The organism is Tsukamurella ocularis, assembly GCF_965138335.1.
Classification (GTDB): domain Bacteria; phylum Actinomycetota; class Actinomycetes; order Mycobacteriales; family Mycobacteriaceae; genus Tsukamurella; species Tsukamurella ocularis_A.
Window position 1 is genome coordinate 109,826 of the sequence record NZ_CBCSDV010000006.1, and the last position, 54,612, is coordinate 164,437.

Here is a 54,612-nt window from a genome sequence, read left to right on the forward strand (position 1 = left end):
CGTTGAGCACGATCACCGCCAGCGCCTGGATCTCCTGCGACACCGCCCCGGTCCGCGGGCGCGCTTCGCGCAGATCGCACGATTCCCTGCCGCACAGGCACGCCAGGCTCTCGTATCCCTCAGCCAGCGCGACGAGCGCGGCCACCTGCCGCTGCCCCAGGGTGCGGCCATCGTCCCGGCACACCGACCGCGCCACCGGCCCGACCAGCGCGGACAAGCGCAACACCTGCTCCGTCGGCATCACCGCCTCCAGATCGACCAGCCCGTCCGCGCGAGCGTGGAATTCGAGCCGCTCCCGCGGCGGCGCCGGGGGCGTCTCGCGTGCCGCCGCCGGATCCAACCGCACCAGAACACCCTTCGCCGCCTCCGCCACCGCCCGCACCGTGAGCGACTGCCCGCTGCGGGCGGCGAGCCAGGCCGTGATCCGCTCGTCGAACATGGCCGCGACCCGATCGTCCAGGACCGCCGCCGACGCGCGCAGCACCTCCCGCACCGACGGCAGCGACACCTCCCCCGCCGCGAACGCCTCGAACAGTCGCGGGCAACGTTCCCGCAGATCCAGCCCACGATGCACCGCCGATCCCGCCGCCGTGCGACCGACGCCCAGCGCGGCGCCGACCTCCGCCACCAGCTCGTCCCAGTCGTCGATGAAACGACGCGGGGACTCCTCGCGGATCCGTCGCGCGTCGTCACGAATCTCGTAGAGCCTGGTCAGCATCGCCGATCGTTCCGCCTCCAGTCGGTTCTGCTCGGCCGCCAGCACCCGCAGCCGCGACAGCACGCCCGCCGCACTCAGCCCGGACACCGCACCGTCGAGCACCGGCGGCAGCGGAGTGAGCACCCGCCTGCCGAGGGTGAACGCGTCGTCCGAATAGCTCATACATTCAATTCTACCGAGCAATATCGAACGAATACAGGTCTTGACAAGGCTTTTCTTCGACAACATATCGAACAGACGATGATTGTCAGTGGATTGCGCTTCACTGAGCCCAGCCACCGATCACAGGAGAACTCATGCCGTTCATGGCACCCCCGGCCGAGACGGAGCGCGCTGGCCTGCGCGGCTTCCTCGCCCAACAGCTCGACGGTCTGCGGCACACCGCGTTCGGTCTCACGGAGGCGCAGATCCGCCTCTCCCCCACCCGCAGCGCGCTCACCGTAGGCGGGCTGCTCAAGCACGTCACGCTCACCGTCGACGCCTGGTCCGCGAGGGCTGAGGCGGCACCGGAGCTGTTCAGCGACCCTCGGCTCGACGCGATGGCCGAGGGCGACGACTTCCGGCTCGGCGAGGACGAGACGCTCGCCTCCCTGCTCGCCGCCCACGACGTCGCCGCCGCGCGCGTCCTGGCCGTCGCGGACGGGGCGGATCTCGACGCGGTCGCGCCCGCACGCCCCGCACCGTGGTTCGCCGAGGACTTCGCGGGGTGGACGGTGCGCTGGATCCTGCTGCACGTCATCGAGGAGGTGGCCCGCCACGCCGGCCACGCCGACATCCTGCGCGAGCAGATCGACGGTGCCACCGGCTACCCGCTCATCGCCGCCGCCGAGGGCCTGGGCGACCTGGGATTCGTCGAGCCCTGGACGCCGTCCGCGCGGTAGCGCCGTCCGCTCGCACGATTTCCGGTTGACTTCGAGTGCACTCGAAGGCTTAGCGTTGCTCACGTGGTCGCACACACCGAAGAACTCGCCTCCATCGTCCGCTCCCGCGGGCCGCTGCCGAACACCGCCGAGATCCTCGCCGGGCCGGCGCAGGAGGGGCCGCTCACCGTCGCCGAACTGGCGGAACTGGTGGGCGTCTCGGGCCACACGCTGCGGTACTACGAACGGATCGGGCTGGTCACCGTCGACCGCGACGGCGCCGGCCACCGCCGTTACGGCCCACAGGCGATCGCGCGGGTCATCTTCCTGACGCGACTGCGCCTGTCGGGCATGCCCATCGCCGACATCACGGAGTACGTGCACCTGGTCGACGGCGGGGACGCCACTGTCCCCGCCCGGCTCGCACTCCTCTCCGCCCACCGCGCCCGCACGCTCGCGCAGATCGAGGAGCTGCAGTACTCGCTCGCGGTGATCGACTACAAGATCGCCACCTACGGCGGCGAACTCGGCACCTGCGCCGGCGAAGCCGCCGACTCCGCCGCGCCCCACCACTCCCAGGAGGACTGACATGATCCCCACCCGCACCCTCGGCACGCTGCAGGTCTCGGCCCTCGGCCTCGGCTGCATGGGCATGAGTCACGCGTACGGCGCCGCCGATCCCGACGAGGCCCGCGCCACCCTGGAGGCGGCGCTGGCCGCCGGCGTGACCTTCTACGACACCGCCGACATGTACGGCAACGGCGCCAACGAGGAGTTCCTCGCCCCGTTCGCGGCGGCGCATCGCGACGAGATCGTGCTCGCCACGAAGTTCGGCTTCGTCAACGACGAGAACGCCAGGCCCGTCGGCATCGACGGCCGCCCGGAGCGGGTGGCCGGGTGCGTCGACGGCTCGCTGCGCCGCCTCGGCGTCGATGTGATCGACCTCTACTACCTGCACCGCGTCGACCCGCAGGTCCCCGTCGAGGAGACCGTGGGCGCGATGGCCGAGCAGGTCGCGGCGGGCAAGGTCCGCGCCCTGGGCCTCTCGGAGGCGAGCGCCGACGACATCCGCAGGGCCGCCACCGTGCACCCGATCGCGGCGCTGCAGTCCGAGTACTCGATCTTCACCCGCGACGTCGAGGACGGCCCGCTGCAGACCGCCCGCGAGGTGGGCGCCGGTCTGGTGCCGTTCAGCCCGCTCGGGCGGGGGCTCCTCACTGCCGACCGCAAGGCCGTGGCGGCGGCGCTGGAGGGGAACGACTTCCGGAACTCGATCCCTCGCTGGCAGGGTGAGAACCTGGAGGCCAACCTGCGCCTCGTCGACCGGATCGACGCCATCGCCGCTGACCTCACCGCCGCCGGCGCCGGGTCCGACGGTGCGCCGGTGACCGCCGCGCAGGTCGCACTCGCCTGGGTGCTGGCGCAGGGCGACGACATCGTCCCGATCCCCGGTACCACCCGCCGCACGCATCTCACCGACAACCTCGGCGCCGCGGACGTCACGCTCAGCGGGGCGCAGCTCGCCGAGCTGACCGAGCTCTCCGCGGTCGGCAGCCGCCTGCCCCAGCGCACACTGCAACAGCGCTGATCAGCGCGCGGTGGTGGCGAGTCCCGCGAGCTGGTGCTGCCACCACTGCGCGAAACGGAGCGAGAAGACCTGCAGCGGGAAGCCGTGCCGCGCAGCGTTCTCCGGCGGGATGGTGTCCCAGCCGAAGTGCTGCACGGTGACCCGCGTGGAGGGCGGGTCGTCCCGCACCGCGGCGAACGAGACGTGCAACTCGGTGTCCTGATCCGGCTCGAATCCGGCCTGGCGCCAGCCGATCACGAAGCCGTGCGGCGGGTCCCACGCGCGGACGCCGCCGATGACGAACTCGGTGCCGTCGTCGTACCGCTCCAGCAGCCGGCCCGACGGCCCGGTCTCGAAGACCATCGTCCCCGTGCGCCCGCGGGTGAACTGGAACAGTCCGTTGTGCACCCACCAGTCGTCGATCCGGTCGGTGAACGCCGCGAAGGCGCGCTCGGGCGTCGCGGGCACGCGCAGCGCGACCAGTACGCGCGAGGCGTCGGGCGGCGTCACGATTCCTCCGCGAGCAGGTCCTGGAAGGCGGTGAGCTGCTGCGCCCAGCCGCGTTCGGCGGCCTCGAGCCACCCGCGCAGCTCGGCCATCGGCGCCGACCGCAGCGTGTAGATCCGCACCCGGGCGTCGTGCGCGGGGTGCTCCTCGGTGACCAGACCGGAGGTGCGCAGCACCCGCAGGTGCTTGCTCAGCGTCGACGGGCTCGCCCCGGTCTCCTCCGCCAGTTCGCCCGGCCGACGGGGCCGGTCGGCGAGGAGTTCGACGACGCGGCGGCGCACGGGGTCGGACAGCGCCGCGAGGGTCGCGTCCAGCTGGGGCGCCGTCACGACCAGTTCTTCGCCCGGATCGACGTGCCGATGGCCGCCTCGGCCTCGGCCCGGCTGACGTCGCGGACGTGCATCGAGAAGGTCCACGTGTGGCCGTCGAGGTCGGCGGCCCGGTAGGTGCGGTCGCCGTAGAACTGGTCCTCGGGCTCCTGCACGATCGTCGCCCCGGCGGCGCGGGCCCGCTCGCAATGCGCGTCGATGCCCTCCGCGAGCCCGATGTGCAGGGACTGGGTGTTCACTCCGCCGACACTGGCGGGGCTGCGCGCCGAGTCCGTCCACTCCGAACCGATCATGATGCGGCCGCCGCCGCAGTCCATCTCGTAGTGGCCCATCGTGGGCTGTCCCGGCGGCGGGTCGATCGCCATCGTCGTCTCGAAGCCGAACGCCCGCTCGAGCCACTCGAGGGCGGCCGGGGCGTCGCGGTAGATCACTGCTGCGGTGAGTACGTTGCCATCCATACTTCGCAATTATTTCCCATTCTGGAAAATAGTCAAGAGCCGGCGGGCATCCGATCGGGCGCGGTCCAGCGGGCGACCGCCGCCAGGGCGGCCGCGGCGACGAGCACGCCGCCGGCGGTGAGGAAGGCCGCGTCGTAGCCGTCGCCGAGCATCGGCGCGACGACGAGCGGGCCCAAGATCTGGCCGACGCCGTACCCCGCGGTGAGCACCGCGGCCGAGCGCGGGATGCCGATCCGCGCGCCCGCCTCCATCGAGAGCATCACCGCGCCGATGAAAGTGCCGCCGAACAGGACGGCCGAGACCGCCGCGGCCGCGGGCCCGCGGACCAGCGCGGGCAGGGCCGCCGAGACCACCTGCAGCAGCAGCGCGATCACCAGCAGCGATTCGGCGGAGCGGTACCGGCGCAGCCGCGCCCAGATCAGCGGCGAGACGGCGGCCGCCAGCCCGACGATCACCCACGTCGTCGGCCCCTCCCAGGGCCGCCCACCGACCGCGACCGCGGCGACGAGGAAGGTGCCGAGCACGATGTAGCCGAGGCCCTCGAGGAAGTAGCTGATCCCCAGCGCCCAGCCCGCGACGCCGGGTCGGGGCGGCGCGGCACCGTCGGGCCGGGCCGGGACGGCACCGTCGGGCCGGGGCGGCGCACCGTCGGGCNGGACGACGGGGACGGCCCCGCCGGGCGGGAGCCGCCACGCGAACACCCCGAACGCGGCCGTCGCCAGGGCGGCCACCCACCAGAGCGTGCGCCAGCCGACGACCTCGCCCAGCCCGACGACGAGCACCCCCGACACCGCGATCCCCACGCCCACGCCGCAGAAGGCGACCCCGGCCGCCGCGGTGCCCGCGACCGCCCCGGCGCAGTAGACGAAGACGACCGCGCTCGCGAGTCCCGCGATCAGGCGCACCCCCGACCACAGCGGCACGTTCACGGCCAGCACCATCGCGATCTCGCTGGCGACCAGTGCGAGCAGCGAGGCCCGCAGCAACACCGTGCTGCGGGCCAGGCGCGGCTGGATCGCCAGCGCCAGCGCGCCGAGGAAGTAGCCGAGGTAGTTGAACGTGGCGACCACCGCGGTGGAGCCCGGCGAGATCCCCGTCTGCTCCTGCATGAGCGGGAGGATCGGCGTGTAGACGAACCGGCCGAGGCCCATCGCGGCCGCGAGGCCGGCCAGGGCACCGAAGCCGAGCTGCCGCGTATTCACTACGCGATTCTAACGAGCGGCCGATTCCTGCTTCGCGGGCAGGAGCAGCGCGATCGCGAAGGCCGCCGCCACGAGGCCGGCACTCACGAGCAGCGCGCCGCGGTAGCCCGGGAGGACGGCGGCACCGTCGTTCAGCGCGGCCGAGACCGTGACCAGGATCGCGAGGCCGAGCGCGCCGCCCACCTGACGGAAGGTGTTGAGCACGCCCGAGACCATGCCCGCCGCAGAGGGTGCCACCGCGGCGGTCGCGACGGCCGGCAGCGGCAGGAAGACCATGCCGATGCCCACCGACGTCACCAGCGACGGGATCAGGACTGCGGTGAGGAAGCCGCCGTCCGCGGGGAGCGGGGCGAACAGCAGAAAGCCGACGGTGGCGAGGGCCGTGCCGATCGCGACCACGCGACGGGCGCCGATCCGCGGCACGAGCCGCGTCGCGATCTGCACCGCGACCACGATGCCGAAGGAGAAGGGCAGGAACATCAGCCCGGTCTTCGTCGCCGAATAGCCCAGGCCCAGCTGCAGATACAGGGAGACGAAGTAGAACGCGCCGAACTGCCCCGCGACCACGAACGCGAACACCAGGCAGGGCACCAGCACGTCGCGCCGGCCGAGCACGCGGAAGTCGACCAGCGGCACCGTCGTTCGCCGCTCGACCGCGACGAAGGCCGCGAGCAGCACCGCGGCCACGACGAACCAGCCCAACGTGCGCGCGCTGCCCCAGCCGTTCTCGGTGGCGGCGACGATCCCGTACGCGAGCACGGTCAGGCCCGCGGTCGCGAGCACACCGCCCGCCCAGTCGGTCCGACGGTCCGCCCCCGCCACCGGCCCTGGAGCCGCGTAGGAGAAGGCGAGTCCGAGCGCGGACACCACTGCGCCGCAGGCGATGACGGTGCGCCAGCCGAACGCGTCGGTGAGCACGCCGGAGAGCACCACGCCGACAGCGCCGCCGACCGAGGCGCCGATGGCGATGGCGGCGAAGCCCTTCGCGCGCTGCGCCGGCTCCCGGAAGGTGAGGGCGATCGAGGTGATCGCGGCGGGCGCGATCGCGGCGGCGCCGACGCCCTGCAGCACCCGCACCGCGATCACCTGCCAGGGCTCGTGGCACAGGTAGGCGGCGAGCGAGGCGACGGTGAACAACGCGAAACCGAAGCGCAGCAACGCCCGCGGGCCGAACCGGTCGGAGAGCCGGCCGGCCAGGAGGAGCAACCCGCCGAACACGATCGCGTACGCGTTGACCACCCACGACAGCCCCTGCGGGCTGAAGTGCAGATCGTCACGGATCGCCCGGAGAGCGACATTGGTGACGGAGGCGTCGAAGGCGACGAGGAACTGGGAGAGCCCGGCGAGCAGCAGCGCTGCCCGCACCGGAGTTTTTTGTGTATCGAGTAACATAACTAGCGAGGGTAGCCTTAGCCATGAGCGTCCACAAGACCCCTCCGTCACAATGGTGGGCATGCGCCAGATCACGCCGCGCCGCGGCCGCCCGCCGAGCATCACGCGGGAACGGATCGTCGAGCGGGCTCTCGTGCGGCTCGACGAGGTGGGCGCCGACGGGCTCACCATGAAGGAGCTCGCCGGCGACCTGGGCGTGACCACCATGGCCCTGTACCGGCACGTGGACGACAAGGAGAATCTGCTCGCGCTGGCGCTCGACGCGATCGCGGAGCCCTTCGCGGCGATCGACTTCCCCGAGGAGCCGCGCGCCTGCATCCGGACGGCGATGACCACGCTCTACGAGGCGCTCACGGCGCACCCGTGGGTGCCGGAGGCGCTCATCCGGCCGCAGCGGATCGGCAGGGGCGCCCTACTGTTGACGGACGCCGTGATGGGAGCGGCGTACGAGCTCACCGGCGACCGCGCGACCGCGCTCGCGGCCTACCGCGCGCTGTGGAGCCTTACCCTGGGCAGCGTGCTCTCCCACCTGCGGCAGCGCACGGAGGGGACGCCGCTGACCCACGAGCGCATGGACGAGATCGTCGGGACGCTGCCGCGGGACTCCGTGCCGAACCTCCGCGCGAGCGCGGAACTCGACGCGCAGCCCGCCACCGTCGGCGACTTCGCCGCGAGCCTCGCGGCGCTGATGACGGGCCTGTTCGGCCCGGACGGCCCGGGCGGCCCCGGAAAGCCCTAGAAGGGCTGGTTCGCCGGCTTGTTGGCGAGCACGTGCACGTAGTAGTCCCGCAGCCGCAGCTGCGACGCGGCGGCCTCGTCGATCACCACCGTGACGTGCGGATGGAACTGGAGCACCGACGCCGGGTTGATCGCGGCGACGGGCCCCTCGACGGTGGCGGCGATCGCCTCGGCCTTGCCCTCGCCGGTGGCGAGCAGCAGCAGGTGCTCCGCCTCGGAGATGGTGCCGAGGCCCTGCGTGAGCACGTGGATCGGCACCTCGTCGATCGAGGCGAAGAAGCGGGCGTTGTCCTCCCGGGTCTGCGTGGTGAGCGTCTTGATGCGGGTGCGCGAGGCCAGCGACGAGACGGGCTCGTTGAAGCCGATGTGCCCGTCGGTGCCGATGCCCAGCAGCTGCACGTCGACGCCGCCCGCGGCCCGGATCGCGTCCTCGTAGCGCGTGGCCTCGGCGGCGATGTCGGCGGCGGTGCCGTCCGGGCCCTCGACCTTGGCGTCGGGGATGTCGACGTGCGCGGTGAACTCCTTGCGGATCACCTCGCGGTAGCTCTCGGGGTGCCCCTTCGGCAGCCCGACGTACTCGTCGAGGTTGAAGGAGACGCAGTCCGCGAAGCTCAGCCCCTCGTCGCGATGGCGGCGGATGAGCTCCTGATACGTGGCGAGCGGGGTGGAACCGGTGGCGAGCCCCAGCACGGCGGGGCCGCGGCGCACGTGCTCGGCCACGATGTCGGCGGCGGTGACGGCGACGTCGGCGGGGGTCGGGCGGATCACGATTTCCATGCGGCCAGTCTAAAGGCCCGTGGCGTCGAATACCCGCAGATCAGCGAAACTGGTCATAACCAACTTCCGGCGGCGTGGGAGCGGCCGCGCAGGCCGCCGATGAGCAGCACCAGACCGGCACCGCCGACCAGCAGCGCGAAGCCGAAGGCGCCGAACACACCGCCGAGCAGGCGCGGCATGTCGGGCCGTTTGCCGAGGACGACCTCCGTGTAGCCCGGCGTCGGCGGGCACGTGGCCGTGACCGCACCGGAGCCCGTGTCGAAGACGCGCAGCACCATCCGGTTCTCCACCGTGACACCCCCGGACACCTCCCGCAGCGCGATCGGCGCACCGTCGGGTCCGGTCAGCACGCACGACGGTGCCCCCTCCTTGGTCCGCGTCGCCGCGAGGACGGCGTACTCCGCGCCGGCGGGCAGCTCGACGGCGTGCGGCGCGCCGTCGAGCGGGACCGACTGCGCGTCGAGCCGGAACTGCGGCAGCGTGAGGGTGAGGATCAGCAGGATCGGCACCACGACCGCCGCGAGCAGCAGCGCCGCGCCGGCCCGCAGCTTCGCCCCCGGACTCACCGGCGGGACCGCCGCACGACGGTGACGATGAGGAACGCCAAGCCGGCGAGCCCGAGGGCGCCCGCGAGCCCGAGCGCGCCGAAGATCCCGCCGATCATCGGGCCGATCCGCGGCGCCCGGCCGACTTCGACGGTCTGCAGCGTCCCGTCCGGCGATTCACACGTGAACCACACCGCGCCGGAGCCGGTGTCGAAGCGGCGCATCACCTTCCACCCGCCGACCGTCGTGGTGCCGGCGAGCGCACGCAGTTCGACGGTGGCCCCCTGCGCATCGGTCGCCCGGCACGCGGGGTCGCGGCTGCTCCACTCCGCGGAGTTCTGCGAGTACACCGCGTACTCGGCGTGCGCGGGGAGAACGAGGCCGTGCGCCTGACCATCGGCCGGCACGGCGCGGCGATCGAGATCCCAGGCCGGGACGACCACCGCGAGCACGAGGACGAGCGGGGCGACGACGGCGAGGACGAGCAGCACGACGCCGACCCAGATGCCCGCCCGACCGGGCCGCGGGCGCGGCGGTCGCGGCGGCGGCACGGAGGGCGGAAAGCCCGGATTCGGGTAGTTCATGGCCCCACATTAATGCACGTCACAGTGCCCCCGGCGGGGGTGATGCTCGCCGCATCCGGTTGCTTGAGTTGTATTCTGCAACTACCGTCGGGCGGCATGACAGACATGCTCCGAAAGACCCGTGCCGGGGCCCCGTCGGACGGGATCCTCATCGCCGTCCTGTGCCTCGGCGGACTCCTCGCCTCTCTCATGCAGTCGCTGGTGGTGCCGCTCGTCGGCCAGCTGCCGCACCTGCTGAACACCTCCGCCGACAACGCCTCGTGGGTCATCACCTCGACGCTGCTCGCCTCGTCGGTCGCCATGCCCATCGCCGGCCGGCTCGGCGACATGTACGGCAAACGCCTCATCCTGCTGACCAGCCTGCTGAGCCTCATCGCGGGCTCGCTGATCTGCGCGCTCTCGCACACCCTGCTGCTCACCGTCGTGGGCCGCTCGTTCCAGGGCTTCGCGATGGGCCTGGTGCCCGTGGGCATCTCGCTCATGCGCGACGAACTGCACGCACGGAAGATCCCCGGCGCCGTCGCGCTCATGTCGGCGATGCTCGGCGTGGGCGGCGCGATCGGAATCCCGTTCGGCGCCTACATCTCCGAGCACTTCGACTACCACACACTGTTCTGGTTCTCGCTCGCCCTGGGCGTCATCACCCTCGGCCTGGTGTACGTGGTGGTCCCGGAATCGCCCAACCTCAACCCCGGGAAGTTCGACATGGTCGGCACCGTCGGCCTGAGCGCGGGCCTGGTCTCCGTGCTGCTCTCGATCACCAAGGGCCAGAGCTGGGGCTGGACCTCGGCGGCCACGATCGGCTGCGCCGTCGGTGGCACGGCCGTGCTGATCGCCTGGGGATGGTGGGAGCTGCGCACCCGCGAATCCCTGGTGGACCTGCGGATCTCGGCCCGTCGCCCGATCCTGCTGACCAACCTCGCCTCCATCATGGTCGGTTTCGCGATGTTCTCGCTCATGCTGACGATGCCCCAGCTGCTGCAGATCCCCGAGGCCACCGGCTACGGCCTCGGTCTGACGATGCTCAACGCCGGGCTGTGGATGGTGCCCGGCGGCCTCGTGATGATGGCGCTCTCCCCCGTCTCCGCCCTCCTCACCAAGCGGATCGGCGCGCGCCTGACGCTGGCGATCGGCGCCACGATGTCGGCGATCGGCTACTTCGCGCTGCTCGGCCTCACCGACGCGACGTGGAAGATGTCGCTCGGCTCGATGATCGTCTTCGGCGGTGTGGGCGTGGCCTATTCGGCGATGCCCGCCCTCATCATGGGCAACGTCCCGGAGACCGAGTCGGCGGCCGCGAACGGCCTCAACTCGCTCATGCGGTCCATGGGCACCGCGGTCGCCTCCGCCGTGATGGCGACCGTGCTCACCCGCACCACGATCACCCTGGGTGCCGGCACCCCGCGCGCGGTCGAACTGCCCGCCGAGTCGGCGTTCACCAGCTCCTTCGTCATCGCGGGCGTCGTCGCCGCCGTCGCGGCCGCGGTCGCGCTGGCGATCCCGCGGAGCTCCGCTACTGCTTCTTCCGAGGCTTCCGCTCCGGCAACGGATTCGGCTCGAATTGAGGAAACCCCGGAAGCATGTGCTCGAACGGCTTGAGGTTCCACAGCGGTTCGCCGCGAGCGGTCCGCCACTCGTACTCGCGGCGGATCGCGGTGGAGAAGCCGAGCTCGAGCAGGGTGTTGAAGTCGCCGTCGGCGGCCTCGAGGACCTGACCGAGGACGCGATCGAGCTCGTCCTCGGTCACCTCGGCGAACCGGCCGGTGAGGTAGATGTCGCCCGCGTTGTCCAGGGTGTAGGAAACGCCGTAGAGCCGCCGGTTGCGTTGCAGCAGATAGCGGTACACGCCCTCGAAGTTCTCGTCGACGTGCCGGCAGACGAAGGCCTCCACCCGCGCGCCGTGCACGCCCAGCGTCAGCAGCGTCGTGGTCTTGAGCTTCTTCACACCCGGCAGCTCGATGACGAAGTTCGCCACGTCGCTGCCCGAGGCCTCGCGGCGCACGTACTCCAGCTCCCGATCGTCGAGCGCCGCCTCGATCTGCTCCGGCGTCAACGTCATATCCGCACTCCCGTCCTGCGGCGACGCCGGCGCACCGTCTGCACCGCGACGGTGCGCGCCTCGATCGCGTGTCCGTAACCGTCCAGCAGCCCCTCGGCCGTGCGCGCCCAGGAGAACTGGCGGGCGTGCGCGGCGGCACCGTCGGCGAGCCGCCGCCGCAGCGCGGGATCCGCGGTGAGCTCGTCGAGCACGGCGGTCCACACCGGCGGTTCGTGCCCGTCGACGAGGCGGCCCGAGACCCCGTCGGCGACGGCGACCGGGAGCCCGCCCACCTGCGCGGCCACCACCGGGGTGCCGCACGCCTGCGCCTCGACGGCGACGAGACCGAAGGACTCGGAGTAGCTGGGGACGACGACCACGTCGGACGCGCGGTAGATCTCGGCGAGGCCCGCGGGCGGCCGCGGCGGGCCGAAGGTGACCGCGTGCTCGATGCCGAGCTCGCGGGCCAGCGCGATGAGCGCGTCGGGGCGCTCCAGCCCCGTGCCCGAGGGACCGCCGATCACCAGCACGCGGATGCGGCGCTCGGGATGCGCGTGGATCAGCGGCGCGGCGGCGCGCAGCAGCAGGTCGGGCGCCTTGTGCGGCTGGATGCGCCCGACGAAGGTCAGCACCAGCTCGTCGGGCGCGATGCCGAGCTCGGCGCGGGCCGCGGCGCCGTCGCCGGGGATGTAGGTGCCGAGGTCGGCGCCGGGGTGGACGACGTCGATGCGGCCGGGCGGCACGTCGTGGATCCGCGCCAGCTGGCCGGCCTCGACCTCGGTGTTGACGATGAGCCGGTCGGCCTCGTCGGAGACCTGCTGCTCGCCGATGAGGCGGGCCTGCGGCTCGGCGGTGTCGCCGACCGCGAGGGCGTCGTTCTTCACCGCAGCGAGCGTGTGCGCGGTGTGCACGAGCGGCACGCCCCAGCGGTCGCGCGCGAGCCAGCCGACCTGGCCGGAGAGCCAGTAGTGCGAGTGGATGAGGTCGAAGTAGCCGGGTTCCTCGCGGGCCTCGGCGCGCTGCACCCCCGCGGCGAAGGCGCACAGCTGCGCCGGCAGGTCCGTCTTGTCCAGGCCCTCGAAGGGCCCCGCGACGATGTTGCGCACCCGGATGCCCGGCGCGGCCTCGACGATCGGCTGGTCCGACGAGGCGGTGGCGCGGGTGAAGATCTCGACCTCGATGCCGCGCTTCGCGAGCTCGAGCGAGGTCTGCCAGATGTAGACGTTCATCCCGCCCGCGTCGCCCGTACCGGGCTGGGCCAGCGGCGACGTGTGCACCGACAGCACCGCGATCCGGCGCGGCACGAAGGCCGCGGACTTCCCAGTAGGCACGCCGTCCAGCTTAACCCCGGCCGATCAGCGCGCCAGTGCGAGGAGTTCGCGGGCGCTGCGCGCCGGGTCCACGACGAAGGGCGCGTGGCCGCCGCCGTCCCACCAGGACAGCGTCGCGTTCGGCAGGATCCGCGCGTGGTGCTCCGCGGTCGACGGAGCCACCACCTCGTCGTCCCGGCCGTGCTGCACCAGGACCGGGAAGGTCCAGGCGGCGAGGTCGGCGTCGTGGTCGACGGAGCGCCGGAACAGACCGCCGCGCACGGCCGGGGGCGTGGCGAGGGCGGTGCCGAACTGCTGCTGGGCGACGGGACCGAGCGCGTCCTGGTCGAAGCCGTGCGGCAGCATCCGGAGCTTCGCGAGCGCGGTGATGGCCTTGCCCGCGTGCGCGGACAGGGCGGCGGGGAGCGCGGCGTTCATGGACTCGCCGGTGACGCCGCCGGGGAACGGCCCCGTCTCCTTCGAGCCGCCGATGGAGGTGATGGCGCCGATCAGGCCGACCGCCGCGACCCCGTCCGTGCCGTGGGTCGCGAGGTGGTCCGCGATGATCAGGCCGCCGTACGACCAGCCGACGGGGATCACGTCGGTCAGGCCCAGGTCGCGACGGATCACCGCGAGGTCGTCGGCGAAGCGCTCGGTCGAGTACGGGTGGTCGGAGTCCGGGACCGAGCTGCGGCCGTGGCCGCGGTTGTCCACGGCGACCACGCGGTGTCCCGCGGCGGTCAGCTCGTCGATGAACGGCGCGCCCCACGAGTCCGAGCTCGCCGACCAGCCGTGGACCAGCAGGAACGCCGGCTTCGCCGAGCCATTAGCGTTCGGGCCGGCAGCCGGGTAGTCGGTGTAGAAGATCTCCGTGCCGTCGTACGAGACGGCCAAGCCCACTGATCGAGTCACGGCTCGACCCTAGTCGTAGAGCGTGCCCGATACGTCGAGGCCGTATCTGAGGTAGTCACGGATGCTCGGGAAGAGGACGTCGCCACCGGAGCTGATGTGCACCACGGTGTTCGCCTTCCAATCCGCACCGTCGGTGGCGACGACGTAGGCCGTCCCCATGTTCTCCGTGCCGTAAACCAGCGGCACGCACTCGGAAGGGTCGACTGGGCTGTGGTCCGGCTTGTCGCCGCCCTCGGAATACCACATATCGATGTATTCACGCGCGAAACCCCACGCCGATGCGGGGTAGTGCTCGCCGTAGATGGACTCGGAGTAGTGCGTTCCCACACCGTGCGTCCCCAGAAGCACATCGGCGATGAAGTACGCGGGAAACCCGTTCGCGATCGAGAGCAATGCGCGGTACTCCGGCGGATAGGCACGCCCGAGCGCTGCTTCCGCCTCGGCGATCTCCGCCTCCGTTGCCGGCGGGAAGGGCACAGCGCTGGCGATGACTGGCGTGTCTGCGTAGAAGTGGAGGTGGATGTCGAGCGATTCACCCTTGACCGCCGCTGCGCGGGCCCGCTCGCGCGCCAGCGCTTCGATGAGTTCACGCAATTCCTCGACTACCGCTGCCTCGACCATGACACCCCTCTATGCGATCTTTAACTCGCTCTACAGTAACGGCGATCCATCGCCGATGTGCCGATTCGAACTGTCACCGATGTTCGGCGACACGGCGAATACTGACCACCCCACGCGCGAACGACTCTCGGATTCTGCCCGGGATGGACACGCTGTCCGGAGCGGACAGAATCGGAGAGCGCGCGGATCGTCGTGGCATTTCGAAGGACGACACAGCGCGCGGAATGCCGGCCTCCCAGCCGGCGAGGACGGCACCGTCGGCCCCCGCGATCGCAACCCCGTGGAATTAATCGGACCACGGTCCGGTTGATGGTAGTGTCAGCGTCACCAGCCACCCCACGAGGAGGACGACATGCCCGCCGTCACCGCAGACACCCTGACCCTGCCGCGCATCGCCGCGGCCGCACCGTCGGACACGCAGCGCCCCGTCCGGAAGATCACCACCGGCCCGCGCGGCCACGAGGGTGAGGGCTTCCCCGTGGTGCGCGCCTTCGCCGGCGTCCACCCGCGCGACCTCGACCCGTTCGTCCACATGGACCAGATGGGCGAGGTCGAGTACGAGCCCGGCGAGCCCAAGGGCACCAACTGGCACCCGCACCGCGGTTTCGAGACCGTGACCTACATGATCGACGGCCTGTTCCAGCACCAGGACAGCCACGGCGGCGGCGGCCTCATCCAGGACGGCGCCACCCAGTGGATGACCGCCGGCTCCGGCATCCTGCACATCGAGACCCCGCCGGCCGAGCTGGTCGAATCGGGCGGCACCTTCCACGGCATCCAGCTGTGGGTGAACCTGCCCGCCGCGGAGAAGTTCACCACCCCCGCCTACCAGAACCTCGAGGGTGGGCAGACCACTCTCGTGACCACCCCGGACGGCGGTGCGCTGATCCGCATCGTCGCGGGCGAGGTCGACGGGCACGCCGGCCCCGGCGCCACCCGGACACCGATCAACTTCGTGCACGCGACCATCGCACCCGGTGCCGAGGCCTCCCTGCCCTGGAACCGCGACTTCAACGCGCTGGTCTACGTGCTGAGCGGCAAGGGCACCGTCGGGCCCACGGGGCACCCGATCCACCAGGGTCAGCTCGCGCAGCTCGGCCCGGGCGATCGCATCACCGTGGCCGCCGACGAATCGCAGGACTCGCACCGGCCCGCGATGGAGGTCCTGATCCTGGGCGGCCGCCCGATCCGCGAGCCCGTCGCGCAGTACGGCCCGTTCGTGATGAACAGCAAGGCCGAGCTGATCCAGGCGCTCGAGGACTACAACGCCGGCAAGTTCGGTGTGATCCCGCCCGACGCCCTCATGCCGCACGTCGTGCGCTGATCGCGCTCCCTGGACCTCAGCGGATCGTCAGGTTCCGGATGCAGTAGCCGTTCGACCCCTTGTCCAGCGTGAAGTTGGCGGCCTTCCGGATGCCGGAGCGGGTCGCGACCTGGGCGGTCACCGAGGTCACCGACGACACCACGCGGGGTGCTCCGACCTGGCCCGCGTCGAACCCGGTGGCCTCGGAGAGGTCCGGGGTGCCGCTGCGCACCGGGCACAGCAACGGGTAGTCCGCCTCGACGTCGGCCGCGTCGACGGGCTTCCCGAACTGCCGCCCCAGGTACCGCACCACCGCGTACCGCGCCTTCTCGAGCGGGATCGTCCCGTTCGCCGCGTAGACGTCGGGGCAGCCGTAGGACGAGGCGACCTCGCTCGGGCGCAGCTGCACGGTGGTGGTAGCACTCTTCCAGGTCGGGCCGAACTGGCCCAGCGCACCCGGCTTCACGACGGCCTCGGTGATCCTCGCGGCGTCGCCGTACATCTCGCCGATGACGCTCGGCGGCTGCGTCCAGCACTTCGCCGTGAGCGCGTCGAGGTTCTTCGCCGTGACGTCGGCGAGCCAGGGCCGCAGCGCCTTCGCGGCGCCCGGGCTGTCGGGCACCTCGCCGATCGCCGCCGAGGCCGGAGCACCGGAACCGCCCGTCGTGGGCGGGGCACCCGCCCCCGACGCCGCGGTCGGCGTCGCCGTGACCGTCTCCGTCGTGGCGGTCGTCCCACCGCCGCCGCAGGCCGCGGTCCCGAGGAGGGCGCACAGCGCGAGCCCGCCTCCGGCCGTTGCGATGATGCGTGCGCGTGATCCGTTGTCGTTCATGACGAGCCCCTCCCCAGAAGCGTTCCGTCGTCATCCTGACACAACGTCGCGCGTCCGGCACGGAAAACCGCCGCGCCTCAGTCGATCCGGGCGCGCAGCACCGGAAGGGCCAGATCGCACCAGTCGACGTTCTCCCGCTCGAAGGAGAGCCCGCGCAGGAGGGTGAGGTAGGGCCCGCCGAGATGCGGGTCGGCGAGCAGTTCGTCGCGGGTGCGCCCGCCCAGCCAGGTGCGCTCGATCCGCTCGTAGTAGTCCAACTTGGCGGCGGAGGTCTCCCGGTGCGCACGCACGGACTCGCACACCGCGGCCGGGTCGCCCACCTCCACCGCCTGCACCTGCACCATCAGCTCGTCCCGCATCGCCGTCGCGCGCGGTGTCGTCGCGGTGAACGCCGCGAGTTCGGCGCAGCCGACGTCGGTGAGGCGGAAGACGCGCTTGGTGGGCCGCTTCTCCTGTTCGACGGTGCGCGCGACGATCGCCCCGTCGGACTCCATGCGCTCGAGCTCGCGGTAGAGCTGCTGCGGCGTCGCGACCCAGAAGTTGGCGCGCGCACCGTCGAACTCCTTGGAGAGGTCGTAGCCGGAGGCCTCCCCCAGCACGAGGAGCGTCGATTCGATCGCGTGCCGTAGCGCCATACCTTCCATTCTAGTCAATTAGTTGCCTATACTCGCTGGTACCTACTCAACAAATTTACTAGGAGAAGCCATGCGTGAGTTCCGTGCCGCCGTCGAGGCCCGCGACGGGGACGCCTTCGACGGCCTGCTCGCCGACGACGTGACCTTCACCAGCCCGGTCGCCTTCAAGCCCTACGAGGGCAGGCACATCACCGCCGCGATCCTGCGCGGCGTGCTGCGCGTCTTCGAGGACTTCCGCTACGTGCGCGAGATCAACGACGGCGACGACCACGCGCTCGTCTTCGAGGCCGTCGTCGACGGGAAGTCGATCACCGGCTGCGACTTCATCCACGTCAACGGCGACGGCAAGATCGACGACTTCATGGTGATGGTCCGCCCGCTCTCCGCCGCCCAGGCGCTCTCCGCGGCGATGGGCGCGCAGTTCGGCGCCATCGCCGAGGAGGCCACCGCCGCCGCGCAGGCCGAGGCCGCCGGGGCCTGACGGTGCACGCGCTCACGCTGACCCGCCAGGCGCTGCGGGTGAAACGGGACACGCCGCGCCTGCCCGGGGCGGCCGGGCGATCCGGCACCGTCGGACGCGCCGACGGTCCGCCGACCGTCCGCGTGATCGCGCTCGGCGACAGCGTCCTCGACGGGGTCGGCGTCGAGCACCACCGCGACACGGTCACCGGACGGCTCGCCGCGGCGCTGGCCGGCGACGGGCGCGCCACCTGGGAGGTGCGCGCCCGCTCGGGCGCCACCGCGGGGGACGTGCCGGCCCAGACCGTCGGCCTGGGCGATCCCGATGTGGTGCTGATCTCGCTCGGCGTGAACGACGTGAAGAACCTGCACCGACGCGAGCGCTGGCGCAACGAGTTGGCGGCCGCGCTCGACGCGACCCTCGCCGCCGCACCGCGGGCGCGGATCCTGCTGCTGGGCCTCCCGCCGCTGACCGCGTTCCCCGCGCTCCCCGCCGAGCTCGGCGCGGCCCTCGACCGCCGGGCGCGCGCCTTCGACGCCGATGCCCGCGCCCTGGCCGGCACCCGCTCCCGCGTCACTCACGTCCCGTGCGTGATCCCCGACGCCGACGGGATGTTCGCCGCCGACGGATTCCACCCGTCCGCGCTCGCGCACGCGGCGTTCGCGGAGCAGTGCGCCGCCGCGGAAACACGCTGATACATGCGCATCCACCTATTCGACAGCCGCAGGACGTCGCCGCTACTCTAAACGACAACGATTTCCATTGCTGTCGTCAGGAGCCCCGCCGTGCGCAACCGCCTTCGTCTCATCCGGGTCGCCGGCGCCGTCGCCGCTACGGCCCTCGCGCTCAGTGCGTGCGGGCCGGCCTCCTCGGACGCGGGCGACGGCAAGCCCGCCGTCGTGGCGTCGACCGACGTCTACGGCGCGGTCGCGAAGGCCGTCGCGGGCGACGACGCGTCGGTGACCGCGCTGTTCGCCAACCCGACGGGCGATCCGCACGAGTTCGAGCCCTCCGCCCAGGACACCCTCAAGGTGAAGAAGGCCGCGGTGCTCGTCTTCAACGGCGGTCATTACGACGCCTACATGGAGCAGGCCGCGGAGGGCGCCGCCGCCGCGAAGGTCGACGCGGTCTCGCTGCAGGACCCGAAGAGCGAGAACGAGCACGTCTTCTACGACCTGCCCACCATGCAGAAGGTCGCGACCGCCGTCGCGAAGGCCCTGGCCGAGAAGGACGCCGCGCACCGCGAGGGCTACGAGAGCCGCGCCGCGGCCTTCTCCACGAAGCTCGACACCGTCATCGGACAGGCCCGCGCGCTCGGTCGCGCCAACCCCGGCGCCACCATCGCCGCGACCGAGCCCGTCGCCGGCTACCTGCTCTCCCTCGCGGGGCTCACGGACGTCGCGCCCGCCCACTACACCGCCGCCATCGAGTCCGGCACCGACCCGGCGCCCGCCGACATCGCCGCCGCGAACGCGCTGGTCAGCGGCAAGCAGGTGCGCGCCGTGGTGCTCAACTCGCAGACCGAGAGCCCCGTGACCGCGGCGCTGGCGAAGACCGCCGAGACCGCCGGGGTGCCCGTCGTGAAGGTCACCGAGTCGCTGCCCGCCGGCGTCGACGATTACACCGCGTGGCAGGCCGGCAACGTCAAGGCCCTGTCCGACGCCCTCGCGCCGCGCCCGTGAGCGCACCGTCGGACCCGGTGATCCGCCTGCGGGACGCCGGGCTGCGGTACCCCGACCGCATCCTCTGGGACGGGCTGGATCTCGACATCGCGCCCGGCGAGTTCGTGGCCGTGCTCGGCCCCAACGGCGCCGGCAAGACCTCGCTACTGCGCATCCTCCTCGGTCAGAGCCACCTCTCCACCGGCACGGTCGAGGTGCACGGCCGGATCGGCTACATCCCGCAGCAGCGCGCGCTCGACGGTGCCGTGCCCCTGCGCGGGCGCGACCTGGTGGGCCTCGGCTTCGACGGGGCCTCGTGGGGCCTAGGCCTGCGGAACCGCGCGGCGCGGCGGTCGGCCGTCGACGCCGCCCTCCGGCAGGTGGACGCGGAGGCCTTCGCCGACGCTCCGATCGGGTCGCTCTCCGGTGGCGAGCAGCAGCGGCTCCGGGTCGCGCAGGCCCTCGCCTCGGACCCGACGATCCTGCTCTGCGACGAGCCCCTGCTCTCGCTCGACCCCGGCAACCAGCAGCTCGCGGTCTCGCTCATCGAGCGGCGCCGCCGCGAGCACGACACCGCCGTGCTCTTCGTGACGCACGAGATCAACCCGGTCCTCCCCTACTGCGACCGCGTCCTCTACCTGGTGGACGGGCGGTTCGAGGTGGGGCCGACCGCCGAGGTGATGACCTCCGAGCGGCTGAGCGCCCTGTACCGCACCCCCGTCGACGTGCTGCACGTGCGCGACCGGCTCGTCGTGGTGGGAGGGGAGCACTGATGGACCGGCTCGAGAACCTGACGAACTTCTCCCTCACCTGGGAGCTGCTGCAGCAGCCCTTCGTGCAGCAGGCGCTGCTCGCCGCGGCGCTGCTCGGCGTGCTGGCCGGCGTGATGGGGCCGCTCATCGTCTCGCGGCAGATGGCCTTCAGCGTGCACGGCACCTCCGAGCTGTCGCTGACCGGCGCCGCCTTCGCCCTGCTCATGGGGTGGAGCGTGGGCTCCGGCGCGCTGCTGGGCGCGCTGGTCGCGGGCCTGCTCTTCGGCCTGCTCGGCGTCTACGCCCGCGAGCGGGACTCGGTGATCGGCGTCATCATGGCCTTCGGCCTCGGCCTCTCGGTGCTGTTCCTGGCGCTGCACGAGGGCCGACAGGGTACCGCGTTCGCGCTGCTCACCGGGCAGATCGTGGCCGTCGGACTCAGCGGTGTGACGCTCATGGCGATCACCACCGTCGTGGTGCTGCTGATCCTCGCGTTCATCTACCGGCCGCTGCTGTTCCTCTCGACCGACCCCGATGTGGCCGCAGCGCACGGCGTGCCGGTGAAGACGCTCTCGGTCGTCTTCGCGATGCTCGTGGGCGCCGCCGCGGCGCAGGGCGTGCAGATCGTCGGCGCGCTGCTGGTAATGAGCCTGCTCATCACCCCCGCGGCCGCGGCCGCACGGGTCACCAGTTCGCCCGGCAGGGCGACGGTGCTGTCGCTGATCTTCGCGCTGGTCTCGGCGGTCGGCGGCATCGTCCTGTCGCTGGCGCCCGCGCTGCCGGTCTCCGTCTTCGTCACGTCGATCTCGTTCCTCATCTACATGGTCTGCCGCCTGCTCGGGCAGCGCGGCCGCCGCGGCACCGTCGCACCTGTCGACACCGCCGCCCACGACTGCCGGCACGCGCTACCGTCGAGGCCGTGAGAATCGACCTCAACGCCGACTGCGGCGAGTCCTACGGCGCCTGGCGCCTCGGCGACGACGCCGCGCTGCTCGACGTGGTGACCTCGGCCAACGTGGCGTGCGGCTTCCACGCCGGCGATCCGACCACCCTGCGGGAGACGTGCGCGGCGGCAGTGGCGAAGGGAGTCGCGATCGGCGCCCAGGTGGGGTACGCGGACCTGCGCGGCTTCGGCCGCCGGTCCATGGACGTCCCGGCCGCCGACCTCACCGCCGACGTGATCTACCAGGTCGGCGCGCTGCAGGCGATCGCGCGGAGCGTCGGCGGCACCGTCGACTACGTGAAACCGCACGGCGCGCTGTACAACCGGATCGTCGCCGACGAGGCGCAGGCCGCGGCCGTGGTGGAGGGCGTGCTCGCCGCCGCGCCGGGCCTGCCGGTCCTCGGCCTCCCCGACTCCGCCTTCCTCCGGATCGCCGCCGAACGCGGGCTCGCGGTGGTGCGCGAGGCCTTCGCCGACCGGGCCTACCTGCCCGACGGTGCCCTCGTCCCCCGGTCCCGGGAGGGCTCGGTGCTGCACGATCCGGACGAGATCGCCGCGCGCGTGCTGCGCATGGTCGGCGACGGCACGGTCGAGGCGATCGACGGCAGCGAGGTGGACCTCACGCCCGACTCCGTGTGCGTGCACGGCGACAACCCGTCGGCGGTCGCCGTCGCGCGACGCCTGCGCACCGTGCTCGACGGCGCCGGCGTGACCGTCGCGCGGTTCCCGGGCGGCGGCGCGTCCGGCTAGTCGACGAACCGGTCCGAGGCGGTGGCGATCAGGCGCACGCAGTGCTCGACGAGCCGCTCCCGGCTCACGTCCAGCCGGCCGGCGATGAACTCGGTGAACAACGTGGTCAGCGCTCCCACGAGCCCCATGGCGACGAGCAGGCGGGTGGTCGCGTCGACGGTGCTCGGCAGGGCGGCGGCGACCACGTCGAAGAACGCGGGCATGCTGACCAGTCCCTGTTCCGCGAGCGCGGGCTCCCGATGGGGCGCGAGGAAGAGGATCCGCCCGACGTCCGGCCGGTCGACCACGAACTCGACGAACCCGGAGACGGCGGCCTCCGCCACCGCAGTGGCCGTGACCGGCGTGTCCTCGGCCGCGGCCGCCGCGTAGGCCTGCCGGACGCTCCGCTCCAGCACCTCCTGGGTGCGGTGGGCGATGTCGTCGTAGACGGCGTGCGCGAAGCCGTCCCGGGTGCCGAACGCCTCGTAGAAGTACCGCTCGGTGATGCCCGTCGAGCGGCACACGGCGCGGACCCCGAGGCCGCCGGCCTCGGGGCCGCCGAGGAGCGCGATGCCGGCGTCGAGCATCTGTCGACGACGACCCTCCTGGCGCTCCTCCAGTGACGTCACCTGTTCAGGCTAACGCAGATGAACTTTACTGACGGCGCTGTCGCGCGAACTCGGCCAGGACGACGCCCGCGGCGACGGAGGCGTTGAGCGACTCCACCGACGACGCGATCGGGATCGACAGGATCGAGTCGCAGTTCTCCCGCACGAGCCGCGAGAGGCCCTTGCCCTCCGAGCCGACGACCACGACGACGCCGGTGTCGGCCCGGTAGTCGTCCAGGTCGACGTCGCCGCCCGCGTCGAGGCCGACGACCTGCAGGCCGGCGGCTGCGTAGTCGGCCAGCGCGCGGTTGAGGTTCGGCGCCTGCGCGACGGGCAGCCGCGCTGCGGCGCCCGCGGAGGTGCGCCAGGTGACGGCGGTGACCGCGGCGGACCGTCGACCCGGGATGACCACGCCGTGCCCGCCGAACGCGGCCGTCGACCGGATCACCGCGCCGAGGTTGCGGGGGTCGGTGATGTTGTCGAGCGCGACGATGAGCGGCGCCTCGCCGCGGTCCTGCGCCCGGGCGAGCAGATCGTCCGGGTGGGCGTAGCTGTACGGCGGGATCTGCAGGGCGATGCCCTGGTGCAGGCCGTTGTCGCTCATCCGGTCCAGCTCGCCGCGCTGCACCTCGAGGATCGCGATGCCCGTATCGGCCGCGATCTGCACCGACTCGGTGAGCCGCTCGTCGTTCTGCGAGCCGATCGCGACGTACAGCGCCGTCGCCGGGACGCCCGCACGGAGGCACTCGACCACGGGGTTGCGGCCGAGCACGTACTCGGGGCCGTCGTCGGCGGCGCGGCCGGCGACCTTCGGCCGGCGCTGCGGCGTGGTGGCGGCCTTCGCCGCGGCGCGCGCCTTCTTGTGCGCGGGGTGGTACGGGCGGTCCTTGGCGGCCGGCGTCGCGCCGCGCCCCTCGAGCCCGCGGCGGCGGACGCCGCCGGAGCCCTGGACCTGCCCCTTCTTGGTGCCCGCCTTGCGGACCGCGCCGCGGCGCTGCGAGTTGCCTGCCATCAGTGCGTCTCCTACTTGTTCGTCTTCAGGGTCCAGGCCGAGCCTTCGGCACCGTCGGTCACCTCGATGCCCGCGGCGTGCAGCCGATCGCGCGACGCGTCGGCCTCCGCCCAGTTCTTCTCCGCCCGGGCGGCCGCACGCCGCTCGAGCTCCGCCTGCACCAGCACGCCCAGGGCGTCCATGGCGTGGCCGTCGCCGGCGTTCTCCGTGACCCAGTGCGGGTCCAGCGGATCGACGCCGAGGATCGCGGTCATGGCCCGCACCGCGCCCGCGAGCCGCCGCGCCTCCTCGAGATCGCCCGACTCCAGCGCCGCGTTCCCCGCCCGCACGCAGCCGTGGACCTCCGCCAACGCCGACGGTACGCCCAGATCGTCGTCGAGCGCGGCCGCGAAACCGTCGGTCCACTCGCCGACCGGAACCTCGCCGGCCCGTTCGACGGTGCGCCGCACGAAAGCCTCGATCCGGCCGTACGCCGTGACCGCCTCGTCCAGCGCGCCCGGGGAGAACTCCTGCATGGACCGGTAGTGCGCCGATCCGAGGTAATAGCGCAGCTCGACGGCGCGGTACTGCGTGAGCAGGTTCGGGATGGACACCACGTTGCCGAGCGACTTGCTCATCTTCTCGCCGGACATGGTGACCCAGCCGTTGTGCAGCCAGTAGTTCGCGAACGCGTCGCCCGCGCCGTGCGCCTGCGCGATCTCGTTCTCGTGGTGCGGGAAGATCAGATCGATGCCGCCGCAGTGGATGTCGAACTGCCCGCCGAGGTAGCTCGTCGACATCGCGGAGCACTCCAGGTGCCAGCCGGGGCGGCCGTCGCCCCACGGGGACGGCCAGCTGGGCTCGCCCGGCTTCGCGGCCTTCCACATGGTGAAGTCCAACGGGTCGCGCTTGCCCGTCGCGACGGACTCGCCCTGGTGCACGTCGTCGACCTTCTGGCGGGAGAGCTCGCCGTAGCTCGGCAGCGAGCGCACGCTGAAGTAGACGTCGCCCTCGGACGCGTAGGCGTGGCCGCGCTCGATCATCCGCTCCATGTAGGTGACCATCTGGGTGATGAACCCCGTGGCGCGCGGTTCCGCCGACGGGGGCAGCACGCCCAGCGCGTCGTAGGCGTTCGTGAACTCGCGCTCGTGCGTCGCCGCCCACTCCCACCAGGGACGCCCCGCCTCGGCGGCCTTGCGCAGGATCTTGTCGTCGATGTCGGTCACGTTGCGCACGAAGGCCACGTCGAGGCCCTTGGCGAGCAGCCAGCGGCGCAGCACGTCGAAGGCCACGCCGCTGCGGATGTGGCCGATGTGCGGAACGCCCTGGACCGTCGCGCCGCAGAGGTAGATGCCCGCCTTGCCCTCGATGAGGGGCACGAAGTCACGGACCTCGCGGGTCAGGGAGTCGTAAAGGCGCAGCGTCACGCCGACTGATTCTACGGGTCGCGGCGCGCGCACCTCGCAGGTCAGGGGCTTCGACGGTGCGCCTCCCTAAAGGTAGGATCATTCGGTGGCCGAACGCGACGTCTCCGAGGTGACCCGCGGCACCGCCATGGGCGTCGCCGCGTACCTGCTCTGGGGCCTGTTCCCCCTGTACTTCGACGCCCTGAAGCCCACCGGTCCGTGGGAGATCCTCGCCCATCGCATCCTGTGGACGCTGGTGCTGTGCGGCGCCGCGCTGGTGATCCTGCGCGACCTCCGCTGGATCCGGCCGGTGCTGCGGCAGCCGCGGCTGCTCGCCGGGGTGACGATCGCCGCGCTGCTCATCTCGACGAACTGGATCGTCTACATCATCGCGGTCACGTCGGGACACACGTCGGACGCGGCGCTCGGCTACTTCCTCAATCCATTGGTCACGGTCGCGCTCGGCGTCGTGGTGCTGCGCGAGCGACTGCGGCCGCTGCAGTGGGTGGCGGTCGGCATCGGCGTCCTGGCGTTCGTCTACCTCGCGGTGGTGGCCGGCACCTTCCCCGTGACGGCGCTGGCGCTGGCCTTCTCGTTCGGCCTGTACGGGCTCGTGAAGAACAAGGTCGGCGTGCACCTGAACGCGCTGCAGGGCCTGACGCTGGAGACCGCGATCCTCGCGCCGATCGCCGCGGCGGTGCTCGTGGGCATCGCGACGTGGGGCGGCGGGCTCGACTTCGCCCGACACGGCGCCGGCCATGCCGCGCTGCTCGCCTTCGCGGGCCTCGCCACCGCGGTGCCGCTACTGCTCTTCGCCGCGGCCGCGCGCCGGATCCCGCTCGTGACCGTCGGGCTGATCCAGTTCGCGACGCCGATCATGCAGCTGCTGTGCGCGGTGCTCTTCCTGGGCGAACACGTCTCCCCCGAGCGCTGGATCGGCTTCGGCATCGTCTGGATCGCGCTGATCCTGCTCACGGCCGACACCGTGGTGACGCTGCGTCGCGCGCAGGCCGGCCGCCTCGTCGCGTAGCTCCGCGGCTGCACTCCCGAAGCGGAGTGCGTTGCTTCGCGAAGCCATGCGTGCCGCGCATGGCAGGTCACGGCGAAGACAGCTCTGATCAGCAGTTGTTCGAGCCATACGTGCACCGCATGACCTACCAGATCGACACACTGCCCGCCCCGACGGAGCCGCGCCCCACGCCGGCGCGGTTCAGCCCGCCGCGTAGACCAATGCCGTCGCCATGGCGGCGACGCCCTCGCCGCGGCCGGTGAGGCCGAGGCCGTCGGTCGTGGTGGCGGAGACGGAGACCGGGGCCCCGAGCAGATCGCTCAGCACCCGCTGCGCCTCGTCGCGTCGCGGCCCGACCTTGGGCCGGTTGCCGATCAGCTGCACGGCGGCGTTGCCGACGGCGAACCCGGCCTCGGACAGCAGCGCCCGCACGTGGGTCAGCATCTGCGCGCCCGTGATGCCCACGTTGTCGGAGCGCCCGACGCCGAAGACCGTGCCCAGGTCGCCCAGGCGGCCCGCGGAGAGCAGCGCGTCGCACAGCGCGTGCACGGCGACGTCGCCGTCGGAGTGGCCGGAGCAGCCGTCACCGTCGAAGAGGAGCCCGAGCATCCAGCACTCCCGGCCCGGCTCGAACGGGTGGACGTCCGTGCCGATGCCGACGCGGGGAATCATCATCTCTGCTCCTGCGCAAGGATTTCCGCGACCCGCAGGTCGAAGGCGGTGGTGATCTTCATCGCGAGCGGGTCGCCCGCGACGGTGACGACGGCGCCGCCGGCCCGCTCGACGAGTCCGGCGTCGTCGGTGGCGAGCTCGCCGGGCGCGGCGTCGTAGGCCGCGCGCAGCGCGGCGGCGGTGAAGCCCTGGGGCGTCTGCACGGCCCGCAGGTCGGCGCGGTCGACGGTGGCCTCGACGGCACCGTCCGCGCCCACGCGCTTGACGGTGTCGGCGACGGGCAGCACGGGAATGACGGCCGTCGCCCCCGCGCGCAGCGCGGCGACGACCCGCTCGATCACCGGGCCGGGCGTCAGCGGACGGGCCGCGTCGTGCACCAGCACCAACTCGGCGTCGCCCGCGGCGGCGAGGCCGGCCCGGACGGAATCGGTGCGTTCGGCCCCGCCCACGACGACGCGGGCGCGCGGCACGAGGGCACGGGCACCGTCGACCAGGTCGGCGGGGACCATGACGACGACCTCGTCGACCGCCCCGGACGCGAAGAGGCCGTCCACCGCCCTTTCGAGCAGTGAACGGCCCTGCAGAGTCACGAAGGCCTTGGGCCGGTTCAGGCCCAGGCGCGTCCCCTGCCCAGCGGCGGGGACCAGCGCGACGACGGTCAGGAGGCCGCCGCCAGCGCCTCGTCGAGGCGGGACTCGGCGTTGCCGTCGTCGGTCGCCTCGGCGAGCGCGAGCTCACCCACGAGGATCTGGCGCGCCTTCGTCAGCATGCGCTTCTCGCCGGCCGACAGGCCGCGATCCTGCTCGCGGCGCCACAGGTCGCGGACGACCTCCGCCACCTTGTTCACATCGCCCGACGCGAGCTTCTCGAGGTTCGCCTTGTAGCGGCGCGACCAGTTCGTGGGCTCCTCGGTGTGCGGCGCGCGCAGCACCTGGAAGACCTTGTCCAGGCCCTCCTGGCCGACCACGTCACGAACGCCCACGACCTCGGCGTTCTCAGCGGGAACCTTGACCGTCAGATCACCCTGTGCGACCTTGAGCACGAGATACTCGCGCTCACGTCCACCGATGGTCTTGATCTCGATAGCTTCGATCAGTGCGGCACCGTGATGGGGGTAGACAACGGTGTCTCCGACCTTGAAAATCATCTGATCCTTGCCCCTTTCGATATGACCAGGATAACACGGGGCGAATTCGGGCTGCGAGGCAACGTCGCAGGTCAGGACTCCTCCCGGGCTTGACAAACACAGTCCTGGATGTTCTCCGCAGGTTCCGGCGACCGGCGGCGCGCACGACCGTGCGTAGTAGTCGAGCCGTAGTTGCCGCCCGGCGGCACGGGCCGACCCGCCTTCTACTACGCTGCGTGGTGACATACTCAGCACCGTCCGCACGCGGGTGTCGCCGCGCACGGGGAGGAAACTGGAGGAACCGTGTCCGCACGCACCGTCTCGACCCGCCGCACCGCCACCACCGTCGCGGGCGCCCTGCTCGCCGCCGGCGCCCTGCTCTCGGTGTCCGCCTGCGGCGCGGGCCAGATCTCGCAGACCGCGAACCAGGTGGCCGCGATCAACGGCGCCAACCAGACCTTCGTGGACCAGAAGATCACCCTCAGCGACGTGCACGTCCTGTACCCCGTGGCGGGCAGCCAGGGCAAGCTCGCCTTCGTGCTGACGAACCTGAACCCGCACCAGGCCGACAAGCTCAAGGGCATCTCGGACGAGAAGGGCCGCTTCGCCACCGTCAGCGGTGACACCACGCTCGCCGCCAACGGCTCGCTGTACGGCAGCGCGCCCGCGGGCAGCGACACCAAGGCCGCCGGCATCACGCGCCTCACGGTCACGGTCCCCGTCGACGCCACCTGGCGCCCGGGTCTGACCAACAAGCTCTGGTTCCACCTCGAGAAGGCGGGCTCGCTGCCGATCGACGTCCCGATCGACGCGGGCGCCGCCCCGGCCTCGGTCGCGGGCATCACCCCCACGGCCGGTGAGCACGGTGCGGGCGAGGGCACCGGCGGCCACTAGGCCTCCACCCCCGAGAGCGACATGGCGAAAGCCAAGGTGCAGTACACCTGCACCGAGTGCGGCCACACCGTGGCCAAGTGGGTCGGTCGCTGCCCGTCGTGCGGCGCCTGGTCCACGATGGAGGAGGGCGTTCCCGTCCGCGCGGCGGGCTCCGGCCCGGCCGCGAACGTCGGCCTGACGCTCCCGAAGACGCGTGCGGTCCCGATCACCCGGATCGACCCGAACTCGACGCGCGCGCTGCCCGTCGGGATCGGCGAACTCGACCGGGTGCTCGGCGGCGGCATCGTCCCCGGCTCGGTGATCCTGCTGGCCGGCGAGCCCGGCGTCGGCAAGTCGACGCTGCTGCTCGAGGTCGTGCACCGCTGGGCCACGACGGGCCGCGGCACGTCGCTGTACGTCACGGGCGAGGAGTCCGCCGGCCAGGTGCGGCTGCGGGCCGAGCGCACCGGCGCGCTCGACGACCGGCTCTATCTCGCAGCGGAATCCGATCTGGGGACGGTGCTCGGCCACGTCGAGCAGATCTCCCCCACGCTCATGGTGGTCGACTCGGTCCAGACCCTCTCCGCCTCCGGCGTCGACGGCGTGCACGGCGGCGTCACCCAGGTGCGCGCGATCACGGCCACCCTCACCTCGCTGGCGAAGGCCTCCGGCATCGCGGTGATCCTCGTCGGCCACGTCACGAAGGACGGTGCGGTGGCCGGCCCCCGGTCGCTGGAGCACCTCGTGGACGTCGTGCTCAGCTTCGAGGGCGACAAGCACTCCACGCTGCGCATGGTGCGGGGCATCAAGAACCGCTTCGGCGCCTCCGACGAGGTGGGCTGCTTCGAGCAGCGCGAGTCCGGGATCGTCGAGGTCACGGACCCGTCGGGCCTGTTCCTGCACCACCGCGACCAGGCCGCCGCCGGGACCGCCGTCACCGTCGGCCTCGACGGCAAGCGCCCCATGCTGGGCGAGCTGCAGGCGCTCGTGACGCCCACCCCCCTGCCGTCCCCGCGGCGCGCGGTCTCGGGCCTCGACTCGGCCCGGGTGGCGATGATCCTGGCCGTGCTGACCAAGCACGGCGGCATCGAGAACCTGCCGCAGAAGGACGTCTACGCGGCGACCGTCGGCGGCATGAAGATCACCGAGCCCGCGGCCGATCTGGCGCTGGCGCTGGCCGTCGCGTCCGGCGCGGTCGAGAAGGCGCTGCGCCCGAACACCGTGGTGCTGGGCGAGGTGGGTCTGGCCGGGGAGGTGCGCCGGGTGACGGGGCTCGAGCGCCGGCTCGCGGAGGCCGCGCGGCTCGGCTTCACCCACGCCATCGTGCCGCCCTCGCCCGACGGGCAGAAGCTGAAGGTCGACGGGATCCACATCGGCGAGGCGGCCACCCTGGCCGACGCCCTGCGTCTGGGCTCCCTCGCTCCCACGGGCAAGAAGGAGCGCTAACCTACCGCTATGAACCTCGAAGCCGCGTTCGTCGGGAACGCGCCGCTGCGCGACACGGTGATCCGGGTGGCTCCGGGCACGCCCCTGCGCGACGGGATCGAGCGGATCCTCCGCGGCCGTACCGGCGCGCTCATCGTGCTCGGCCACGACGACGCGGTCGAGGGCATCTGCGACGGCGGCTTCCACCTGGACGTCGAGTTCGCGCCCACCCGCCTGCGGGAGCTGGCCAAGATGGACGGCGCCGTGGTGCTCTCCACCGACGGCTCGCGGATCGTGCGGGCGAACGTGCAGCTCGTGCCCGATCCCGCGATCCCCACCCAGGAGTCGGGCACGCGGCACCGGTCGGCGGAGCGCGCCGCGATCCAGACCGGCTACCCGGTGATCTCGGTGAGCGCGTCGATGTCGATCGTGCACGCCTACGTCGGCGGGGCGCGCCACCTGGTCGACGACGCGGCGCCGATCCTCTCCCGCGCCAACCTCGCGATCGCGACGCTGGAGCGCTACGCGCACCGGCTCGACGAGGTGCTCTCCCAGCTCTCCCGTGCCGAGATCGAGGACGTGGTCACGGTCCGCGAGGTGGCGCACGTCGTGCAGCGACTGGAACTGGTGCGGCGCTTGGCCGTCGAGATCGAGCAGCACGTGCTGGAGCTCGGCACGTCGGGCCGGCAGATCGCGCTGCAGCTGGAAGACCTTTTGGGCGAGTCGATCTCGCTGCGCGAGCCGGTGCTGCGCGACTACCTCGGCGACGGCGACACCGTGGACGCCGCCGTGGCCCGCATCGACGCCCTCACCGACGCCGACCTGCTGGCCGCCACCACCATCGCTGCGGCCCTGGGCTTCTCGGGAACGGTCGAAGCGCAGGACGAGCCCGTCTCGCCCCGGGGCCACCGGCTCCTCGGCTCGATCCCGCGCCTCCGCGCCGGGCAGGTCGAGGCGCTGGTCGGCACGTTCGGGTCGCTGCAGACGTTGCTCGCCGCCTCCGCCGCGGATCTGCAGGCCGTGCCCGGCATCGGGTCCGACGGTGCCCGCCAGGCCCGCGAGGGCCTCTCGCGCCTCGCCGAGGCCTCCGTCGAGCGCTTCTGAGCGCTAGTTGCCGGTGCCGGTCCCGGCGTCGGCGCCGGCCTCCGGCGTGGGTGCGGCGCGAACGATGTTGAAGGTCACCGGAGCGCTGCGCTTCGCGCCCAGCTGCGCGACCACCTGGTAGGCGCCGGGCGCGACGGGGACGCGCTGGGCCTGGCAGCCGGGCGCGGAGGTGGTGCCGGCCCACTGCAGCTTGTAACGCAGCTGCTGGCCGGGCTGGAGCACCTCGTTCTTGATCCCGGGCTGGAAGGTGCAGTCGAAGTTCGTCCACAGCTGCTTGCTGCCGTCGAGGGTGAGCACGATCAGCTGCTGCTGGCCCGAGCCGATGTCCCGGGCGCAGGGCACCGAGCCCGCGTTGGTGACGGTCGCCTCGAAGGTCGGCTGCTCGCCGAGCGCGTACGTCGCCTTGTCGGCGCCGACCACCACGGAGATGTTCGCGTCGGGGCACGGCCCGCCGGCGACGACCGCGCCCGGCGTCGGGACACCGCCGCCCGAGGAGCTCGCGGACGCGGAGGCCGCACCCGACCCGGAGGCGCCGGACTGCGGCGCGCCCGAACCACCGGCGCCACCCGCGGCGCCGTTGTTGCCGGCGGAGGGGTCGGCACCGTCGGGCGCCTGCGACGGGGGCAGGGCGCTCGTGGTGACCGGCGTGCTCGACGAGGCGGTCGCGGCGTTCTGCGACGAGTCCTTGCCGCCGCCGACGAAGACGATCAGGAGCACCACGACGATCACCGCGAACAGCGCGAGGCCGGCGGCCAGCACGCGGCGGCGCCAGTAGATCTCGGGCGGCAGGGGTCCATGGGGCTCAAGCACGCTTCAACGGTAGCGTTCCCCCGGCCTCACGCCGCTGACCTGCGGCGGCGTGTCACGAATCCGCGCGGATCACTCCGGGCGGACGGCCTGGAAGGGGGAGGTGGCGGCCTCGCCGATGTCGCCGACGGAGCCGCGCAGATGCACCTTGCCCTCGGCCAGCTCGTAGGTGAGGCCGACGATCGCGACCCGTCCCTCCTCGACGCCCTTGGCGATGATCCGCGAACGCTCGATGAGCAGCCAGCTGGTCTCCATGACGTGCTGCGCCGTGATGTCGTTGACGTCCGACAACCCCTCGCGGCGGCCCGCGAGCACCGACGGGGTGAGCCGCTCGACGATGTCGCGGATGTAGCCGGGCGGCATGGTGCCGGTGTCGATCGAGTTCACGGTGGCCGCGACGGCGCCGCAGCTGTCGTGCCCGAGGATCGCGATGAGCGGCACCTTGAGCACCTCGATGGCGTACTCGATCGAGCCGAGGACGGCGGCGTCGATGATGTGGCCCGCGGTGCGCACGACGAACATGTCGCCGAGGCCCTGGTCGAAGATCACCTCGGCCGCGACCCGCGAATCGCCGCAGCCGAACAGCACCGCGGTGGGCTGCTGCCCGCTCGCCAGTTCCGCCACGCGGCTCGCGCCCTGATTCGGGTGCGCGGGCGCTCCTTCCACGAAGCGCTGGTTGCCGTCACGGAGGGCGCGCCAGGCGCCGGGAGGAGTCGAGGTGGGCATGGGTCCATAATGCACTTCGTGACGTCGACGCGAGACACCGGAGCGGATTCTGTCCCGGATTTCACACCGGTACTCGGCTGGTTCGACGCCGCCGAGCGCGACCTCCCCTGGCGCGACCCCGGCGTCGGCGCGTGGGCCGTCCTGGTCAGCGAGGTGATGCTGCAGCAGACCCCCGTCGTGCGGGTCGAGCCCGTCTGGCGCGCCTGGATGGAGCGCTGGCCCACCGCGGCCGACCTGGCCGCCGCCACCGGTGCCGACGCCGTCCGCGCCTGGGGCAAGCTCGGCTACCCGCGGCGTGCGATGCGGCTCCACGCGTGCGCGCAGGCCCTCGTCGAGCGGTTCGACGGCGTCGTCCCCGCCGACGTCGATGAGCTGCTGTCGCTGCCGGGCGTGGGCGACTACACGGCCCGCGCGGTGGCCTGCTTCGCCTTCGGCCAGGACGTGCCCGTGGTCGACATCAACGTGCGCCGGGTCCTGGCCCGCGCCGCGAACGGCGACTCGGACGCGGCGGCACCGTCGGCGAAGCGGGACCTGGCGGCGGCGACGGCGGCGCTGCGCACCGTCCCCGCGGACCGGCGGACGCGGCTCTCGGCGGGCCTGATGGAGCTGGGCGCGCTGGTCTGCACGGCCCGCTCGCCGCGGTGCGGCGAGTGCCCGGTCCATGCGGAGTGCGCCTGGCTCGCCGCCGGGGCGCCGTCCGGCACCGTCGCACCGCGGAAGGTGCAGAAGTACGAGGGCACCGACCGGCAGGCGCGCGGGCGGCTGCTCGACGTGCTCCGCGGTGCCGACGGCGCCGTCCCCCGGGCGGCGCTCGACCTGGCGTGGGAGCGCGATCCGGCGCAGCGGGACCGCGCCCTGGACTCGCTGTTGGTCGACGGACTGATCGAGCAGACGAACGACGGCCGGTTCGCGCTGGCCGGCGAGGCGTGAAACTTTTTATTCACGGTTGTAGGAATTACTGATAGATTCGGCCCATGAAGCTCTCAGACGGCCCACTGCGCGTTACCGACCAGGGATTCTTCGGCTCCGACTCGCCCACGTGGAAGGTGTGGGCCTCGCCCACCGCACTCATCGGATTCCAGCGCTCGGTGGTGCTGGAACACTTCGACCCGAATCTCACCGCCGCGGTCGCGGACTCCGCGGGGATCTACACCGATCCGTTCGGCCGGCTCGACCGGACGCTCGCCTACTTCCTGCTCGTCGCGACCGCGGATTCGAAGACCGCGATCGAGGCGTCCGAGCACCTCATGGACGTGCACCGCAGGGCCACCGGCATCGAGCCCGTCACCGGCCGGCGGTACAGCGCCAACAACCCCGCCTCGCAGCTGTGGATCCACGTGACCGGCTGGCACTCCGTGCTCAAGTGCTACGAGATGTTCGGCCCCGGCCCGCTCTCCCCCGATGAGGAGGCGCGGTACTGGCGCGACTGCGTCGTCGCCGCGGAGCTGCAGACCTGCGACCCGGCCGAGGTGCCGGCCTCGCGCGACGAGGTGCGCGCGTACTTCGCGCGCGTCCGGCCGACGCTGGCGCTCACCGAGCGCGCCCGGACGGGCATGCACTACCTGCTGCGCACCCGGGACCGCGGGCTGCGGCTGCGCGTCGGCAGCGCGCTCGTCGCGCCGGCCACCGTCGCTACCCTGCCCGCCTGGATGCGCGAGATGGGCGGCTTCGACCAGCCCGGCATCGTCGACGCGGGGTACCCGCTCGCGGTCCGCCTCGCGGTGCGGGCGGCCTCGGCGCAGCACGCCGCGGGCACCGTCCGGTTGGGCGCGCTCGTCGCGCCGATGACGGGCGGCATCCTGCGTCGCCACTTCGCCCAGACCGACGAGCCCGCAGGGACCGTCACGCCCGCAGAGGCGCGGGAGCGCTACGGTCGCGCGGCGCGCCCGGCGACCGCCTCGTAGGCTGGCCGCCATGACCACCTATGTAGTGACAGGCGCGAACGGCGGCCTCGGCGAGGTCGTGACGCGCCGCCTCGCCGCCACCGGCGGCCGTGTCGTGATGGCGTGCCGCGACGTCGCGGGCGCCCAGCGCATCGCCGACGGCATCGACGGCGACGTGACCGTCGAGCAGCTGGACCTCGCGGACCTGGACTCGGTGCGCGCCTTCGCCGACCGCACCGGCGAGGTCGACGTGCTCATCAACAACGCCGGCCTCATGTACGTGCCGCTCACGCGCACCAAGCAGGGCTTCGAGATGCAGTTCGGCGTCAACCACCTGGGGCACTTCGCCCTCACCGGACTGCTGCTGGACCGGATCACCGACCGGGTCGTCGCGGTCTCGTCGGTGGCGCACCGGCAGAACTTCCGCTGGCGCATGGACGATCCGAACTACGAGCACCGCAAGTACCTTCGCACGGAGGCGTACGGGCAGAGCAAGCTCGCGAACATGATGTTCGCGCGCGAGCTGCAGCGCCGGTTCGAGGCCGCCGGCTCGAGCAAGAAGGCCTACTACGTCCACCCGGGCGTCTCCCCCACCGGCCTGTTCGCTCGGACGGAGACCCCGCTCGACAAGGTCCTGGTCCCGACGGTGGGCCTGCTGTCGAACCCGCCCGCGAAGGCCGCCGAGTCGCTGGTGCTGGCCGCCACCGACCGCGATCTCGATCCGCACCCGTGGTGGGGGCCCACGCAGCTCTTCCAGTCCCGTGGCCCGGTGGGCAAGTGCCCCACCACCAAGACCTCCAAGGACCGGGCCAAGTGGGCCGAGCTGTGGGACGTCTCGGAGAAGCTCACGGGCGTCACGTACGCGGTCTGACGGGAATCGGCGGGCGTCCACGCGCGTTGAAGCCTGCATGCGCGTGGACGTCTGGACTGATATCAACTGCCCCTTCTGCTACATCGGGAAGGCCCGCTTCGAGGAGGCGCTGGCCGCGTTCCCGCAGCGCGATCAGGTCGAGGTGATCCACCGCTCCTTCGAGCTGGACCCCACCGCCGGCGCTTCGGAGCCCGTGGTCCCGCGGATCGCGGCCAAGTACGGCATCAGCGAGGCGCAGGCCGCCGCCAACGAGCGCGGCCTCGGCGCGCAGGCGCAGCAGCTCGGCCTGCCCTACCAGGTCGACGGGCGCGACAGCGGCAACAGCTTCGACATGCACCGCCTGCTGCACTGGGCGCTCGAGCTCGGCCGCCAGGAGGCGCTGCTCGACGCGCTCTACGCGGCGAACTTCGCGGATCCTGAGCCCGCCTTCGGGAGCCGCGACCGCCTCGTCGCCGTCGCGGAGTCGGCCGGGTTCGACGGTGCCGCCGCCCGCGCGGTGATCGACGATCCGACCGCCTACGCGGACGCCGTCCGCGCCGACGAGGAGACCGCGAAGCGGATCGGCATCGGCGGCGTCCCGTTCTTCGTCTTCGACGGGAAGTACGCCGTCTCCGGCGCTCAGCCGCCCGAGGTCTTCACCGAGGCGCTGACGAAGGCCCGGGGCGAGGAGCCGCTCACCGTCATCGGTGGCGACGACGCCGAGGCCTGCGGCCCCGACGGATGCGAGCTGCCGCCCCGCGACTGACCCGGGCATCGGCTCACGATTTCGGCTTCTGGCGACTCAGAGGTGTGGTGATGCACGTCTGGTCGCTCACAGGTCGACTTCGTGAGCGGAGCGGCGCGGTGGCGCTCCCGCCGACTGCGGTTGGCACCGCGGGCACCACCAGATCGCCCGCTCCGCCTCGTTCGCGCCGCCGAGCGAACCCGCGACGATCGTCGTGCCGCAGCGCAGGCACGGCCTCCGCGCGCGGTCGTAGACGAACGCCCGCATGCCGTTCCGGTCGACGCCCGTCGTGACCCTGCGCGTGCGGCCGAGGTTGGCGCGCAGCAGCCGCGCGGCACCGTCCGCCCAGGCCAGCGGGTCGCCGCACTCCCCGGCCGGCGTCGCCGGGTGAGCGCCGCGCAGAAAGCACAGCTCGTTCCGATACACGTTGCCCACGCCGGCCAGGTTCCCCTGGTCCAGCAGCGCCAGCCCGACGGGGCGCTCCGGCGGGGCGGCGAGGTTCGCGGCGGCGCGCTCGGCGTCCCAGTCGGGGCCGAGCGGGTCGGGCCCGAGATGGGCGAGGGCGCCGTCGGCCTCGGCGGGCGTGAGGATCTCGAGGGTCCCCAGCGAGAACCCGACCACCTGCGCCCCGTCGACGCCGAGCACGGCGCGGGCGGTGTGCGCGGGGCGGCGCCAGCGCTCGCCGGGGCGGTACACGTGCCACTCGCCCTCCATCTTCAGGTGACTGTGGACCACGGCGCCGCCGACCGCCATGAGCAGATGTTTCCCGCGCGCGGTCACCGACTCGACGGTGCGCCCCGTCAGGTCGAGGGTGGCGTACCGCGGCACGCGGATGTCGCAGGCGGTGAGCGCCTTTCCCTCCAGTACCGGCCGCAGTCGCGCCGCCAGATTGTGCACGGTGTCGCCCTCGGGCACGGTCAGTCCAGACCGGAGAGGAAGGCTTCGACGGCGCCGCGGTACACGCCCGGGGCGTCGTCGTGGACGAGATGACCGGCACCGTCGACCTTGAGGTACCGCAGGTCGGGGCCCGTGTAGGAGCGGACCATGCGCTCCCCCACGCCGGGCGGCACGACGGTGAACTCGGCCTCGACGAGCAGGGTGGGGGCCTGCACGGCGCGCCACTGCGGCCAGTGGTCGCGCGGGCCCCAGTGATCGGCGATGGCGCGGAAGACGTCGATCTCGCCGTGCAGCGCACCGTCGTCGAAGGCCTCGTAGAAGTAGCGCCCGGCGACCGGACCGAACAGCGCCTCGCACTCGGCCTGCGAGGAGAAGCGCGCGGGCCAGCTCGCGAACCACGGCGCCCAGGTGTCGGTGGACTGCCCCGTGAACTCCGGCGACATGTCCTCGACGACGAGGGCCCGCACGAGTTCCGGGTACTCGGCCGCGGTGCACCAGGCATGGAGGCCGCCCATGGAGTGGCCGATCAGCGTCGCGGGGCCCTGGTCCAGGTAGGTGAGGATCTCGGCGACGTCGGTGACGAAGCGCTCGGTGCTGATGTCGTCCGGCGGCACGGGAAAGCCCGGGCCGCGGTGGAATTCGGCGTCGAAGGTGAACACCCGGCCGTACCGGCGCAGCCACGGGATCTGCCGGCGCCACGTGCGGCCGCGGCCCATGAGGCCGTGCAGCAGCACGATCGGCCCGGCCCCCTCGCGGCCGCCCCAATCTCTCAGGCCCACACACTCATCCACACGGCCCAACCTACCGGTTCGCGCGGCGGGCGCGGCGGACCTTGCAGCCCGGCGGACCGAGCGGGCCGGAACGACGAATCCGTTTGCAGATTTGGTCGGCGTTAAGCGGCCGGGGTCACCATGATGCGAGTACACGGCACGGGAGGAATCATGAACACCATCGGACGCGTGACGGCGACCGCAGGCCTGCTGGTCTGCGTGCTCGGAACAGGGGTGGGACCGGCCGCCGCGGCGACCGTCAACGAGACCATCGGCACGGGTGGCGGGACGACGCAGTCCCCGCCGGCCGATGCGGCGGTGAACCCGAACCCCGCCAACAGCAACGGCGGCGCGAGCGATCCGTCTCTCTGACACCGCGGCGGCATACGGTGAACAGCGAGCGGGACGTGCAGCGACACGACGACGATGCCGTACCGCTGCCGGACTACTCCGCATCGCGATCGCGGTTCTGGGGGCTCACGGGCGTCGTCCTCAGCGCGACCTGCGTCGTCGTGTTCGTCCGGGTGTGGTGGGTCAACCCCCATCTTCCGGCATTCGGGGTACTGGCGCTCGCCGGTGTCGTCGCGGGAGTCGCGGCGGCGCTTCTGGCCATGCGGGTGGCGTACCGGCTGACCGTGAACCCCCGGGATACGACTGTGCGCGTGCACTATCCGTTGCGGCGCGTCGAATACTCGCTCATCGGTGCACAGCTCGATCTCGTCGAGGACGCCGTCCGGAGATGGAACGTCTTCACGTCGTGGGAGGTGCGGCGGGGCACCTTGACGATCCGGACGGGCACCCGCGTGCTGGTCGTCTCGGCCGTGGACGTCCGGGCAACCATGCTCCGCCGGTTCCATCGCGAGGTGTCCGCCGTCGTGGAGGCGGCGGGCACTGCGCCTCGGGAGACCGCCGGGCCGGAGCGACGCAGCGTCGTCGTTGCGGGCCGTTCCCTGACCGCACCTGCGGGAGCGCGGTTGAGTTCGGGGTGGGATACGGCCCAGGGCCTCGTCGCCGGCGTGCTGGCGCTCCTGTTGATCGAGGCGGCGGACGCCCTCTACCTCGGCCCGCAGGGGCCGCTGGCATACCCGGTCGTCGCCGCCGACGACTACCTCCGGAATCAGCCGGCTCTGCCTGGGGCACAGCAACGCATCGACCCGGCGGCCCGCGTCGAGCATGAGAACGACGGGTGCCGCTTCACCACGATCGAGGAGTCGGGGATGCCCGCGAACTCCAAGACTGCCGCAGCACGACGGCTGCTGTGGGGTGAGCGGAGCAAGGCGCACTTCCGCCCGTACGTCGAGGTGCGGGTCCCGATCGCGTCGATCGATGTCGAAGGCATTCTCCGGCGCGTCAGGGACGTGGCGCCGCGCCCCGTATTGCGCGGCAACGCTTTCAAAGACTACTACGACCTCGGCGAGTGGCGCCCCGCCCTCCACGCCAGGCTGAGGAACGAGGAGCAGCCGATCCTCGACGTCCACCTGCTCATGCCGTGCATGACCGCCGCGGACGCGGATCGGGTCGGCACGGACCACCGCGACAAGCTCAGCCGATTCGCGAGCTGGCTCGCCCACGGACCGGACGCGGGGACCTGACGTCGATGCGCCACAGTCCGAATCAGCACTGGAGGAGAACATGATCCAATCGCGCCGGCCTGCTCGGCGACTCGCCTACGGCACGGGAGCGGGCGTGGTGGTACTCGTCGTTGCGATCGTCGTGGCCGTTCTTGCTCAGCGCTCGCCCGGTCGGAGCGAGCCCCCGATCGAGGGGGCATCGGCCTCCGCCGTGAGTGTCGGATCCGTCTCCACGTGCGCGATAGCGGATTCGATCGCCTATTGCTGGGGCGACAACGGCAGCGGTCAGTTGGGAGACGGAACCACCACCGACCGCCCCGTGCCCACCAGAGTGCCGGGCCTGAGCGGCGTCACCTCCATCTCGTCCGGATCACACACGACCTGCGCAGTCTCCGGGGGAGTCCCGTACTGCTGGGGCAGCAACGTCGGTGGGGCGGTCGGCGTGCACTACCCCGATCGGGTCAGCTCCCCCCATCGCATCGAGGGCCTCACCAACGTCACGTCCATCGCCACCCACGGTGGTCGTGCCTGCGCGGTCGCCGATGCCGCCGCCTACTGCTGGGGAGACAACAGCAGGGGCGCACTCGGTGACGGCACCTCCACCCGGCGCCTCGCTCCGGTTCGCGTGCACGGCCTCACCGGCGTCACCGCGGTCGCGACCGGCGAAGGCACGACCTGCGCCGTCGCGAACGGTGGGGCGTACTGCTGGGGGAACAACGGCGAGGGCCAGGTCGGCGATGGAACGACGACCGACCGTCCGATTCCGGCGCGCATCGAGGGTCTCGCGAACGTCACCGAGATCACCACGACGGGCACCGACAGGCGAACGACCTGCGCGATCGCCGACGGTGCCGCGTACTGCTGGGGTAACAACGGCCGGGGCCAGCTGGGGATCGGCACGCTCACCTGGCCCGAACGCCGCCCTGTGCGCGTCGACGGTCTCAGCGGCGTCACGTCGATCTCCACGGGCGAGGGCCTGATGGTGAACTCGACCACATGTGCCGTCGCGAGCGGATCACCCTATTGCTGGGGCGACGGTCGATCCGGCCAGATCGGGGACGATCGGCCGGAGAACAGGTTGGTGCCCGCCCGCGTGCCGGGACTCGCGAACGTCTCCGTCATCTCGACCGGCGGCGAGACGACCTGCGCCATCAGCAGCGGGAAGCTCCACTGCTGGGGCGACAACGTCTCCGGACACGTCGGGGACGGCACCACCACCCGACGCTCGAGCCCGGTGGCCATCAACCTGGGTGCGTAGGCGGCTACAGTGCCAGACATGGACCGGCCTCCCGATTCGCGGCGCGGACACCTCCCGTGTCTCGCGCTGTTCGGTCCGACCGTCGGTCGTGCACACGTTCCGGCAGCACTCGTCAACCTCGCCTGACCAGGGAAAGTAGGCCTACGTGACCGTCGTGAAGATCAACGCCATCCACATCCCCGAGGGCGCGGGCCCCGAGCTCGAGAAGCGGTTCGCGCAGCGCGCGCACGCCGTCGAGAACTCGCCCGGCTTCCTCGGCTTCCAGCTGCTGCGCCCCGTGAAGGGCGACGACCGCTACTTCGTGGTCACCCAGTGGGAGTCGGAGGAGGCCTTCGCCGCGTGGCGCGACGGGCCGGCCCGCGAGGCGCACGCCGGCGAGCGCAGCCCCGGCGGCGGCGAGGGGCGCAAGCCGGTCGCCTCGGGCGCCGACCTGCTGGAGTTCGAGGTCGTCCTCGACGTGCAGGGCAAGGCCGCGCAATAGCCGGTCCGCACGAGATCGCGTCGCGGCGCCGGAATCTCCCGGCGCCGCCGCACGTCGTGTGCCAGGACCTGGCCACGCCGGTCCCGCGCACCGTCCGGCACTGGCTGCGGCGGAACCGATGCGCAATGGGTCCTCTACGCCGCGGAGCCTCTTCCGGGCCCGGAGTACAGCCGCCACGTCGCACGACGGATCAGCACCCTCGTCTTCGCCGACCTCCGATACACCTACGGCCAGTAGGGGTGGTCGCGCGCCGACCGTTCCCCCACGAAACGCACTCGGCGTCCAGAGGGGGACCGAACGCCGCGCGGGGGTCAACCGGTCCCCCACCCCAAGCGCGGCTTCCCGTGGGGGTTCGAACATCGCACGCGCGGATCGGCGTCGCGCGGGGGACGTCACCCGGCAAGACCGACACGCAGCAGCGCACCCCGGCACCTCGCACCACTGCCGGAGAGGCATGCGTGCGGCGCATGGCCGGTCGCGACGAAATCAGCTCTGACGTGCAGTCATCCGGAGCCATGCGCGTGACGCATGGCTTCTCACCGCAACACAGGCCCCATCCAGCGCCACACCGGGGGGGGCGAGCGTCAGAGCCAGGCGCCCGAGTCCCAGGTGAGGAACGACTCGAGGCTCGCAGCGGGGTGCTGCTGCGGGTGGTTGGTGGAGAGGTACGCGCCGCGGTAGAACAGCAGCGGCTTCGCGTCATCGACATCGCCGAGGTGGTGCACCCGACCGATCGCGATGTGGTGATCGCCGCCGTCGAGCACGTTCTCCAGCGTGCAGTCCATCCACGTCAGCGAGCCGTCGATCGTCGGGTTGCCGAGCGGCGAGGGGGTCCACCGCAGCCCGTCGAACTTGTCGTCCACCGACCGCCCGAACGCCGCACTCACCGGCTCCTGCTCCTGCCCCAGCACCGAGACCGCGAACTTCCCGGACGCCTCGATGTGCTTCCACGTCCGCGAGGTCTTCATCGGGCAGAACAGCACCAACGGCGGATCCAACGACAACGCCGCGAACGACTGGCACGCGAAGCCGACCGGCTTCTCCTCGGCGTCGGCCGTCGCGATGATCGTGACGCCGGTGCAGAACTGCCCCATCACATGTCGGAACGTGCGCTGGTCGAATCCGGCCTCGGTCATGCTGCCAACCTACTCCCGCCGTCTCCGACGGTGCGCGCCCCACCACCGCCCGGCACCGTCGGGGCGCCCGCGACCGAGCGTGCGCTCGACCGACGCCCCGCGCCCCTATTCGATCGCGCTGATCCTTACTCGCGGCACCCGAGGACGATCGCCCGCGCCACCGGCGTCAGCTCGTCGTCCGGCCGGTCCGCCAAGGCGCCCTGCAGCGCGGGCCGCGCGATGAAGCGCGGGCCCCGACCGGTCACAGCGCGCCCGGCGCCGCGGACGTCTCGCGGGATTCCGCCGCGGGAACGAACTCGGACAGCACCGCCCCGAGGAGTGCGGCCACCATCGCGACCGCGACCGCTCGGTCGTGGATCACCGGTAGCGGGATCACGCTCGCGGTGACCCCCGCGACCAGCGGGATCGCCGCCCACCGCGCCGCGCGGGCCGACCGGTCCGTGCCGAGGCACCAGATCAGCGTGGCGAGGGACATCAGCATCGTCATCCCGATCGTCACGGCGGCGTCACGCCACCCCCAGTGCCCGCCCGCGCCCGCGCGATGAGGGCCGAGCATGACCGCCACCAGGATCACGATCATGATCAGCCCGACGCCCAGCGCGTAACAGATCGCGAGCGGCACCAGCCGCGACGGCCGCCGACAGTGCAGCACCGTCGCCGCGACGAACAGGACCGCGCCCACGAGGAACAGGGAGCCGCCCACGTCGTCCTCGTCGATCGCGATGCCCAGGGTGCCGAGCGCGGTCAGCGACGCGAACCCCAGCAACACCCAGGACATCCTCCGCCGCACTGCCCACCGCATCGCCCCACCCCATCCCCAACACACGATTCCGATGAGATGCTATTTATTGCATAAGCGACCATGTCGCTGCCGGTTCCCCAGCGGAGACCGGTCCGCGCGGAGTACCTTTCGCCGGTGACACGCAGGCAACTCTGGGAGCGCCGGACTAATCCCCTGATGATCGCGCTGGCGCTGGCCTTCCTCGCCGTCTACGCGGTGCAGGTGCTCGACGTGGCGCCGAGCCCGCTGGTGCGCCGCCTCGTGGACGGGAGCGACATCGCGATCTGGGCGGCCTTCGTCGTGGACTACGCGATCCGGCTCCGCCTGTCGACCGATCGCTGGCGGTTCGTGCGAACGCACCCGATCGACCTCATCGCGATCGCGCTGCCGCCCTTCCGCCCACTGCGCGCGCTGCGCGCCGCGCCGCTCCTCATCGGCGGCCTGCACCGCGCGCGNCTCACGCGCGCGCGGCTCGCGGTCTTCGTCGGCACCACGTCGGTTCTGGTGGTCTTCCTGTGCAGCCTGGCCTTCCTCGACGCCGAACGCGGTGCCCCGGACACGAAGGTCACCGGCTACGGCGACGCGCTGTGGTGGGCTGCGGTCACCGTGACCACCGTGGGCTACGGCGACGTGTACCCGGTGACGGTCGAGGGCCGCATCGTCGCGCTGCTCCTCATGATCGTCGGCATCGGCCTCATCAGCTTCGCCATCGGCACCGCGACGAGCTGGGTCGTCGACCAGCTCAAGAGCGCCGACGCCAGGGCGCTCCGCACCGACCAGGAGGTCGACGAACTCACCGCGGAGGTCCGCGCTCTACGCGAGGAGATCGGCCGACTCAGCGCCGGCACCGTCGGCAACGCGAAGAGCCGCCACCCCGAAGGGTGACGGCTCCTCGATGGACCGCTGTCGGCCGCGTTACGCGGTGTCGCCGGGCGTCGTGCCGGACGAGGCGTCGGCCACCAGGGCCGGAACACCGTCGTCGGACTTCTCCAGGTCGATCGCGGGCTTGGTCTTGCCGGCGAAGGTGAACTTCGCGTCCTCGCCCTTGCTCTCGCCGTCCCAGCCCTCGACGTCGACCTCGACGATCTGGCCCGCGCCGATCTCACCGAACAGGATCTTCTCGGACAGCGCGTCCTCGATCTCCCGCTGGATGGTGCGGCGCAGCGGCCGGGCGCCGAGGACCGGGTCGAAGCCGCGCTTGGCGAGCAGCGACTTGGCCTGATCGGACACCTCGAGGCCCATGTCCTTGTTCTTCAGCGCCGTACCCACCCGGTTCAGCATGAGGTCGACCATCTCGATGATCTGGTCCTGCGTCAGCTGGTGGAAGACGACGATGTCGTCGATACGGTTGAGGAACTCGGGCCGGAAGTGCTTCTTGAGCTCGTCGTTGACCTTCTGCTTCATCCGGTCGTAGTTGGCACCGTCGGAGTCGCTGGACGTGAAGCCCAGGCCGACCGCCTTCGAGATGTCACCCGTACCGAGGTTCGACGTGAAGATCAGCACGGTGTTCTTGAAGTCGACGGTGCGGCCCTGACCGTCGGTCAGGCGGCCGTCCTCGAGCACCTGCAGCAGCGTGTTGTAGATCTCGCTGTGCGCCTTCTCGATCTCGTCGAAGAGCACCACGGAGAAAGGCTTGCGGCGCACCTTCTCGGTGAGCTGGCCGCCCTCCTCGTAGCCCACGTACCCGGGAGGGGCACCGAACAGGCGCGAGGCGGTGAAGCGGTCGTGGAACTCGCCCATGTCGATCTGGATGAGCGCGTCGTCCTCGCCGAACAGGAAGTTCGCGAGCGCCTTCGACAGCTCCGTCTTACCGACACCGGACGGGCCGGCGAAGATGAACGAGCCCGACGGGCGCTTCGGATCCTTCAGGCCCGCACGCGTACGGCGGATCGCCTTCGAGACCGCCTTGACGGCATCCTCCTGGCCGATGATCCGCTTGTGCAGCTCGTCCTCCATGCGGAGCAGACGGGTGGTCTCCTCCTCGGTGAGCTTGAAGACGGGGATGCCGGTCCAGTTGCCCAGGACCTCCGCGATCTGCTCCTCGTCGACCTCGGCGACGACGTCGAGATCGCCGGCGCGCCACTGCTTCTCACGCTCGGCGCGCTCGCCGATGAGCTGCTTCTCCTTGTCGCGCAGCGACGCGGCCTTCTCGAAGTCCTGCTCGTCGATCGCCGATTCCTTCTCCCGGCGCGCGTCGGCGATCTTGTCGTCGAAGGCGCGCAGGTCCGGCGGCGCGGTCATCCGGCGGATGCGCATGCGCGCGCCCGCCTCGTCGATGAGGTCGATCGCCTTGTCCGGCAGGAAGCGGTCGTTGATGTACCGGTCCGCCAGGGTGGCGGCGGCGACCAGCGCGCTGTCCGTGATGGAGATGCGGTGGTGCGCCTCGTACCGATCGCGCAGGCCCTTGAGGATCTCGATGGCGTGCTCGACGCTCGGCTCGCCCACCTGGACGGGCTGGAAGCGGCGCTCCAGGGCGGCGTCCTTCTCGATGTACTTGCGGTACTCGTCGAGCGTGGTGGCGCCGATGGTCTGCAGCTCGCCTCGGGCCAGCTTCGGCTTGAGGATCGACGCGGCGTCGATCGCGCCCTCGGCGGCACCCGCGCCGACGAGCGTGTGCAGCTCGTCGATGAACAGGATGATGTCGCCGCGGGTGTCGATCTCCTTGAGGACCTTGCGCAGCCGCTCCTCGAAGTCACCGCGGTAGCGCGAGCCTGCCACCAGGGAACCGAGGTCCAGGGTGTACAGCTGCTTGTCCTTGAGCGTCTCCGGCACGTTGCCGTTGACGATGGCCTGCGCCAGCCCCTCGACCACGGCGGTCTTGCCGACGCCGGGCTCGCCGATCAGCACCGGGTTGTTCTTGGTGCGCCGCGAGAGCACCTGCATGATGCGCTCGATCTCCTTGGACCGGCCGATCACCGGGTCCAGCTTGCCCTGCGCGGCGGCCGCGGTCAGGTTCCGGCCGAACTGGTCCAGGACCAGGGAGGTCGACGGGGTGCCCGCCTCGCCGCCGCCACTCGTCCGGGCCCCGGCGCCGGCGGGCTCACCGCCGCCCTCCTTGCCCTGGTACCCGGAGAGCAGCTGGATGACCTGCTGCCGCACGCGGTTGAGATCGGCGCCCAGCTTCACGAGGACCTGGGCGGCGACGCCCTCGCCCTCGCGGATCAGGCCGAGCAGGATGTGCTCGGTGCCGATGTAGTTGTGGCCGAGCTGCAGCGCCTCGCGGAGCGACAGCTCGAGAACCTTCTTGGCACGCGGGGTGAAGGGGATGTGACCCGACGGGGCCTGCTGGCCCTGCCCGATGATCTCCTCGACCTGGCTGCGCACGCCCTCGAGGGAGATCCCCAACGACTCGAGAGCCTTGGCCGCCACACCCTCGCCCTCGTGGATCAGGCCCAGGAGGATGTGCTCGGTGCCGATGTAGTTGTGATTGAGCATCCTGGCTTCTTCTTGCGCCAGGACGACGACGCGGCGAGCGCGGTCGGTGAACCTCTCGAACATGGCCATTTTCCTCACATCCCGGTTACTTCGGGGACCGGCCGAGGCCGGACCCGCAGATAGCCGTCTGCAATCAACGTCTTCTCACTGTAGTTCGGACCGGTCAGCGGTGGTGTCGGCAGTGCCCCGCTCGCGGAGCCCGCCGGCACCGTCACCCCCGATTCCGTTCCTGATACACCAGGTCAAACGCGCCTCCGGCGGCTTTTGATCCCCGTTCCGCCGTGAGCGAAACAACCCCGGATACGGCTCCACCCCGGCGCACCGGGCGCCGGGGTGGAGTCGAGGGCCGTCAGTTCGCGGCGTTGTACGCGTCGATCACGTCCTGGCTGATCCGGCCGCGGTCGTTGACCTTCATGCCCGACTTGCGGGCCCAGTCGCGGATCGCGGCGCTCTGCGAGCGGTCGATCGGGGTGCGACCCCGCGGGGCGGCGAGGGCGCGCGTACCGCGCTTGCGGCCGCCGGCACGGCGGGCGTTCGCGACCCAATCCTCGAGGGAACCACGCAGCTTCGCGGCATTCTTGGTCGACAGGTCGATCTCGTACGTGACGCCGTCCAACCCGAATTCCACGGTCTCGTCAGCGGTCTGCGTATCGTCCACATCGTCGACCAGCGTCACGGTGACCTTGCGCGCCATAGTATTGGCCCCTTCTCAAAGTAATGTTTCCATTGCGTTGTTCAAATCGAGTGTATACACATTGATCGCATTGTCTCGATCCGAACGCCGCTGAAATTTGTCGCAATCGGGTAACGATCGCAACCTAGAGGGACGGAATTCGGCGAATCGCGCGGGGTGACACGTTATTCGCCGACACCCGGTACTACTCGGGATGCACCTGCGCTTGCACCAGCGAACGCACCCGCTCCGCGCCGATCGCGAGCAGGAGAGTGGGCAGCCGCGGACCGGTATCGCTGCTCACCAGGAGGCGGTAGAGCAGAACGAAGAATGCGCGTTGCGCCGCGGCCAGCTCCTTATCGCCCTTGACGATCTGGTCCGCGCCGAGCCCGCGCTGCACCTTCGCGACGCCGTACACCTGATGCGTGATCCCCGCGAGCGTCCACTCGTCCTCGAGCCGGCCAAGCCCTGCCGGGGCGGGCGTGCCGGAGCCCTCCAGGAGCAGGTGCAGGCCCTCGCGCTGCTCGTCGGTGAGGGAGGCCAGGAGCTCGACGTCCGGCGCACTCCGCACGACGGTGCGCTCCTCCGCGGGCATCTGCTCGGCCACCCACGCGGTGGCGCGGTCCAGCCGTGGGCGCAGGGGGGCCAGCGCGTCCAGCGGCCGGTCGGGCTCGAGCGCGGCCAGGATCCGCAGGGTCTGCTCATCGTCGCCGGTGGTGATGTCGACGACCGAGGCCAGCGTCTTGTAGGGCATCGGGCGCGGCGTCAGCGGCAGCTCACGGACTTGCGCCGAGGCCGTGTCCAGCACGGATACGGCCCGCGCGTGCGCGGCGATGTCGCCGGGCTGCGCCTTGTCGCCCCCCACCTTGCGCACCAGCGCGTCCCACTCGTCGTAGGTGCGCGGCAGCTCGCCGTCGAGCGCCACGTCGAAGGACTGGTTGGGCTTCTTGCGGCCGTACAGCCAGCGCAGCAGGGGCGGCTCGAGGTAACGCAGCGCGACCGCGGCGGTCGGGACACCACCCTTGGAGGACGACATCTTCGCCATGCCGCGGATTCCGACGAAGGCGTACATCGGGCCCAGCGGTCGCTTCCAATCGAAGATCGGCGCCACGTCCTTGCCGACCGCGAACGACGAACCGGGTGATTGATGATCGACGCCGGAGGGCTCGAACGTGATCCGCTCGAAAGCCCAGCGCATCGGCCAATCGACCTTCCACACCAGTTTGCCGTCGGTGTGATCGCGAAGAATCACCGTTTCGGTATGGCCGCATCGGCACACGTAGGTGAGCTCGGTCGTTTCGTCGTCGTACGCCGTTACGGTGGTGAAATCCGTCCCACAAACGGAGCAGTAGGGCTTGTACGGGTAGTAACCGGAATCACCCGATCCATCCGCGTCCTCCGCCGCGCCCGAAGCCGCTTCGGCCGCGTCGGCGTCCGTTTCTTCCGCATTTCCCTGCGTCGGCGCCGAATCGGCGCGATCGAGCGTCCGATAACGCTCCAAGATGGAATCGATGCGCTTCCGCTGCGCCATCGCGTGCAGAACCTGGTCGGAATACGCACCAGAGGTGTACATCTGCGTCTGGCTGATGCCCCGGTACTCGACGCCGAGTTCTTCAAGCGCACTCTGCAATTCACGCCGGAAATGCTCGGCCCAGTTCTCGGCGTCCGAGCCGTGCGGCGCCGGCACGCGCGTCAGTGGTCTACCGATGTGCTCCGACCACGTCTCGTCCACGCCGGGAACGTTCGGCACCTTGCGGAACCGGTCGAAGTCGTCCCAGGAGATGATGTGCTCCACCTGCAGGCCGCGGCGGCGCAGCTCGTCGGCCACGAGGTGCGGCACCATGACCTCACGGAGGTTGCCGAGGTGGATCGGCCCCGACGGCGAGATGCCCGAAGCCACCTTCACCGGTGTTCCGTTCCGCTCGGCGAAGGCCAGGGCCTCATCGGCGAGGCGGGAGACCCAGTCGTCCAGGGGTGCAGTCACGGGCGCAGCATTCACGGGTGGTGATCCTACCGCTCGGCCGCGGTCACCCCGGATCGGCGATGCGGCTCAGGCCTCGTGGGCGGCGAACTGGGCCAGCGCCCGCTCGTAGGCCTCGGACGCGCCGGCCCGGCCGGCGCCGGGCGCGATGCCCAGGGCCAGGGCTCGGAAGCCACCGTCGACCGACGAGGCCTGGACGCCCCGGTCCCGCAGGCGGGTGGCGATCGCGGCGGCGGTGGCGCCGTTGCCGCTGACCAGCAGCCACTGGGCATCGGGGCCGGCGGCCGCGAGGCTGGTGGGGAGACCGGGCACGAGGCGCGCCGCGACGACGGCCGCATCGACGGCGACGGCGCCGGGGAGGATGCCGTCGCGGTTGCGCTCGGACTGATCGCGGACGTCGACGACGATCTGGCCAGCGGCGGGGGTGAAGTGCACGGGGTGCATCGGGATTCTCCAGGAGGGAGGCGGAGCGCGCGGAGGGCGCATCCGGGCAGCGGAAAGGGGGTCGGGTTCCTAGCGGACCCGACAACACTCCATGCAGCTGCGCACCTGGCTCATGACAGCGAAGCTAGCACCCCGCCGGCGCGCCCGGCAAGGGTTCGAATCACGAGTGACGCGAATCCCGCGCACGCTTCTCGCGCTGCGCCCGGTTGGCGCGCTCGCGCAGGTACACGGCCCGCAGGCCCTGCAGCGTGAGGTCGGCGCGGTGATCGGTCACGGTCGCGCACTCGGTCGCTATGCCCTCGTCGAAGCCGCCCGTCGCGACCACGCGCGCCCCGGTCACCACGTCGAGCGCCCGGCCGACGAGCGCGTCCACCATGCCGGCGAAGCCGTAGATGATGCCCGACTGCAGCGCCTCGACGGTGTTCTTCCCGACCACCGACCGCGGGGCGACGAGCTCGACGCGGCGCAGCGCGACGGTCCGCTCGGCGAGCGCGTCCAGGGCGCTCCCCACTCCGGCGGCGATCGCGCCGCCGAGAAACTCGCCCTTGGCACTGACCACGTCCACCCGCGTCGACGTGCCGAAATCCACGACGATGCAGGGAGTCCCGGCATCCCGGCCGATCAACTCGAACGCGCCGGCGGCGTTGGCCACCCGGTCCGTGCCCACCTCGCGCGGGTTGTCCACCAGCAGCGGCACCCCCGTCTTCACCCCCGGTTCGAGGATCACGTGCTCGGCCGACGGGTAGTAGCGGGGCATCACCGCCCGCAGCGAGCGCAGCAGTTCCGGCACCGTCGACAACACGCTGACGCCGGTCACCGCCGCGGGATCCACGCCCGCGCCCGTCAGGAAGCCGTTCAGGATGAGTGCCAGCTCGTCCGAGGTCATCCGCGGGTCGCTGCGCAGGCGCCAGGTGCCGAGGAGGTCCTCGCCGTCGGCGGTCGCGAACAGCCCGACGGTGACCGAGGTGTTGCCGGCGTCGATCGCCAGCAGCATCAGACCCTGCCCGTGACCAGGCCGAAGCCGTCCGGCACGTGCGCCGCGTCGGAGGTCAGCTCGACAGGCCGGTTGTCGCCGTCCACGAAGACGACGCTGGGCGCGTAGGTCGTCAGCTCCTGCTCGTTGAGCTGGCCGTACGCGATGAGGATCACGATGTCGCCCGGGTTCACCAGATGCGCGGCGGCGCCGTTGATCCCGATGACGCCGCTCCCCCGCTCACCCGCGATCGTGTAGGTCTCCAACCGCGCGCCGTTCGTCACGTCGACGATGGCCACCTGCTCGCCCTCGAGGAGGTTCGCGGCGTCCAGCAGGTCGGCGTCGACGGTGACCGAACCGACGTAATGCAGATTCGCCTCCGTCACCGTCGCGCGGTGGATCTTGCTGGTCATCATGGTCCGCAGCATGACTACTCCGCCTCCTCGAGGAAACCGGTGCCGATGGCGATGCCCACGTTGTCCAGCAGGCGCGTGGTGCCGAGCTTCGCGGCGACGAGCAGGCGGCCGTCGCCCTTCTCCGGCGCGGCGCTCAGGTCGGGGGCGCGCAGCTCCAGGTACTGGACCTCGATCTCCGGACGCGAGGCGAGCACCTCGTTCGCGGCGGCCAGGATGGCGGGCTCGCCGCCCTGCGCGGCGTAGGCGCCGGCGAGCAGCGCCGCCGAGAGGGCGGTCGCGGCCTCCCGGTGGTCCTCCGACAGGTAGACGTTGCGCGAGCTCATCGCCAGGCCGTCGGCCTCACGGACCGTCGGGACACCGACGATCGAGACGTCCATGTTCAGGTCCGTGACCATCTGCCGCACCAGCACGAGCTGCTGGTAGTCCTTCTCGCCGAAGTACGCGGCGTGCGGCCGCACGATGTTGAGCAGCTTGTTCACCACGGTGAGCATGCCCGCGAAGTGGGTGGGCCGGCTGTCCGCCTCGAGACCCAGCCCGGCGGGGCCGGGCTGGATCGTGGTGCGCGGGCCGTTCGGGTACATGTCGGCGGCCGACGGCGCGAAGACCAGCTCGACGCCCGCGGCACGCAGCTTCTCGACGTCCGCGTCCAGGGTGCGCGGGTAGGCGTCCAGGTCCTCGTTCGCGCCGAACTGCAGCGGGTTGACGAAGATCGACACCACGACGACCGCGCCGTTCAGCTTGGCGGCGTGCACCAGCTCCAAGTGGCCGGCGTGCAGCGCGCCCATGGTGGGCACGAAGGCGATCCGCCGGCCGGTGGACTTCAGCGCGGTCGTGACCTTGGTCAGCTGCGCCGGGTCGTGGTGCACCGTCAGCTGACCGGGGGTGTACGGACGGGTGGGTGCGCTCATCGGTTTTCCTTCTCGAGGGCGGGATCGATCATGGCTGATGTTCCGGATTGGGCTGCCGCACGCCGGGACTGGGCGCGGTAGGCGTCGGTGATGGCCGGGTCGACGGCGTCGATCGCGGCCAGGTGGCGGGTCACGGCCGCGGCGTCGCCGCGGGCGGCGGGCCCGGTGAGGGCGGACGGTCCGCGGGCGAGCGCGTTGTCCAGGGCCGCGCGGGCCAGCGGCGCGAGGACCCGCTCAGCGAGGGCATCGACGGAGCCGCCGCCCAGGAACTCCGGATCGTCCAGCCCCACCCCGCCGGCGAGGGCGGCGCGCAGCGCGACCACGGCGTCGTCGACCAGCGCGACCAGGTGGTTCGCGCCGTGCGCGAGCGCCGCGTGATACAGCGGGCGGGCGGATTCCGGCACCCGCACGGGCTCGGCGCCGATCTCCAGTGCGAGAGCCTGACCGACGGCGTGCCCGATCTCGTCGGCGGCGGTGATCCCGACGCAGCAATCGGCGAGGCGGTCGGTGTCCTCGGGGTCGTCGACGAAGGTCATCGCGGGATGGAAGGCGATGGTGGTGCAGCCGAGCCGGGCGAGGGGTGCGAGCACGCCGACGCCGAGCGCGCCCGAGGTGTGCAGCACGATCGCCGACGGATTCACGCGGGCGGCGAGCTCGTCGACCAGGGCGGGGAGCGCGGTGTCCGGTACGGCCAGGATCAGGAGCTCGGCCTTCTCGGCGATGACGGCGGGGGCGTCCACGCGCGCCTCGGGCAGGCTGCGGGCGGCGCGAGCGCGGGAGCGGCCCGACGGTGCCGACGCCGCGGTGACGATGTGGCCGGCGCGTTCGAGGGCGGCGCCCAGGGCGGTGCCGACGCGGCCGGCGGAGATCACGCCCACGGACAGTCGCGCGGGGGTGGGGGGATTGGGGATGCCCGCCAGCTGATCCACAGCATCAGGCGAGTCCGAGAACTCGGGCATGGGCGTACGCCTCCAAGGGGGTCGTTCCAGTCCCGCGTCGCGGGTACCAGACGGTCACCGAAAGGCTATGCCCGCGCAGGTGGCGTGGGCAACGACGTGTGAGCTAGATCATCACTCCGGCTTGCGGCGGCGTCCGCCGCCCGAGCGCTCGGTGTCGGCGTTCATCCGCGCGATCAGATCGGCGACGGTGCTGCCCGACGTGTGCTGGCCGGCGTGACCGGCCTCGACCTGCTGCTCCTCGCGGTCCTCGGGGGCCTGCTGCGGCGGGGTGCGCTGCTGGTCCTGCGACCACGGCCGGCCCTGCTGTCCCGGCTGCTGGGCGCCCTGGAAGTGCGGGGCCTGCGGCGGCGCGGACTGGAACGGGGAGTACGGCGGCGCCGGATGCGTCGTCGGCGGGGTCGCCGGGGTGTCCGGCGTATACGGGCGCGGCGGCAGCGGCGAGCGGTAGCCGGACTGCGGCGCGAGCGGCACGAAGGGCTCGTCGTCGCCGTCGACGTGGTCGACGTGCTCCACGTCGACGGGCGGCTGCGCATCGGGGGCGGTCGACGCGGCGGGCGCGGGCGACGGCGCCGCGGGCGGCTCGTCGGTGACGACGTGGAAGACGGTGGTCGGCGACTCCTCCTGCGGCCGGTCGGCACCCGAGGGGCCCGCGGGCACCGTCGGACCGCCGGGGCCGGGCGGGACGGGCGCGGCCGGGACGTCGGTCACCGTCGCCTCGTCGATCGGCTCCTCGGCGACGGACGCGGCGCCGTAGTAGTCGTCGACGGCGGCGTCGGGCGCGGGGACCCCCGCGAAGTCCTGCTGCGCGCGGAAGCGGTCGTCGTCCTCGAAGACCGACTTCGCCCGCTGCGCGTCGATGGCGCGCTGCTCGGCGGCGGCGTAGAGCTCGCTGTACGACGGGCCGAGGTCGCGGCCCAGCAACTCCTCGAGGTTCGCGCGCAGCGCCAGCACCTCGGCCTTGAGCGCGGTGAGCTCCTCGTTCGCCTCGCCCCGGAGCTCCGCGCGGATGTCGCGTTCCACCTGCAGCTCGTACTCGCGGCGCGCGCTGATCTCGCGCTCCAGCTGGAGCCCGTAGACGGTCTTGAGGCCGGACTCCTTCGATTCGGCGGCGCGCAGGTCGCGCGAGTACCGCGCGATGAGGATCGCGGCGATGACGAGGCCCCACACCAACAGGATCAGCGAGACCAGGCCCCAGCGGCGGTCCTCCGAGAAGACCCACATCCCCGTGCCCACGACGGCGAGCAGGATCACCACGCCGAGCATCCACTGACCCGCCCCCGAGGAACGTCGCGGGACACGCTTTCGTGAACTCGGGATCGGTGGTTGCGTCATATCCGCGACCTTACCTTTTACCTGAGGTCGTATTCCTCAGGCTGGCGATGTGTCGGCGGGCTGGTCGTCGGGATCATCGGGCGTGCGGCAGCACCGCTCCAGCCACAGCGCGGCGGCCACGAGCAGCAGCGCGCCCGCGGCGCCGATCCACGCGCCGGGACGATCGGCGTGGGTCGCGGTCAGACTCGCGCCCTCCGTGAGGAGGAAGACGAGCATGCCGCCGAAGAAGCCCAGGGCGACGGCGCCGAGATAGGCGGACGCCTTCGCCAACGCGACGGCGCGGGCCACGGCGATGGGGTGGATCCGCCCCGGCCCCCACCCGACGTCGCCGCGGTCCAGCCGCGAACGCACGAGCTGCGCGATGTACAGGTCGGCGGCGGCGACGCCGTAGAGCAGCGCCCCCGCCCAGACGGGCACCACCGGGACGACGTTGCGCACCAGCAGGTACGCGCCGAGGCCCACGCCCAGCACGATCACCACCAGCTCGACCCAGCCGGTG

At 71.8% G+C, this 54,612-nt stretch carries 61 protein-coding genes and 2 pseudogenes (2 of these 63 only partly in view); 25 read left to right on the forward strand and 38 right to left on the reverse strand.

Annotated features, from left to right (window positions below; genetic code table 11):
* On the reverse strand, window positions 1-997 hold the 5' portion of the coding sequence (locus tag ACNAYW_RS08145) for an HNH endonuclease signature motif containing protein (RefSeq protein WP_415849200.1). 845 nt of this gene lie to the left of the window's left edge; 997 of the gene's 1,842 nt are visible here — the first part of the coding sequence; it begins with the start codon at window positions 995-997; its stop codon lies off the left edge, out of view.
* Between the two features lie 17 nt (window positions 998-1,014).
* Between ACNAYW_RS08145 and ACNAYW_RS08150 the strand changes: the two genes are divergently transcribed.
* The 3 genes from ACNAYW_RS08150 (at window position 1,015) to ACNAYW_RS08160 (ending at window position 3,166) form a co-directional block, all read left to right on the forward strand.
* Window positions 1,015-1,599, forward strand: coding sequence for a DinB family protein (locus tag ACNAYW_RS08150; protein WP_415849201.1), 585 nt, complete (start codon window positions 1,015-1,017; stop codon window positions 1,597-1,599).
* A gap of 63 nt (window positions 1,600-1,662) precedes the next feature.
* On the forward strand, window positions 1,663-2,166 hold the full coding sequence (locus ACNAYW_RS08155; protein ID WP_415849202.1) for a MerR family transcriptional regulator: 504 nt from the start codon (window positions 1,663-1,665) through the stop codon (window positions 2,164-2,166).
* Window position 2,167: 1 nt separating this feature from the next.
* Entirely contained in the window at window positions 2,168-3,166 is a 999-nt protein-coding gene (locus ACNAYW_RS08160) for an aldo/keto reductase (RefSeq protein WP_415849203.1), read from the forward strand.
* Here ACNAYW_RS08160 and ACNAYW_RS08165 read toward each other — a convergent pair whose 3' ends face one another.
* The 6 genes and pseudogenes from ACNAYW_RS08165 to ACNAYW_RS08190 form a co-directional block, all read right to left on the reverse strand.
* Window positions 3,167-3,655 carry an SRPBCC domain-containing protein gene (locus ACNAYW_RS08165; RefSeq protein ID WP_415849204.1) on the reverse strand — a complete coding sequence of 163 codons (489 nt, stop codon included), beginning with the start codon at window positions 3,653-3,655 and terminating at the stop codon, window positions 3,167-3,169. It lies immediately after the preceding gene.
* Window positions 3,652-3,981: an ArsR/SmtB family transcription factor gene (locus ACNAYW_RS08170; RefSeq protein ID WP_415849205.1), complete on the reverse strand. Its 330-nt coding sequence runs from the start codon at window positions 3,979-3,981 to the stop codon at window positions 3,652-3,654. Before ACNAYW_RS08170 ends, ACNAYW_RS08165 begins: the two co-directional genes overlap by 4 nt.
* Window positions 3,978-4,439, reverse strand: a complete 462-nt coding sequence (locus tag ACNAYW_RS08175) for a VOC family protein (RefSeq protein ID WP_415849206.1) — start codon at window positions 4,437-4,439, stop codon at window positions 3,978-3,980. Before ACNAYW_RS08175 ends, ACNAYW_RS08170 begins: the two co-directional genes overlap by 4 nt.
* 32 nt (window positions 4,440-4,471) lie before the next feature.
* A partial coding sequence (locus tag ACNAYW_RS08180) for a YbfB/YjiJ family MFS transporter (RefSeq protein WP_415849207.1) occupies window positions 4,472-5,093 on the reverse strand: 622 nt, incomplete at its 5' end.
* 1 nt (window position 5,094) lies between these two features.
* Window positions 5,095-5,641 (reverse strand): annotated as a pseudogene (locus ACNAYW_RS08185) (YbfB/YjiJ family MFS transporter); the annotation flags it as partial.
* A 9-nt stretch (window positions 5,642-5,650) separates the two neighbouring features.
* Entirely contained in the window at window positions 5,651-7,006 is a 1,356-nt protein-coding gene (locus tag ACNAYW_RS08190; protein ID WP_415849208.1) for an MFS transporter, read from the reverse strand.
* A gap of 88 nt (window positions 7,007-7,094) precedes the next feature.
* Between ACNAYW_RS08190 and ACNAYW_RS08195 the strand changes: the two genes are divergently transcribed.
* Window positions 7,095-7,772, forward strand: a complete 678-nt coding sequence (locus ACNAYW_RS08195) for a TetR/AcrR family transcriptional regulator (protein ID WP_415849209.1) — start codon at window positions 7,095-7,097, stop codon at window positions 7,770-7,772.
* Here ACNAYW_RS08195 and nagB read toward each other — a convergent pair.
* Genes nagB through ACNAYW_RS08210 form a run of 3 tightly spaced genes read right to left on the reverse strand, consistent with a single transcriptional unit; the run spans window position 7,769 to window position 9,677 of the window.
* The gene (gene nagB, locus ACNAYW_RS08200) at window positions 7,769-8,548 is read right to left on the reverse strand and encodes a glucosamine-6-phosphate deaminase (protein WP_415849210.1); all 780 of its coding nucleotides are present in this window, start codon (window positions 8,546-8,548) and stop codon (window positions 7,769-7,771) included. The genes ACNAYW_RS08195 and nagB overlap by 4 nt on opposite strands.
* 53 nt (window positions 8,549-8,601) lie before the next feature.
* Complete coding sequence (locus ACNAYW_RS08205) at window positions 8,602-9,114, reverse strand: hypothetical protein (protein ID WP_415849211.1); 513 nt, start codon at window positions 9,112-9,114, stop codon at window positions 8,602-8,604.
* Complete coding sequence (locus tag ACNAYW_RS08210; protein ID WP_415849212.1) at window positions 9,111-9,677, reverse strand: hypothetical protein; 567 nt, start codon at window positions 9,675-9,677, stop codon at window positions 9,111-9,113. Before ACNAYW_RS08210 ends, ACNAYW_RS08205 begins: the two co-directional genes overlap by 4 nt.
* Window positions 9,678-9,773: 96 nt before the next feature.
* Here ACNAYW_RS08210 and ACNAYW_RS08215 point away from each other — a divergent pair, with 96 nt between their 5' ends.
* The gene (locus tag ACNAYW_RS08215; RefSeq protein ID WP_415849213.1) at window positions 9,774-11,276 is read left to right on the forward strand and encodes an MFS transporter; all 1,503 of its coding nucleotides are present in this window, start codon (window positions 9,774-9,776) and stop codon (window positions 11,274-11,276) included.
* On the opposite strand, the gene ACNAYW_RS08220 is transcribed toward ACNAYW_RS08215, so the two are convergent.
* Genes ACNAYW_RS08220 through ACNAYW_RS08235 form a run of 4 tightly spaced genes read right to left on the reverse strand, consistent with a single transcriptional unit; the run spans window position 11,191 to window position 14,558 of the window.
* Window positions 11,191-11,736, reverse strand: coding sequence for a type III secretion system chaperone family protein (locus ACNAYW_RS08220; RefSeq protein ID WP_415849214.1), 546 nt, complete (start codon window positions 11,734-11,736; stop codon window positions 11,191-11,193). The two genes, ACNAYW_RS08215 and ACNAYW_RS08220, sit on opposite strands and share 86 nt — an antisense overlap.
* On the reverse strand, window positions 11,733-13,046 hold the full coding sequence (gene mshA / locus ACNAYW_RS08225) for a D-inositol-3-phosphate glycosyltransferase (RefSeq protein WP_415849215.1): 1,314 nt from the start codon (window positions 13,044-13,046) through the stop codon (window positions 11,733-11,735). The genes ACNAYW_RS08220 and mshA overlap by 4 nt, the downstream gene beginning before the upstream one ends.
* Before the next feature lie 24 nt (window positions 13,047-13,070).
* Complete coding sequence (locus ACNAYW_RS08230; protein ID WP_415849216.1) at window positions 13,071-13,937, reverse strand: alpha/beta fold hydrolase; 867 nt, start codon at window positions 13,935-13,937, stop codon at window positions 13,071-13,073.
* Window positions 13,938-13,946: 9 nt separating this feature from the next.
* Complete coding sequence (locus tag ACNAYW_RS08235; protein WP_415849217.1) at window positions 13,947-14,558, reverse strand: SMI1/KNR4 family protein; 612 nt, start codon at window positions 14,556-14,558, stop codon at window positions 13,947-13,949.
* Between the two features lie 352 nt (window positions 14,559-14,910).
* On the opposite strand from ACNAYW_RS08235, the gene ACNAYW_RS08240 reads away from it, so the two are divergent.
* Window positions 14,911-15,882, forward strand: coding sequence for a pirin family protein (locus tag ACNAYW_RS08240; RefSeq protein ID WP_415849218.1), 972 nt, complete (start codon window positions 14,911-14,913; stop codon window positions 15,880-15,882).
* A 16-nt stretch (window positions 15,883-15,898) separates the two neighbouring features.
* On the opposite strand, the gene ACNAYW_RS08245 is transcribed toward ACNAYW_RS08240, so the two are convergent.
* Both ACNAYW_RS08245 and ACNAYW_RS08250 read right to left on the reverse strand, forming a co-directional pair.
* A complete protein-coding gene (locus ACNAYW_RS08245; protein WP_415849219.1) occupies window positions 15,899-16,693 on the reverse strand; it encodes a hypothetical protein in 795 nt (264 codons plus the stop codon).
* Window positions 16,694-16,770: 77 nt separating this feature from the next.
* Window positions 16,771-17,328 carry a PadR family transcriptional regulator gene (locus ACNAYW_RS08250; RefSeq protein ID WP_415849220.1) on the reverse strand — a complete coding sequence of 186 codons (558 nt, stop codon included), beginning with the start codon at window positions 17,326-17,328 and terminating at the stop codon, window positions 16,771-16,773.
* A gap of 70 nt (window positions 17,329-17,398) precedes the next feature.
* On the opposite strand from ACNAYW_RS08250, the gene ACNAYW_RS08255 reads away from it, so the two are divergent.
* The 6 genes from ACNAYW_RS08255 to ACNAYW_RS08280 all read left to right on the forward strand — a co-directional run bounded on the left by ACNAYW_RS08255 (window position 17,399) and on the right by ACNAYW_RS08280 (window position 21,894).
* Window positions 17,399-17,809, forward strand: a complete 411-nt coding sequence (locus ACNAYW_RS08255) for a nuclear transport factor 2 family protein (protein ID WP_415849221.1) — start codon at window positions 17,399-17,401, stop codon at window positions 17,807-17,809.
* A gap of 2 nt (window positions 17,810-17,811) precedes the next feature.
* Window positions 17,812-18,483, forward strand: a complete 672-nt coding sequence (locus ACNAYW_RS08260) for an SGNH/GDSL hydrolase family protein (RefSeq protein WP_415849222.1) — start codon at window positions 17,812-17,814, stop codon at window positions 18,481-18,483.
* A gap of 90 nt (window positions 18,484-18,573) precedes the next feature.
* Window positions 18,574-19,470 carry a metal ABC transporter solute-binding protein, Zn/Mn family gene (locus tag ACNAYW_RS08265; protein WP_415849223.1) on the forward strand — a complete coding sequence of 299 codons (897 nt, stop codon included), beginning with the start codon at window positions 18,574-18,576 and terminating at the stop codon, window positions 19,468-19,470.
* A complete protein-coding gene (locus ACNAYW_RS08270; protein ID WP_415849224.1) occupies window positions 19,467-20,222 on the forward strand; it encodes a metal ABC transporter ATP-binding protein in 756 nt (251 codons plus the stop codon). Before ACNAYW_RS08265 ends, ACNAYW_RS08270 begins: the two co-directional genes overlap by 4 nt.
* On the forward strand, window positions 20,222-21,124 hold the full coding sequence (locus tag ACNAYW_RS08275) for a metal ABC transporter permease (RefSeq protein ID WP_415849225.1): 903 nt from the start codon (window positions 20,222-20,224) through the stop codon (window positions 21,122-21,124). The genes ACNAYW_RS08270 and ACNAYW_RS08275 overlap by 1 nt, the downstream gene beginning before the upstream one ends.
* Window positions 21,121-21,894 carry a LamB/YcsF family protein gene (locus ACNAYW_RS08280; RefSeq protein WP_415849226.1) on the forward strand — a complete coding sequence of 258 codons (774 nt, stop codon included), beginning with the start codon at window positions 21,121-21,123 and terminating at the stop codon, window positions 21,892-21,894. Before ACNAYW_RS08275 ends, ACNAYW_RS08280 begins: the two co-directional genes overlap by 4 nt.
* Here ACNAYW_RS08280 and ACNAYW_RS08285 read toward each other — a convergent pair.
* Genes ACNAYW_RS08285 through cysS form a run of 3 tightly spaced genes read right to left on the reverse strand, consistent with a single transcriptional unit; the run spans window position 21,891 to window position 24,899 of the window.
* Complete coding sequence (locus ACNAYW_RS08285) at window positions 21,891-22,502, reverse strand: TetR/AcrR family transcriptional regulator (protein WP_415849227.1); 612 nt, start codon at window positions 22,500-22,502, stop codon at window positions 21,891-21,893. The genes ACNAYW_RS08280 and ACNAYW_RS08285 overlap by 4 nt on opposite strands.
* 25 nt (window positions 22,503-22,527) lie before the next feature.
* A complete protein-coding gene (gene rlmB / locus ACNAYW_RS08290) occupies window positions 22,528-23,493 on the reverse strand; it encodes a 23S rRNA (guanosine(2251)-2'-O)-methyltransferase RlmB (RefSeq protein ID WP_415849228.1) in 966 nt (321 codons plus the stop codon).
* Window positions 23,494-23,504: 11 nt separating this feature from the next.
* The gene (gene cysS, locus ACNAYW_RS08295; RefSeq protein WP_415849229.1) at window positions 23,505-24,899 is read right to left on the reverse strand and encodes a cysteine--tRNA ligase; all 1,395 of its coding nucleotides are present in this window, start codon (window positions 24,897-24,899) and stop codon (window positions 23,505-23,507) included.
* Between the two features lie 85 nt (window positions 24,900-24,984).
* Between cysS and rarD the strand changes: the two genes are divergently transcribed.
* Window positions 24,985-25,908 (forward strand): EamA family transporter RarD, encoded by a 924-nt coding sequence (rarD, locus tag ACNAYW_RS08300; protein WP_415849230.1) that lies wholly within the window; start codon window positions 24,985-24,987, stop codon window positions 25,906-25,908.
* Between the two features lie 180 nt (window positions 25,909-26,088).
* Here the strand turns inward: rarD and ispF are convergent, their stop codons facing one another.
* From ispF to ACNAYW_RS08315, 3 genes are read right to left on the reverse strand one after another with little or no spacing between them, the layout of a single operon-like run.
* Window positions 26,089-26,562, reverse strand: a complete 474-nt coding sequence (gene ispF / locus ACNAYW_RS08305) for a 2-C-methyl-D-erythritol 2,4-cyclodiphosphate synthase (protein WP_415849231.1) — start codon at window positions 26,560-26,562, stop codon at window positions 26,089-26,091.
* Window positions 26,559-27,221 (reverse strand): 2-C-methyl-D-erythritol 4-phosphate cytidylyltransferase, encoded by a 663-nt coding sequence (gene ispD, locus ACNAYW_RS08310; protein ID WP_415849274.1) that lies wholly within the window; start codon window positions 27,219-27,221, stop codon window positions 26,559-26,561. The genes ispF and ispD overlap by 4 nt, the downstream gene beginning before the upstream one ends.
* The gene (locus ACNAYW_RS08315) at window positions 27,218-27,706 is read right to left on the reverse strand and encodes a CarD family transcriptional regulator (RefSeq protein ID WP_068523712.1); all 489 of its coding nucleotides are present in this window, start codon (window positions 27,704-27,706) and stop codon (window positions 27,218-27,220) included. Before ACNAYW_RS08315 ends, ispD begins: the two co-directional genes overlap by 4 nt.
* Before the next feature lie 282 nt (window positions 27,707-27,988).
* Here ACNAYW_RS08315 and ACNAYW_RS08320 point away from each other — a divergent pair, with 282 nt between their 5' ends.
* From ACNAYW_RS08320 to disA, 3 genes are read left to right on the forward strand one after another with little or no spacing between them, the layout of a single operon-like run.
* Window positions 27,989-28,579 carry a hypothetical protein gene (locus ACNAYW_RS08320; RefSeq protein WP_415849232.1) on the forward strand — a complete coding sequence of 197 codons (591 nt, stop codon included), beginning with the start codon at window positions 27,989-27,991 and terminating at the stop codon, window positions 28,577-28,579.
* A 21-nt stretch (window positions 28,580-28,600) separates the two neighbouring features.
* Window positions 28,601-30,004 carry a DNA repair protein RadA gene (gene radA / locus ACNAYW_RS08325; protein WP_415849233.1) on the forward strand — a complete coding sequence of 468 codons (1,404 nt, stop codon included), beginning with the start codon at window positions 28,601-28,603 and terminating at the stop codon, window positions 30,002-30,004.
* Window positions 30,005-30,013: 9 nt separating this feature from the next.
* Window positions 30,014-31,087: a DNA integrity scanning diadenylate cyclase DisA gene (gene disA, locus ACNAYW_RS08330; protein ID WP_415849234.1), complete on the forward strand. Its 1,074-nt coding sequence runs from the start codon at window positions 30,014-30,016 to the stop codon at window positions 31,085-31,087.
* 3 nt (window positions 31,088-31,090) lie between these two features.
* On the opposite strand, the gene ACNAYW_RS08335 is transcribed toward disA, so the two are convergent.
* Entirely contained in the window at window positions 31,091-31,897 is an 807-nt protein-coding gene (locus ACNAYW_RS08335; protein ID WP_415849235.1) for a BsuPI-related putative proteinase inhibitor, read from the reverse strand.
* 69 nt (window positions 31,898-31,966) lie between these two features.
* The gene (locus ACNAYW_RS08340; RefSeq protein WP_415849236.1) at window positions 31,967-32,620 is read right to left on the reverse strand and encodes a carbonic anhydrase; all 654 of its coding nucleotides are present in this window, start codon (window positions 32,618-32,620) and stop codon (window positions 31,967-31,969) included.
* A gap of 18 nt (window positions 32,621-32,638) precedes the next feature.
* Between ACNAYW_RS08340 and ACNAYW_RS08345 the strand changes: the two genes are divergently transcribed.
* Genes ACNAYW_RS08345 through ACNAYW_RS08360 form a run of 4 tightly spaced genes read left to right on the forward strand, consistent with a single transcriptional unit; the run spans window position 32,639 to window position 36,119 of the window.
* A complete protein-coding gene (locus ACNAYW_RS08345; protein ID WP_415849237.1) occupies window positions 32,639-33,550 on the forward strand; it encodes an HhH-GPD family protein in 912 nt (303 codons plus the stop codon).
* Window positions 33,551-33,594: 44 nt separating this feature from the next.
* Complete coding sequence (locus ACNAYW_RS08350; protein ID WP_415849238.1) at window positions 33,595-34,524, forward strand: oxygenase MpaB family protein; 930 nt, start codon at window positions 33,595-33,597, stop codon at window positions 34,522-34,524.
* Window positions 34,525-34,534: 10 nt separating this feature from the next.
* Window positions 34,535-35,374 (forward strand): SDR family NAD(P)-dependent oxidoreductase, encoded by an 840-nt coding sequence (locus ACNAYW_RS08355; protein ID WP_415849239.1) that lies wholly within the window; start codon window positions 34,535-34,537, stop codon window positions 35,372-35,374.
* Window positions 35,375-35,411: 37 nt separating this feature from the next.
* Window positions 35,412-36,119, forward strand: a complete 708-nt coding sequence (locus tag ACNAYW_RS08360; protein ID WP_415849240.1) for a DsbA family oxidoreductase — start codon at window positions 35,412-35,414, stop codon at window positions 36,117-36,119.
* 66 nt (window positions 36,120-36,185) lie between these two features.
* Here ACNAYW_RS08360 and ACNAYW_RS08365 read toward each other — a convergent pair whose 3' ends face one another.
* Both ACNAYW_RS08365 and ACNAYW_RS08370 read right to left on the reverse strand, forming a co-directional pair.
* Window positions 36,186-37,013 (reverse strand): Fpg/Nei family DNA glycosylase, encoded by an 828-nt coding sequence (locus ACNAYW_RS08365; RefSeq protein ID WP_415849241.1) that lies wholly within the window; start codon window positions 37,011-37,013, stop codon window positions 36,186-36,188.
* A 2-nt stretch (window positions 37,014-37,015) separates the two neighbouring features.
* Window positions 37,016-37,786 (reverse strand): alpha/beta fold hydrolase, encoded by a 771-nt coding sequence (locus ACNAYW_RS08370; RefSeq protein ID WP_415849242.1) that lies wholly within the window; start codon window positions 37,784-37,786, stop codon window positions 37,016-37,018.
* A gap of 168 nt (window positions 37,787-37,954) precedes the next feature.
* Here ACNAYW_RS08370 and ACNAYW_RS08375 point away from each other — a divergent pair, with 168 nt between their 5' ends.
* From ACNAYW_RS08375 to ACNAYW_RS08390, 4 genes are all read left to right on the forward strand, one after another.
* Window positions 37,955-38,137: a hypothetical protein gene (locus ACNAYW_RS08375; RefSeq protein ID WP_415849243.1), complete on the forward strand. Its 183-nt coding sequence runs from the start codon at window positions 37,955-37,957 to the stop codon at window positions 38,135-38,137.
* A gap of 17 nt (window positions 38,138-38,154) precedes the next feature.
* The gene (locus ACNAYW_RS08380) at window positions 38,155-39,357 is read left to right on the forward strand and encodes a hypothetical protein (protein ID WP_415849244.1); all 1,203 of its coding nucleotides are present in this window, start codon (window positions 38,155-38,157) and stop codon (window positions 39,355-39,357) included.
* A 190-nt stretch (window positions 39,358-39,547) separates the two neighbouring features.
* Complete coding sequence (locus ACNAYW_RS08385) at window positions 39,548-40,594, forward strand: RCC1 domain-containing protein (RefSeq protein WP_415849245.1); 1,047 nt, start codon at window positions 39,548-39,550, stop codon at window positions 40,592-40,594.
* A gap of 145 nt (window positions 40,595-40,739) precedes the next feature.
* Entirely contained in the window at window positions 40,740-41,075 is a 336-nt protein-coding gene (locus ACNAYW_RS08390) for an antibiotic biosynthesis monooxygenase family protein (RefSeq protein WP_415849246.1), read from the forward strand.
* A 584-nt stretch (window positions 41,076-41,659) separates the two neighbouring features.
* Here ACNAYW_RS08390 and hsaB read toward each other — a convergent pair.
* A complete protein-coding gene (gene hsaB, locus ACNAYW_RS08395; RefSeq protein WP_415849247.1) occupies window positions 41,660-42,211 on the reverse strand; it encodes a 3-hydroxy-9,10-secoandrosta-1,3,5(10)-triene-9,17-dione monooxygenase reductase subunit in 552 nt (183 codons plus the stop codon).
* A 241-nt stretch (window positions 42,212-42,452) separates the two neighbouring features.
* Window positions 42,453-42,980 (reverse strand): hypothetical protein, encoded by a 528-nt coding sequence (locus ACNAYW_RS08400; protein WP_415849248.1) that lies wholly within the window; start codon window positions 42,978-42,980, stop codon window positions 42,453-42,455.
* A 468-nt stretch (window positions 42,981-43,448) separates the two neighbouring features.
* Between ACNAYW_RS08400 and ACNAYW_RS08405 the strand changes: the two are divergent.
* Window positions 43,449-43,877: pseudogene (locus tag ACNAYW_RS08405) on the forward strand (potassium channel family protein); the annotation flags it as partial.
* A 30-nt stretch (window positions 43,878-43,907) separates the two neighbouring features.
* On the opposite strand, the gene ACNAYW_RS08410 reads toward ACNAYW_RS08405, so the two are convergent.
* The 10 genes from ACNAYW_RS08410 to ACNAYW_RS08455 form a co-directional block, all read right to left on the reverse strand.
* Complete coding sequence (locus ACNAYW_RS08410) at window positions 43,908-46,490, reverse strand: ATP-dependent Clp protease ATP-binding subunit (protein WP_415849249.1); 2,583 nt, start codon at window positions 46,488-46,490, stop codon at window positions 43,908-43,910.
* A gap of 286 nt (window positions 46,491-46,776) precedes the next feature.
* On the reverse strand, window positions 46,777-47,121 hold the full coding sequence (locus ACNAYW_RS08415) for a histone-like nucleoid-structuring protein Lsr2 (RefSeq protein ID WP_415849250.1): 345 nt from the start codon (window positions 47,119-47,121) through the stop codon (window positions 46,777-46,779).
* A gap of 184 nt (window positions 47,122-47,305) precedes the next feature.
* Window positions 47,306-49,099 carry a lysine--tRNA ligase gene (gene lysS, locus ACNAYW_RS08420; RefSeq protein WP_415849251.1) on the reverse strand — a complete coding sequence of 598 codons (1,794 nt, stop codon included), beginning with the start codon at window positions 49,097-49,099 and terminating at the stop codon, window positions 47,306-47,308.
* A 51-nt stretch (window positions 49,100-49,150) separates the two neighbouring features.
* A complete protein-coding gene (locus ACNAYW_RS08425; protein ID WP_415849252.1) occupies window positions 49,151-49,525 on the reverse strand; it encodes a rhodanese-like domain-containing protein in 375 nt (124 codons plus the stop codon).
* Window positions 49,526-49,685: 160 nt separating this feature from the next.
* Window positions 49,686-50,519, reverse strand: a complete 834-nt coding sequence (locus tag ACNAYW_RS08430) for a type III pantothenate kinase (RefSeq protein WP_415849253.1) — start codon at window positions 50,517-50,519, stop codon at window positions 49,686-49,688.
* Window positions 50,519-50,926 (reverse strand): aspartate 1-decarboxylase, encoded by a 408-nt coding sequence (gene panD / locus ACNAYW_RS08435; RefSeq protein ID WP_415849254.1) that lies wholly within the window; start codon window positions 50,924-50,926, stop codon window positions 50,519-50,521. Before panD ends, ACNAYW_RS08430 begins: the two co-directional genes overlap by 1 nt.
* A gap of 2 nt (window positions 50,927-50,928) precedes the next feature.
* Complete coding sequence (gene panC, locus ACNAYW_RS08440; protein WP_415849255.1) at window positions 50,929-51,822, reverse strand: pantoate--beta-alanine ligase; 894 nt, start codon at window positions 51,820-51,822, stop codon at window positions 50,929-50,931.
* Window positions 51,819-52,781, reverse strand: coding sequence for a Rossmann-like and DUF2520 domain-containing protein (locus ACNAYW_RS08445; protein ID WP_415849256.1), 963 nt, complete (start codon window positions 52,779-52,781; stop codon window positions 51,819-51,821). Before ACNAYW_RS08445 ends, panC begins: the two co-directional genes overlap by 4 nt.
* A 111-nt stretch (window positions 52,782-52,892) precedes the next feature.
* Window positions 52,893-54,044 (reverse strand): DUF6779 domain-containing protein, encoded by a 1,152-nt coding sequence (locus tag ACNAYW_RS08450; protein WP_415849257.1) that lies wholly within the window; start codon window positions 54,042-54,044, stop codon window positions 52,893-52,895.
* Between the two features lie 105 nt (window positions 54,045-54,149).
* On the reverse strand, window positions 54,150-54,612 hold the 3' portion of the coding sequence (locus tag ACNAYW_RS08455; protein ID WP_415849258.1) for a DUF3180 domain-containing protein. Its footprint extends 65 nt past the window's final position; 463 of the gene's 528 nt are visible here — the last part of the coding sequence; its start codon lies off the right edge, out of view; the stop codon is at window positions 54,150-54,152.

Excerpts from the sequence above, each read along its gene's own strand:
- ACNAYW_RS08350 (WP_415849238.1), top strand. The coding sequence starts at position 33,595 with ATGAAGCTCTCAGACGGCCCACTGCGCGTTACCGACCAGGGATTCTTC.
- ACNAYW_RS08315 (WP_068523712.1), bottom strand. The coding sequence starts at position 27,706 with ATGATTTTCAAGGTCGGAGACACCGTTGTCTACCCCCATCACGGTGCC.
- ACNAYW_RS08195 (WP_415849209.1), top strand. The coding sequence starts at position 7,095 with ATGCGCCAGATCACGCCGCGCCGCGGCCGCCCGCCGAGCATCACGCGG.
- ACNAYW_RS08160 (WP_415849203.1), top strand. The coding sequence starts at position 2,168 with ATGATCCCCACCCGCACCCTCGGCACGCTGCAGGTCTCGGCCCTCGGC.
- ACNAYW_RS08415 (WP_415849250.1), bottom strand. The coding sequence starts at position 47,121 with ATGGCGCGCAAGGTCACCGTGACGCTGGTCGACGATGTGGACGATACG.
- ACNAYW_RS08175 (WP_415849206.1), bottom strand. The coding sequence starts at position 4,439 with ATGGATGGCAACGTACTCACCGCAGCAGTGATCTACCGCGACGCCCCG.
- ACNAYW_RS08210 (WP_415849212.1), bottom strand. The coding sequence starts at position 9,677 with ATGAACTACCCGAATCCGGGCTTTCCGCCCTCCGTGCCGCCGCCGCGA.
- ACNAYW_RS08215 (WP_415849213.1), top strand. The coding sequence starts at position 9,774 with ATGACAGACATGCTCCGAAAGACCCGTGCCGGGGCCCCGTCGGACGGG.
- nagB (WP_415849210.1), bottom strand. The coding sequence starts at position 8,548 with ATGGAAATCGTGATCCGCCCGACCCCCGCCGACGTCGCCGTCACCGCC.
- ACNAYW_RS08360 (WP_415849240.1), top strand. The coding sequence starts at position 35,412 with ATGCGCGTGGACGTCTGGACTGATATCAACTGCCCCTTCTGCTACATC.
- ACNAYW_RS08150 (WP_415849201.1), top strand. The coding sequence starts at position 1,015 with ATGCCGTTCATGGCACCCCCGGCCGAGACGGAGCGCGCTGGCCTGCGC.
- ACNAYW_RS08450 (WP_415849257.1), bottom strand. The coding sequence starts at position 54,044 with ATGCTCGGCGTGGTGATCCTGCTCGCCGTCGTGGGCACGGGGATGTGG.
- ACNAYW_RS08410 (WP_415849249.1), bottom strand. The coding sequence starts at position 46,490 with ATGTTCGAGAGGTTCACCGACCGCGCTCGCCGCGTCGTCGTCCTGGCG.
- ACNAYW_RS08355 (WP_415849239.1), top strand. The coding sequence starts at position 34,535 with ATGACCACCTATGTAGTGACAGGCGCGAACGGCGGCCTCGGCGAGGTC.
- ACNAYW_RS08235 (WP_415849217.1), bottom strand. The coding sequence starts at position 14,558 with ATGGTCGAGGCAGCGGTAGTCGAGGAATTGCGTGAACTCATCGAAGCG.
- hsaB (WP_415849247.1), bottom strand. The coding sequence starts at position 42,211 with ATGACCGAGGCCGGATTCGACCAGCGCACGTTCCGACATGTGATGGGG.
- ACNAYW_RS08430 (WP_415849253.1), bottom strand. The coding sequence starts at position 50,519 with ATGCTGCTGGCGATCGACGCCGGCAACACCTCGGTCACCGTCGGGCTG.
- disA (WP_415849234.1), top strand. The coding sequence starts at position 30,014 with ATGAACCTCGAAGCCGCGTTCGTCGGGAACGCGCCGCTGCGCGACACG.
- panC (WP_415849255.1), bottom strand. The coding sequence starts at position 51,822 with ATGAGCGCACCCACCCGTCCGTACACCCCCGGTCAGCTGACGGTGCAC.
- ACNAYW_RS08255 (WP_415849221.1), top strand. The coding sequence starts at position 17,399 with ATGCGTGAGTTCCGTGCCGCCGTCGAGGCCCGCGACGGGGACGCCTTC.
- ACNAYW_RS08275 (WP_415849225.1), top strand. The coding sequence starts at position 20,222 with ATGGACCGGCTCGAGAACCTGACGAACTTCTCCCTCACCTGGGAGCTG.
- ACNAYW_RS08245 (WP_415849219.1), bottom strand. The coding sequence starts at position 16,693 with ATGAACGACAACGGATCACGCGCACGCATCATCGCAACGGCCGGAGGC.
- ACNAYW_RS08220 (WP_415849214.1), bottom strand. The coding sequence starts at position 11,736 with ATGACGTTGACGCCGGAGCAGATCGAGGCGGCGCTCGACGATCGGGAG.
- ACNAYW_RS08445 (WP_415849256.1), bottom strand. The coding sequence starts at position 52,781 with ATGCCCGAGTTCTCGGACTCGCCTGATGCTGTGGATCAGCTGGCGGGC.
- ACNAYW_RS08425 (WP_415849252.1), bottom strand. The coding sequence starts at position 49,525 with ATGCACCCCGTGCACTTCACCCCCGCCGCTGGCCAGATCGTCGTCGAC.
- radA (WP_415849233.1), top strand. The coding sequence starts at position 28,601 with ATGGCGAAAGCCAAGGTGCAGTACACCTGCACCGAGTGCGGCCACACC.
- ACNAYW_RS08240 (WP_415849218.1), top strand. The coding sequence starts at position 14,911 with ATGCCCGCCGTCACCGCAGACACCCTGACCCTGCCGCGCATCGCCGCG.
- rlmB (WP_415849228.1), bottom strand. The coding sequence starts at position 23,493 with ATGGCAGGCAACTCGCAGCGCCGCGGCGCGGTCCGCAAGGCGGGCACC.
- panD (WP_415849254.1), bottom strand. The coding sequence starts at position 50,926 with ATGCTGCGGACCATGATGACCAGCAAGATCCACCGCGCGACGGTGACG.
- ACNAYW_RS08340 (WP_415849236.1), bottom strand. The coding sequence starts at position 32,620 with ATGCCCACCTCGACTCCTCCCGGCGCCTGGCGCGCCCTCCGTGACGGC.
- ispF (WP_415849231.1), bottom strand. The coding sequence starts at position 26,562 with ATGATGATTCCCCGCGTCGGCATCGGCACGGACGTCCACCCGTTCGAG.
- ACNAYW_RS08250 (WP_415849220.1), bottom strand. The coding sequence starts at position 17,328 with ATGGCGCTACGGCACGCGATCGAATCGACGCTCCTCGTGCTGGGGGAG.